Source organism: Nesterenkonia sp. LB17 (assembly GCF_022565915.1).
In the GTDB taxonomy this organism is placed as follows: Bacteria; Actinomycetota; Actinomycetes; order Actinomycetales; family Micrococcaceae; genus Nesterenkonia.
This window is the reverse complement of sequence record NZ_JAJOYX010000001.1, coordinates 738,962-796,059: the sequence shown is the minus strand read 5'-3', so window position 1 is coordinate 796,059 and position 57,098 is coordinate 738,962. Positions and strand designations below refer to the sequence as shown.

At 68.7% G+C, this 57,098-nt stretch carries 47 protein-coding genes, 5 tRNA genes and 1 riboswitch (1 of these 53 cut by a window edge); of the genes, 12 read left to right on the top strand and 40 right to left on the bottom strand.

The window, feature by feature from the left end; genetic code table 11:
* Positions 1-46: 46 nt before the first annotated feature.
* Positions 47-1,828: a dihydroxy-acid dehydratase gene (gene ilvD, locus LTH96_RS03620; RefSeq protein WP_241464373.1), complete on the bottom strand. Its 1,782-nt coding sequence runs from the start codon at positions 1,826-1,828 to the stop codon at positions 47-49.
* 168 nt (positions 1,829-1,996) lie between these two features.
* Here ilvD and LTH96_RS03615 point away from each other — a divergent pair, with 168 nt between their 5' ends.
* On the top strand, positions 1,997-2,317 hold the full coding sequence (locus tag LTH96_RS03615) for a CHY zinc finger protein (protein WP_241464372.1): 321 nt from the start codon (positions 1,997-1,999) through the stop codon (positions 2,315-2,317).
* 20 nt (positions 2,318-2,337) lie between these two features.
* Here the strand turns inward: LTH96_RS03615 and LTH96_RS03610 are convergent, their stop codons facing one another.
* Positions 2,338-3,711: a short-chain fatty acid transporter gene (locus LTH96_RS03610; protein ID WP_241464371.1), complete on the bottom strand. Its 1,374-nt coding sequence runs from the start codon at positions 3,709-3,711 to the stop codon at positions 2,338-2,340.
* 301 nt (positions 3,712-4,012) lie between these two features.
* Between LTH96_RS03610 and LTH96_RS03605 the strand changes: the two genes are divergently transcribed.
* From LTH96_RS03605 to LTH96_RS03580, 6 genes are all read left to right on the top strand, one after another.
* Complete coding sequence (locus tag LTH96_RS03605; RefSeq protein ID WP_241464370.1) at positions 4,013-5,191, top strand: CdaR family transcriptional regulator; 1,179 nt, start codon at positions 4,013-4,015, stop codon at positions 5,189-5,191.
* Between the two features lie 128 nt (positions 5,192-5,319).
* Positions 5,320-6,732, top strand: a complete 1,413-nt coding sequence (locus LTH96_RS03600) for a GntP family permease (RefSeq protein ID WP_241464369.1) — start codon at positions 5,320-5,322, stop codon at positions 6,730-6,732.
* Positions 6,733-6,862: 130 nt separating this feature from the next.
* Complete coding sequence (locus tag LTH96_RS03595) at positions 6,863-7,660, top strand: 3-hydroxybutyrate dehydrogenase (RefSeq protein ID WP_241464368.1); 798 nt, start codon at positions 6,863-6,865, stop codon at positions 7,658-7,660.
* An 82-nt stretch (positions 7,661-7,742) separates the two neighbouring features.
* Positions 7,743-8,525: a CoA transferase subunit A gene (locus tag LTH96_RS03590; protein WP_241464367.1), complete on the top strand. Its 783-nt coding sequence runs from the start codon at positions 7,743-7,745 to the stop codon at positions 8,523-8,525.
* Positions 8,526-8,532: 7 nt separating this feature from the next.
* On the top strand, positions 8,533-9,189 hold the full coding sequence (locus LTH96_RS03585) for a CoA transferase subunit B (RefSeq protein WP_241464366.1): 657 nt from the start codon (positions 8,533-8,535) through the stop codon (positions 9,187-9,189).
* 65 nt (positions 9,190-9,254) lie between these two features.
* Positions 9,255-10,445: an acetyl-CoA C-acetyltransferase gene (locus LTH96_RS03580; RefSeq protein WP_241464365.1), complete on the top strand. Its 1,191-nt coding sequence runs from the start codon at positions 9,255-9,257 to the stop codon at positions 10,443-10,445.
* Positions 10,446-10,552: 107 nt separating this feature from the next.
* On the opposite strand, the gene LTH96_RS03575 is transcribed toward LTH96_RS03580, so the two are convergent.
* From LTH96_RS03575 to LTH96_RS03455, 25 genes are all read right to left on the bottom strand, one after another.
* Positions 10,553-11,239 (bottom strand): ANTAR domain-containing response regulator, encoded by a 687-nt coding sequence (locus LTH96_RS03575; protein WP_370644371.1) that lies wholly within the window; start codon positions 11,237-11,239, stop codon positions 10,553-10,555.
* An 84-nt stretch (positions 11,240-11,323) separates the two neighbouring features.
* Positions 11,324-11,407: transfer RNA gene (locus tag LTH96_RS03570), tRNA-Leu, on the bottom strand.
* A 134-nt stretch (positions 11,408-11,541) separates the two neighbouring features.
* Positions 11,542-13,056: a pyruvate kinase gene (gene pyk / locus LTH96_RS03565; RefSeq protein WP_241464364.1), complete on the bottom strand. Its 1,515-nt coding sequence runs from the start codon at positions 13,054-13,056 to the stop codon at positions 11,542-11,544.
* A gap of 92 nt (positions 13,057-13,148) precedes the next feature.
* Complete coding sequence (locus LTH96_RS03560) at positions 13,149-14,615, bottom strand: glutamate synthase subunit beta (protein WP_241464363.1); 1,467 nt, start codon at positions 14,613-14,615, stop codon at positions 13,149-13,151.
* Positions 14,608-19,251 (bottom strand): glutamate synthase large subunit, encoded by a 4,644-nt coding sequence (gltB, locus tag LTH96_RS03555; RefSeq protein ID WP_241464362.1) that lies wholly within the window; start codon positions 19,249-19,251, stop codon positions 14,608-14,610. The genes LTH96_RS03560 and gltB overlap by 8 nt, the downstream gene beginning before the upstream one ends.
* Before the next feature lie 338 nt (positions 19,252-19,589).
* Positions 19,590-20,840: a prolipoprotein diacylglyceryl transferase gene (gene lgt, locus LTH96_RS03550; RefSeq protein WP_241464361.1), complete on the bottom strand. Its 1,251-nt coding sequence runs from the start codon at positions 20,838-20,840 to the stop codon at positions 19,590-19,592.
* A 131-nt stretch (positions 20,841-20,971) separates the two neighbouring features.
* Entirely contained in the window at positions 20,972-21,076 is a 105-nt protein-coding gene (locus LTH96_RS03545; protein ID WP_241464360.1) for a methionine/alanine import family NSS transporter small subunit, read from the bottom strand.
* The gene (locus tag LTH96_RS03540) at positions 21,076-22,662 is read right to left on the bottom strand and encodes a sodium-dependent transporter (RefSeq protein WP_241464359.1); all 1,587 of its coding nucleotides are present in this window, start codon (positions 22,660-22,662) and stop codon (positions 21,076-21,078) included. Before LTH96_RS03540 ends, LTH96_RS03545 begins: the two co-directional genes overlap by 1 nt.
* Positions 22,659-23,525, bottom strand: a complete 867-nt coding sequence (gene trpA, locus LTH96_RS03535; RefSeq protein WP_241464358.1) for a tryptophan synthase subunit alpha — start codon at positions 23,523-23,525, stop codon at positions 22,659-22,661. Before trpA ends, LTH96_RS03540 begins: the two co-directional genes overlap by 4 nt.
* Positions 23,522-24,838: a tryptophan synthase subunit beta gene (gene trpB / locus LTH96_RS03530; protein ID WP_241464357.1), complete on the bottom strand. Its 1,317-nt coding sequence runs from the start codon at positions 24,836-24,838 to the stop codon at positions 23,522-23,524. Before trpB ends, trpA begins: the two co-directional genes overlap by 4 nt.
* Before the next feature lie 115 nt (positions 24,839-24,953).
* Positions 24,954-25,757 (bottom strand): indole-3-glycerol phosphate synthase TrpC, encoded by an 804-nt coding sequence (trpC, locus tag LTH96_RS03525; protein WP_241464356.1) that lies wholly within the window; start codon positions 25,755-25,757, stop codon positions 24,954-24,956.
* On the bottom strand, positions 25,758-26,138 hold the full coding sequence (locus LTH96_RS03520; protein ID WP_241464355.1) for an HGxxPAAW family protein: 381 nt from the start codon (positions 26,136-26,138) through the stop codon (positions 25,758-25,760).
* A 127-nt stretch (positions 26,139-26,265) separates the two neighbouring features.
* Positions 26,266-27,021, bottom strand: coding sequence for a Trp biosynthesis-associated membrane protein (locus LTH96_RS03515; RefSeq protein ID WP_241464354.1), 756 nt, complete (start codon positions 27,019-27,021; stop codon positions 26,266-26,268).
* The gene (locus tag LTH96_RS03510; RefSeq protein WP_241464353.1) at positions 27,018-28,691 is read right to left on the bottom strand and encodes a chorismate-binding protein; all 1,674 of its coding nucleotides are present in this window, start codon (positions 28,689-28,691) and stop codon (positions 27,018-27,020) included. The genes LTH96_RS03515 and LTH96_RS03510 overlap by 4 nt, the downstream gene beginning before the upstream one ends.
* Positions 28,684-29,052: a phosphoribosyl-AMP cyclohydrolase gene (gene hisI, locus LTH96_RS03505; protein WP_241464352.1), complete on the bottom strand. Its 369-nt coding sequence runs from the start codon at positions 29,050-29,052 to the stop codon at positions 28,684-28,686. Before hisI ends, LTH96_RS03510 begins: the two co-directional genes overlap by 8 nt.
* Positions 29,053-29,059: 7 nt before the next feature.
* Positions 29,060-29,824, bottom strand: a complete 765-nt coding sequence (gene hisF, locus LTH96_RS03500; protein ID WP_241464351.1) for an imidazole glycerol phosphate synthase subunit HisF — start codon at positions 29,822-29,824, stop codon at positions 29,060-29,062.
* 14 nt (positions 29,825-29,838) lie between these two features.
* The gene (gene hisG, locus LTH96_RS03495) at positions 29,839-30,690 is read right to left on the bottom strand and encodes an ATP phosphoribosyltransferase (protein ID WP_241464350.1); all 852 of its coding nucleotides are present in this window, start codon (positions 30,688-30,690) and stop codon (positions 29,839-29,841) included.
* 59 nt (positions 30,691-30,749) lie between these two features.
* The gene (locus tag LTH96_RS03490; RefSeq protein WP_241464349.1) at positions 30,750-31,013 is read right to left on the bottom strand and encodes a phosphoribosyl-ATP diphosphatase; all 264 of its coding nucleotides are present in this window, start codon (positions 31,011-31,013) and stop codon (positions 30,750-30,752) included.
* Positions 31,014-31,027: 14 nt separating this feature from the next.
* On the bottom strand, positions 31,028-31,528 hold the full coding sequence (ribH, locus tag LTH96_RS03485; protein ID WP_241464348.1) for a 6,7-dimethyl-8-ribityllumazine synthase: 501 nt from the start codon (positions 31,526-31,528) through the stop codon (positions 31,028-31,030).
* Positions 31,529-31,650: 122 nt separating this feature from the next.
* The gene (gene ribB, locus LTH96_RS03480; RefSeq protein WP_241464347.1) at positions 31,651-33,711 is read right to left on the bottom strand and encodes a 3,4-dihydroxy-2-butanone-4-phosphate synthase; all 2,061 of its coding nucleotides are present in this window, start codon (positions 33,709-33,711) and stop codon (positions 31,651-31,653) included.
* Positions 33,693-34,769, bottom strand: a complete 1,077-nt coding sequence (gene ribD, locus LTH96_RS03475; RefSeq protein ID WP_241464346.1) for a bifunctional diaminohydroxyphosphoribosylaminopyrimidine deaminase/5-amino-6-(5-phosphoribosylamino)uracil reductase RibD — start codon at positions 34,767-34,769, stop codon at positions 33,693-33,695. The genes ribB and ribD overlap by 19 nt, the downstream gene beginning before the upstream one ends.
* Positions 34,770-34,879: 110 nt before the next feature.
* Positions 34,880-35,022, bottom strand: a riboswitch (FMN riboswitch).
* 220 nt (positions 35,023-35,242) lie between these two features.
* Positions 35,243-35,316: transfer RNA gene (locus LTH96_RS03470), tRNA-Gly, on the bottom strand.
* Between the two features lie 54 nt (positions 35,317-35,370).
* A tRNA-Val gene (locus LTH96_RS03465) sits at positions 35,371-35,442 on the bottom strand.
* A gap of 111 nt (positions 35,443-35,553) precedes the next feature.
* Positions 35,554-35,624: transfer RNA gene (locus tag LTH96_RS03460), tRNA-Cys, on the bottom strand.
* 122 nt (positions 35,625-35,746) lie between these two features.
* A tRNA-Gly gene (locus tag LTH96_RS03455) sits at positions 35,747-35,820 on the bottom strand.
* Between the two features lie 200 nt (positions 35,821-36,020).
* Between LTH96_RS03455 and LTH96_RS03450 the strand changes: the two genes are divergently transcribed.
* The 5 genes from LTH96_RS03450 to rpe are packed head-to-tail and all read left to right on the top strand — an operon-like array spanning position 36,021 to position 41,054.
* Positions 36,021-36,893: a PD-(D/E)XK nuclease family protein gene (locus LTH96_RS03450; RefSeq protein WP_241464345.1), complete on the top strand. Its 873-nt coding sequence runs from the start codon at positions 36,021-36,023 to the stop codon at positions 36,891-36,893.
* A gap of 13 nt (positions 36,894-36,906) precedes the next feature.
* Positions 36,907-37,500, top strand: coding sequence for a peptide deformylase (gene def, locus LTH96_RS03445; protein WP_241464344.1), 594 nt, complete (start codon positions 36,907-36,909; stop codon positions 37,498-37,500).
* 16 nt (positions 37,501-37,516) lie between these two features.
* On the top strand, positions 37,517-38,719 hold the full coding sequence (locus LTH96_RS03440; protein WP_241464343.1) for a methionyl-tRNA formyltransferase: 1,203 nt from the start codon (positions 37,517-37,519) through the stop codon (positions 38,717-38,719).
* A complete protein-coding gene (locus LTH96_RS03435; RefSeq protein ID WP_241464342.1) occupies positions 38,716-40,404 on the top strand; it encodes an RsmB/NOP family class I SAM-dependent RNA methyltransferase in 1,689 nt (562 codons plus the stop codon). Before LTH96_RS03440 ends, LTH96_RS03435 begins: the two co-directional genes overlap by 4 nt.
* The gene (gene rpe, locus LTH96_RS03430; protein WP_241464341.1) at positions 40,401-41,054 is read left to right on the top strand and encodes a ribulose-phosphate 3-epimerase; all 654 of its coding nucleotides are present in this window, start codon (positions 40,401-40,403) and stop codon (positions 41,052-41,054) included. Before LTH96_RS03435 ends, rpe begins: the two co-directional genes overlap by 4 nt.
* A 24-nt stretch (positions 41,055-41,078) precedes the next feature.
* On the opposite strand, the gene LTH96_RS13180 is transcribed toward rpe, so the two are convergent.
* The 13 genes from LTH96_RS13180 to murC all read right to left on the bottom strand — a co-directional run.
* Positions 41,079-44,210, bottom strand: coding sequence for a helix-turn-helix transcriptional regulator (locus LTH96_RS13180; protein ID WP_241464340.1), 3,132 nt, complete (start codon positions 44,208-44,210; stop codon positions 41,079-41,081).
* Between the two features lie 346 nt (positions 44,211-44,556).
* Positions 44,557-45,060: a transcriptional regulator NrdR gene (nrdR, locus tag LTH96_RS03420; protein WP_241464339.1), complete on the bottom strand. Its 504-nt coding sequence runs from the start codon at positions 45,058-45,060 to the stop codon at positions 44,557-44,559.
* 107 nt (positions 45,061-45,167) lie between these two features.
* Positions 45,168-48,704 (bottom strand): DNA polymerase III subunit alpha, encoded by a 3,537-nt coding sequence (gene dnaE, locus LTH96_RS03415; RefSeq protein WP_241464338.1) that lies wholly within the window; start codon positions 48,702-48,704, stop codon positions 45,168-45,170.
* Positions 48,705-48,706: 2 nt separating this feature from the next.
* The gene (locus LTH96_RS03410) at positions 48,707-49,657 is read right to left on the bottom strand and encodes an RluA family pseudouridine synthase (RefSeq protein WP_241464337.1); all 951 of its coding nucleotides are present in this window, start codon (positions 49,655-49,657) and stop codon (positions 48,707-48,709) included.
* Positions 49,654-50,340, bottom strand: coding sequence for a signal peptidase II (locus LTH96_RS03405; protein ID WP_241464336.1), 687 nt, complete (start codon positions 50,338-50,340; stop codon positions 49,654-49,656). The genes LTH96_RS03410 and LTH96_RS03405 overlap by 4 nt, the downstream gene beginning before the upstream one ends.
* A gap of 55 nt (positions 50,341-50,395) precedes the next feature.
* Positions 50,396-51,304 (bottom strand): DivIVA domain-containing protein, encoded by a 909-nt coding sequence (locus tag LTH96_RS03400; RefSeq protein WP_241464335.1) that lies wholly within the window; start codon positions 51,302-51,304, stop codon positions 50,396-50,398.
* 174 nt (positions 51,305-51,478) lie between these two features.
* Positions 51,479-51,766 carry a YggT family protein gene (locus tag LTH96_RS03395; RefSeq protein WP_241464334.1) on the bottom strand — a complete coding sequence of 96 codons (288 nt, stop codon included), beginning with the start codon at positions 51,764-51,766 and terminating at the stop codon, positions 51,479-51,481.
* A gap of 20 nt (positions 51,767-51,786) precedes the next feature.
* Complete coding sequence (locus LTH96_RS03390; RefSeq protein WP_241464333.1) at positions 51,787-52,437, bottom strand: cell division protein SepF; 651 nt, start codon at positions 52,435-52,437, stop codon at positions 51,787-51,789.
* 48 nt (positions 52,438-52,485) lie between these two features.
* Entirely contained in the window at positions 52,486-53,292 is an 807-nt protein-coding gene (locus tag LTH96_RS03385; protein ID WP_241464332.1) for a YggS family pyridoxal phosphate-dependent enzyme, read from the bottom strand.
* A gap of 9 nt (positions 53,293-53,301) precedes the next feature.
* Positions 53,302-54,132, bottom strand: coding sequence for a polyphenol oxidase family protein (locus LTH96_RS03380; protein ID WP_241464331.1), 831 nt, complete (start codon positions 54,130-54,132; stop codon positions 53,302-53,304).
* The gene (ftsZ, locus tag LTH96_RS03375; protein ID WP_241464330.1) at positions 54,129-55,376 is read right to left on the bottom strand and encodes a cell division protein FtsZ; all 1,248 of its coding nucleotides are present in this window, start codon (positions 55,374-55,376) and stop codon (positions 54,129-54,131) included. Before ftsZ ends, LTH96_RS03380 begins: the two co-directional genes overlap by 4 nt.
* Positions 55,377-55,704: 328 nt before the next feature.
* On the bottom strand, positions 55,705-56,550 hold the full coding sequence (locus LTH96_RS03370) for a cell division protein FtsQ/DivIB (RefSeq protein ID WP_241464329.1): 846 nt from the start codon (positions 56,548-56,550) through the stop codon (positions 55,705-55,707).
* Positions 56,547-57,098: the final stretch of a UDP-N-acetylmuramate--L-alanine ligase gene (gene murC / locus LTH96_RS03365; protein ID WP_241464328.1), read on the bottom strand. The gene runs 885 nt beyond the window's last position; only the last 552 of its 1,437 coding nucleotides appear in the window; the start codon falls outside the window, past its right edge — the gene reads right to left on this strand; its stop codon occupies positions 56,547-56,549. Before murC ends, LTH96_RS03370 begins: the two co-directional genes overlap by 4 nt.

Below are 57,098 nucleotides of genomic sequence, written 5' to 3'. Positions count from 1 at the left end.
GTCTCACATCGTGGGAATCCGGGTTGCTGACACTGCGCGCGCGGCCTCAGCCGCAGTAGGCGCCCTCTGCGGCGGAGCGGACCAGCTTGGCGTATTTGCCGAGCACACCGGTGGTGATGAACGGCGGCAGCGGGGTCCAGTCCTGCTGCCGGGTGGCGAGCTCGGCCGCGTCCACGACGAGCTCGATGCTGCGCCCAGCGATGTCGATCCGGATGAGGTCACCGTCGGCGACGAAGGCGATGGGGCCGCCGTCGACCGCTTCGGGAGCGATGTGCCCGATGCACAGACCGGTGGTGCCCCCGGAGAAGCGCCCGTCGGTGATCAGCAGAACGTCCTTGCCCAGCCCGGCGCCCTTGATGGCTCCGGTGATGGCCAGCATCTCGCGCATGCCCGGACCGCCCTTGGGGCCCTCATAGCGGATGACGACGACGTCGCCCGCCTGGATCCGGCCCTCCTCGAGCGCCTTGAGCGCCTGCTGCTCGCGTTCGAAGACTCGGGCGGTGCCTTCGAAGACCTCGGCGTCGAAGCCGGCGGACTTCACCACCGCGCCCTCGGGTGCCAGTGACCCGTGCAGCACGGCGATGCCCCCGTTGGGGTGCATCGGGTTGTTCAGCGCGCGGATGATCTTGCCGTCGATGTCCGGCGGGTTGATCGATTCGAGGTTCTCTGCCACGGTCTTGCCGGTCACGGTGAGCGCGTCGCCGTGGATCAGGCCGGCGTCGAGCAGTGCGCGCATGACCACGGGCACTCCCCCGACCCGGTCGACGTCGGCCATCACGTACTGACCGAAGGGCTTGAGGTCACCGAGGTGAGGGACCTTGTCGCCGATGCGGTTGAAGTCTTCGAGCTCGAGCTCCACCCCGGCCTCGCGGGCGATGGCCAGCAGGTGCAGCACCGCGTTGGTGGAGCCGCCGAAGGCCATGGTCACCGCGATGGCGTTCTCGAAGGCCTTCTTGGTGAGGATGTCTGAAGTGGTGATGCCCTGGCGGAGCAGCTCCACCACGGCCTCGCCGGACTTGTGCGCGTAGTGGTCGCGGCGGCGGTCGGCCGAGGGCGGGGCGGCGGAGCCGGGAAGCGACATGCCCAGGGCCTCGCCGATGCAGGCCATGGTGTTGGCGGTGTACATGCCTCCGCAGGCGCCTTCGCCGGGGCAGATGGCGCGTTCGATGACGTCGAGGTCGGCCTCGCTGATGGTGCCGCGGGCGCAGGCGCCCACACCTTCGAAGGCGTCGATGAGGGTGACCTGCTTCTCGGTGCCGTCGGCGAAGCGGGCCACGCCGGGCATGATCGAGCCGGCGTAGAGGAACACGCTGGAGAGGTTGAGCCGAGCCGCGGCCATGAGCATGCCGGGCAGGGACTTGTCGCAGCCGGCGAGCAGCACCGAGCCGTCGAGCCGCTCGGCCTGGATGACGGTCTCCACGGAGTCGGCGATGACCTCGCGGGAGACCAGCGAGTAGTGCATGCCCTCGTGGCCCATGGAGATGCCGTCGGAGACCGAGATGGTGCCGAATTCCATCGGGTAGCCGCCGCCGGCGTGCACACCTTCCTTGGAGGCCTTGGCCAGGCGGTCCAGGGACAGGTTGCAGGGGGTGATCTCGTTCCAAGAGCTGGCGATGCCGATCTGCGCCTTGGAGAAGTCGTCGTCGCCCATGCCTACCGCACGCAGCATCCCGCGCGCCGGGGCGCGGGTGTAGCCGTCGGTGACCTCCCAGCTGCGCGGCTTCTCCGGACTCGATGGTCCGGTGACCGCGGTGGGCGGGGTGAAGGGTGCCTTGCCCGCGACGATGTCAGGGGTGTTCTCTGGGGTCTCTGCGGTGCGCTCAGCCATGCTCTGGATTCTATGCCTGCGAACGTGTCCCGGCACACTCGCACCGCCGCCCGTCTCACGATGCAGAATTCCGCTGGGGTGGAGGGATGCTGCGCTGCCTGCGCATTGAGGGGCGCACCACCTGTTCGTTGAGGGGCGGATGGCGCAGATTCCGATAGCCTCGGGCGCATGGATGAGCCTGTGATCCGCGGCGCCGCGGTCGATGAGCAGACCCGCTGCCGGCACTACGCGGGGCCGCTGGACGTCGTCGCGATCCGGTTCTTCTGCTGCGACCGCTGGTATCCCTGTCTGAAGTGTCACCAGGAGGCCGAGGCGCACCCGATCAGCCGCTGGCCGCTGGGGCGCCGGGCCGAGCGCGCCCTGCTCTGCGGGGTCTGCCGCCACCGATTCAGCATCGCCGAGTACCTGGTCGCGGAGGCCTGCGCGGACTGCGGAGCAGGGTTCAACCCTGGGTGCGCGACGCATCACGAGTTCTACTTCGAGCTCTGACCCCGTCTAGCGCGGGGCCGTCACATCGAGACGATGAGCAGGGTTGCGCCGAAGACGATGCCGGAGGCGATGAGCACGATCGTGGTGTAGCTGAGGATGTCGCGCATCTTCAGCCCCGCGATCGCCAGCAGCGGCAGCGCCCAGAACGGCTGAATCATGTTCGTCCACTGGTCTCCATAGGCCACAGCCATGATGGCGATAGCGGGATCCACGCTGAGCGCCTCTGCGGCCTCGAGCAGGATCGGGGCCTGCACGGCGATCTGTCCGCCCCCGGAGGGCACGAAGAAGTTCACCAGACCGGCGGAGAGGAACGCGAAGAGCGCGAAAGTCTGCGCAGTGGAGATCGCCACGAAGGCCTCTGAGATGACGGTCATCAGCCCGGTGCCGGCCATGATGCCCAGGATGCCCGCGTACAGCGGGAACTGCAGCAGGATCTCGCCCACATTCGAGGCGGCCTGCTTGGTCAGGGCGATCAGTTCGAAGGGATTGCGGACCAGCAGCATGATCAGCCCCAGGAAGCTCCAGTTGACTACATCCAGCGTCAGGGTGCCGCCGCCGCTGAAGTGGATGATCAGATAGGCCACCAGCATCAGGCCGATCAGCAGCGTGGGAATGCGAGAGGCGTCCACGCGGTCAGCGGGGGTTTCGACGGCGTCGTCGATCTCGACATCGGCCTCGCGTGCGTCCACCGCCAGCGGGACCACCGACTTGCTGTCCCGGGGCGCCACCAGATACAGGGCCAGGGCGACCACTGCGATGGTGACGATGCAGGCGATGATGTTCCAGGTGGAGAAGATCGTCTCCCCCACGGGCAGCGGAGCGCCCAGCTGGTCTGCCACGAAGGAATCTGGGGTGGCTGCGGTCAGCGGCCCGGAGGCGGAGTAGCCCATATGCCAGACCACGAATCCGGAGAACCCCGAGGCCACCAGCATGGGAAAGTGCACGGGAATCTGGCGTTCCCGGAAGACGTGGGCAACTTCGCGTGCCAGCAGACCGCCGACCACCAGTCCCAGTCCCCAGGTGATGAGGCTTGCCAGGGCGGCGATGAAGAACACGAACAGGTAGGCCTGGATTGCTGTTCTGGGGACTGTGGCCAGGCGGCGGAGCAGCTTTCGGGCGGGTCGCGTGTTGGCCAGGATATAGCCGAGGAACAGGATGAGGGCCATCTGGGTGATGAACTCCAGCAGCCCAGCCAGGCCGATGCCCCATTCTTCGACGACCTGCACAGGGCCGGCGTCGGTGAAGACCAGCGCCAGGATGCCCACGATGAAGGTCAGGACGATGGCAAAGACCAGGGCCGAGGGGATCAGCTTCTCCACCAGGGAGTTCAGCGGCCGCATCACCCTGCCGAGTACGGCGCTGTTGCCTGCGGCAGACTGCCGCGAAGTGGTCATACGGCACGCTCAGCGGGGATGCCGCTGAGACCGAACCCTCCGACGAGGAGGGTCATGCCGTCGAAGGACAGACGATCCAGCGCCTCAGGGGCAGAGGGATATCGGGCAACCATCAGGGTGAGCTCCTTGAGTTCAGATGCGCAGAAGGTGGGGCGATCCGGCCCCGTCACCCCCAATGTGACTCAGATCACGACGCTAAGCAAATCGTCTGCAGAAGACCTGCTCCGGAACGCCGGGAGGCTCCAGCGCGGGAACCGCGCCATGCTCCTGCTCGGCGCAGGGCGGCGGTATCGTGAGCCCCATGACAGCGGATGAGGGTCGCGCCGAGGCCGCCTGGGACCAGCTGCTGGCCGCTCTCGAGGCGGACGGCAGCATCCTCGAGGAGACCATCGGCAACATTCGCGCCACGGTGCCCGGCTACCACGACGTCCCCACCTCCGCCCTGCAGGCATCGGTGCGGCGCAACATCGCGCTGAGCATCCGCACGGTCCGCGCCGGCTTCGAACCCTCCTCCGACGACGTCGCCGAAGCTGACGCCCTGGCCTCGGAACGACACGCCCAGGGAGTGCCCGTGGAGAGCGTGCTCGCCGGCTTCCGGACCTGCATGTCGGTGATCCTGCACCGGCTGCTGGACCACGCCCCGGACCACGGCATCCCCGCAGATCAGGTCCTGGCCTCCTCCACCCTGCTGTGGGAGCTGGGAGACGCGTTCTCCACCCGCGCGGTGCTCGTCTACCGGGACAAGGACGTCTCGCGAGCTCTGGCTGACTCCACCCGGCGCGCGGCCTGGATCGGTGACGCCGTCGCCACCTGGATGGAGCCGACCGAGCTGGCCCGCGGCGCCGCCCTCTACGACATCCCCACCGCCGCACCGCTGCGCGCGCTGGCCGCGCACTCACAGCCGGAAGAGGACCTCGAACACCAGCGGCGGCTCCAGGACTGGGCCGACCGGGCGGGAATCCGCGTGCTCACGGCCGTGCGCGCCAGCACGCTGGTGGGCATCCTCATCGGCGAGCCGCCGCTGAGCGCGGAGCCGGACCGGCTGACCCTCGGGCTCGGCGCGGCGGTGACCCTGGAGGGGCTGCCTCGATCCTTCGAGTCCGCCTCCACGGCGCTGCGCGCAGCCGCGGCCGTGGGGCAGACCGGGGTGGTGGACCTGGAACGCCTCTCCTGGCGAGCCGGGGTCCACGCCAGCCCGGAGGTCACCGCACTGCTGCAGGAGCGCCACCTGCAGCCCCTGGCCGAGGCCGGCGCATTCGGCGAGCATGTGCTCGAGGCCGTGGACGCCTACCTGCGCAACCGGCTGAGCATTCCACTGGCCGCCCGCAGCATCCCGGTGCACGCCAACACGCTGCGCTACCGGCTGCAGAGGTTCCAGGAGATGGTCGGGGCTGATCTGGGAGACCTCGACACGCTCGTCGAGCTCTCCTGGGTGCTCGCAGCACATCGGGGCACACTCCCCCACGGGACGCATTCGTAGCCAGCTACGAAACGGGCGCTCCACTGTTGAACGGATGGATGTAGCCCACGTCACATTCCGGCGTGCATGCTGATCTACGACGCCGTGACGGTCGTCACTCGCTCACCACCCTCCACAAGGAGACCCCCATGATTCTGGGCATCGTCGGCATCATCGTGTCCCTGCTGCTGCTCATCACCCTCGCCTATCGCGGCGTGCCGGTGATCCTGGCCGCTCCGCTCTCCGCAGTCGTCTGCGTGCTGTTCTCCGGGGCCCCCATCCTGGCCTCCTACACCGAGGTGTTCATGCCGGCGATGGCCGGCTTCGTGGGCAGCTGGTTCCCGGTCTTCCTGGTCGGGGCCATCTTCGGGATCCTGATGACCGTGACCGGATACGCAGAGTCGATCGCGCGCACCGTGACCGGCTGGATCGGAAGCCGCCGAGCGATCGCCGCCACGGTGATCACCTCGGCACTGATGACCTACGGCGGGATCAGCCTCTTCGTGGTCGCGTTCGTGATGTATCCGCTGGCTCGCGAGCTGTTCCGAGTGGCCGACATCCCGCGCCGGCTGATCCCCGGCACCATCGCGCTGGGCATCTTCACCTTCACCATGACCGCCCTGCCCGGTTCCCCGCAGGTGCAGAACATCATCCCCGGGCAGTTCTTCGGCACCGATGCCTACGCCGGCCCGGGGGTGGGCGTCCTCGGCGGGATCCTGATCTTCGGCCTGGGCATGGTGTGGCTGGAGCACCGCCGTCGCAGCCTGATCGCCAAGGGCGAGCACTTCGAGTCCCTGGAGTCCAAGAAGGTCATCGGAGGGTCGGCCGACGACGGCTCCTCGGTCACCACCACGATCGCCCCACCCAACCGCCTGGTTCCGTTCCTGCCGCTGCTGACCGTCTTCGCGGTGAACTTCGCCTGCACCCTGCTGATCTTCCCGGCCATGGACTGGTCCTATCTGCAGGAGGACACCTTCGGGGCCATCACCTACGACTCCCGCGCGGGCCTGTGGGCCGTGGTGGTGGGCATCGTGGTCGCCATCGGACTGATCGTCGCGATGAACTTCGGACAGTGGAGCATCCTGAAGATCGGATTCAACGACGGCGTCAAGCGCTCCATGCTGCCGATCTTCTCCACCGCCTCCGAGGTCGGCTACGGCGCCGTCGTCGCCTCGGTGGCCGCCTTCATCGTGATCCGTGATTCGGTCTTCGGCATGGGCGCCAACGCGCTGGTGACATCCGTGGTCACGACCTCGATCACCGCCGGGCTGACCGGCTCCTCCTCCGGCGGCATGACCATCGCCCTGAACGCCCTGGGCGATGACCTGCGCGGAATGGCCGAGGCCGAAGGCATGAGCCTGGAGATGATGCACCGGTTGACCGCCATGGCCGCAGGCGGCCTGGACACGCTGCCCCACTCGGGTGCCGTCGTCACGCTGCTGATCGTCTGTGGCCTCACCCATCGTCAGTCCTATAAGGACATCGGTATGGTGACGCTTGTCATCCCGGTGCTGGTCGTCGCCGCGCTGATCGCGCTGGTCTCGGCCGTCGGCGGGTTCTGATCCACGGGAACGGGCGTGCCGCGTCCGCCGCGTCCCACGCCATCCCGTCCCACGCCATCCCGTCCCCCGCCATCCCGTCCCCCGCCATCCCGTCCGTCCCGTTCCATACCGACCCTTCTGAAGGAGCCTCATGAACCCCCACCCGACTCGCAGCTCACCGATCCCGGCCGATGCGCTGAGCGGTCGGCGCGCCGTCGTCACCGGCGGGGCCTCCGGCATCGGTGCGGCCTGTGTGCGGGCCTTCGCCGCCGCCGGGGCCCAGGTGACGGTCTGCGACCGCGACGGCGAAGCCGCCGAGGCCCTGGCAGCAGAGATCGGCGGCACCTCATGGACGGTGGACCTCGCCGAGACCGCGGCCCTGGAGGAGGTCACGGCCGAGACGGGACTCCACGACGCTGACATCCTGGTCAACAACGCCGGCATCCAGCGGGTCGCGCCCCTGCACGAGTTCGACCCCGAGGCCTGGCGATTCATGCACCGGCTGATGGTGGAGTCTCCGTTCCTGCTGATCCGCGCCGCCCTCCCAGGCATGTACGAGCGCGGCTTCGGCCGGATCCTCAACATCTCATCGGTCCATGGCCTGCGGGCCAGCCCTTATAAGTCCGCCTACGTGACTGCCAAGCATGCGCTGGAGGGGCTCTCCAAGGTCACCGCCCTGGAGGGCGCCGAGCACGGGGTGACCTCCAACTGCCTCAACCCCGCCTATGTGCGCACCCCGCTGGTGGAGAAGCAGATCGCAGACCAGGCCCGCATCCACGGCATCGGTGAGGACCAGGTGGTCGAGCAGATCATGCTCACCGAGTCTGCCGTGAAGCGGCTGGTGGAGCCCGAGGAGGTGGCCTCCCTGGCCACGTGGCTGGTCTCCGACGCCGCCGGCATGGTGACCGGCACGTCCTACGCCATCGACGGAGGATGGACCGCGAGCTGAGCAGACCATCACGCGGAGCATCCAGCAGACCTGCACTCTCACAGTCCCAAGCCCAACCGCCCCAAGTCCCTGAGGAGGGCCCATGACCATCGACAAGACCGTAGCGACCGCCGCCGAGGCCGTCGCCGACATCCCTGACGGAGCCTCGCTCGCCGTGGGAGGCTTCGGCCTCTCCGGCAATCCGATCCAGCTCATCGAGGCGCTGCTGGAGCAGGGCGCCTCCGGGCTCTCCGTCGCGTCCAACAACTGCGGCGTGGACGGCTGGGGCCTGGGCATCCTGTTGGCGGCCCGCCGGATCGTGAAGATGACCTCGTCCTATGTGGGCGAGAACAAGGAGTTCGCTCGCCAATACCTGGAGGGCGAGCTCGAGCTGGAGCTGGTCCCGCAGGGCACTCTCGCGGAGAAGATGCGCGCCGGCGGCGCGGGCATCCCGGCGTTCTACACCCGCTCCGGAGTGGGCACGCAGGTCGCCGAGGGCGGCATCCCGATGACCTACGACGGCTCCGGCGGCGTGGCGAAGGAGTCTGCGCCCAAGGAGGTCAGGCCCTTCACCGTCCACGACGGCCGGGCGCTCGACTTCGTCCTGGAGGAGTCGATCGTCGCCGACTTCTCCCTGGTCCATGCCCAGCGCGGCGACCGACACGGCAACCTGGTGTTCAACAAGGCCGCTCGGCAGTTCAGCCCCGACGCCGCGATGGCGGGCCGGGTCTGCATCGCCCAGGTGGAGGAGCTCGTGGAGCCCGGGGAGATCGACCCCGACGCCGTCCACCTGCCCGGGGTCTTCGTGCACCGGATCGTGGAGGTCGGCGCCGAGATCGACAAGCCCATCGAGAAGCGCACCGTCCGCAGCGACGAGAAGGAGTGACCACGTCATGAGCACCGAGATCAACGCAGGCTGGACCCGCGACCAGATGGCCGCCCGCGCCGCCGAGGAGCTCCCCGACGGCGCCTACGTGAACTTAGGCATCGGGATGCCGACCCTGATCCCGAACCACATCCCGGCCGAGCGCACCGTAGTGCTCCAGTCCGAGAACGGCATCCTCGGCGTGGGCCCCTACCCCACCGAGGACGCGGTGGACCCGGACCTGATCAACGCCGGCAAGGAGACGGTCACCGTGCTTCCCGGGGCGGCGTTCTTCGACTCCTCCACCAGCTTCGGCATGATCCGCGGCGGCAAGATCGACGTCGCCGTGCTCGGCGGCATGCAGGTGGCCGAGAACGGCGACCTCGCCAACTGGATGGTGCCCGGCAAGATGGTCAAGGGCATGGGCGGCGCCATGGACCTGGTCCATGGCGCGGAGCGGGTCATCTGCCTGATGGACCATGTGGCGAAGGACGGGGCCCCGAAGATCCTGCCTGCCTGCACCCTGCCGCTGACCGGCAAGTCCGTGGTGAACCGGATCATCACCGACCTGGCTGTCATCGACGTGGTGGGCACCGAGACCGCCCCGCGCCTGGAGCTGGTGGAGACCGCACCGGGGGTGAGTGAGGAGCAGGTGCGCGAAGCCACCGGCGTCGAGCTGCACTGAGCCGCCGCACATGCTAGGCATGGTCCTGAACACCCACGAGTCGTCCGCAACATGAAGGAGCAGCTATGACACCCGGTTCCGTGATCCTCGGAGGAAGCCGCACCCCGATCGGCAAGCTGATGGGCGGGCTCTCCTCGCTCACCGCCGCCCAGTTGGGGTCCGCTGCCATCAGCAGCGCCCTGGAGAAGACCGGGGTCCGCACCGACCAGGTCGACTACGTGATCATGGGGCAGGTGATCCAGGCCGGAGCGGGACAGAACCCGGCCCGCACCGCCGCCCTGGGAGCAGGCATACCTGCCCGCGTGCCCGCGATGACGGTGAACAAGGTATGCCTGTCGGGGCTCAGCGCCATCGCCTACGCGGATCAGCTGATCCGCGCCGGTGAGTGTGAGCTGGTGGTCGCCGGCGGCATGGAGTCGATGTCCAACGCCCCGCACCTGCTGCCGGGCTCGCGCAAGGGCTTCACCTATGGAGACACGACCCTGGTGGACTCGATGGCCTATGACGCGCTGTTCGATCAGGCCACGCAACAGACCATGGGCGCCCTGACAGAGTCCTGCAACACGGCTGAGACGGAGGTCTCCCGGCAGGAGCAGGATCAGCTTGCTGCGCTCTCCCATGAACGCGCCGCGCAGGCGTGGGACAACGGCGTCTTCGACGACGAGGTCACGCCCGTCGAGGTGCCCCAGCGCAAGGGTGACCCGGTTCTGGTCAGCCGCGACGAGGGCATCCGAGCGGGCACGACGGCGGAATCGCTGGGCAAGCTGCGCCCTGCCTTCGACAAGGAGGGCACGATCACGGCTGCCTCTGCCTCGCAGATCTCTGACGGTGCGTGCGCCGTCATCGTGACCACCCCGGAGAAGGCGCAGGAGCTCGGTCTCACTCCCCTGGCGGAGATCGGCGCCTATGGCATGGTGGCCGGACCGGATTCCTCCCTGCAGCTGCAGCCCGCGCATGCGATCGCTGAGGCGTGCCGCAAGCAGGGCATCGACCCAGAGTCACTGGACCTGGTGGAGATCAATGAGGCGTTCGCCGCCGTGGGGGTGGCGTCGGCTCGGAAGCTGGGCCTCTCGGAGGAGAAGCTCAACGTCAACGGCGGCGCCATCGCGCTGGGCCACCCGGTGGGCATGTCCGGGGCGCGCCTGGTGCTGCACCTTGCCTTGGAGCTGTCCCGCCGTGGCGGCGGCACCGGAGCCGCGGGCCTGTGCGGCGGCGGAGGCCAGGGTGACGCCCTGATCCTCACCGTCCGCGGCTGAACTGCCCGTTCAGACCCCTCCCCCGCGCGTTGAGGGGCGGATTCTCCGACCAGTTGGGGCCGAAAACAGCCACAGATGCTCGGAGAATCCGCCCCTCAACGGGAGATTCACTTGAGGTACGGCGGAGAATCCGTCATCTGGTCGACGACGGTCTCGGCGACTTCGCGCATCGACAGCCGGCGGTCCATCGAGGTCTTCTGGATCCAGCGGAAGGCCTCCGGCTCCGTGAGGCCCATCTTGGTGGTGAGCAGGGACTTGGCCCGCTCCACGAGCTTGCGGGTCTCGAACTTGTCGGCCAGCGACGTGACCTCGTCCTCCAGGGCGCGGATCTCGTCGAAGCGCGCCATGGCGACCTCGATGGCCGGGATCAGATCGTTCTCGGTGAACGGCTTGACCACGTACGCCATGGCGCCGGCCTCACGGGCCGATTCGACCAGGTCACGCTGGGAGAACGCGGTCAGCATGACCACCGGGGCGATCCGCTCCTCCGCGATGAGCTGCGCCGCGGTGATGCCGTCCATGATGGGCATCTTCACGTCCATCACGACCAGGTCCGGCTCGGTCTCGCGGGCCAGCTCCACGGCGCGTTCACCGTTGTCGGCCTCACCGACCACGTCGTAGCCGGCGCCGGTGAGGATCTCGACGATGTCGAGCCGGATGAGCGTCTCATCCTCGGCGACCAGCACGCGGCGCACCGCGCTGCCGTGCTGGGCCGCCTCGTCGGAGGTGGCGGCGTCGCCGCCCGCTGCGGATCCGCTCTCATGGGCACCGGTGCCCGGAGTCTGTTCGCTCACCGTTCTCCTTCTGGTCCCTGACCACCGTGCCGGGAGCATCCCCCGGAGGGGATGATCCCCGTGCTGGGCTGGTCGTCGTCGTCTTGGTGCCCGAAGTGGGACTCGAACCCACACACCAGTGGTACCGCATTTTGAGTGCGGCGCGTCTACCTATTCCGCCATTCGGGCTGGACCAAGGAGGTCAGGGCCTCCCCGGCGCTCATGCAGTCCCCGCGGGCAGTCTTCTCAGACTTCCCGGCGAGGACGGCACCAGCTTACCCGGGCCTGCGCCCGGGCGTTGAATCTCGGCCGTGCCGGCCCGACTAGACCGGGCTTGAGGCGCTGGCCGCGGGCCAGGGTCCGACCGGTTCCTTGTTCGCCGGGGCGGTGTCGCCGCGGCGCAGGGTCTCGATGTCGCTGGCGTCGTGCAGGTCACCGATCCGGTGGACCTTGACCATGTTGGTGGTCCCGGCCTGTCCTGGAGGGGACCCGGCGGCGATCACGACGAGCTGGCCGAGCTCGGCGGCATCTTCTTCCAGCAGCAGCTTGTCCACCTGGGCGGTCATGGTGTCGGTGTGGGTGGCGAACTCCACCCAGCGCGGCTGCACGCCCCAGGAGAGGGTCAGGATGTTGTGCGTGTGCTCCACGTGGGTGAAGGCGAAGATGTTCTGCTTCGGCCGCAGCCGGGAGAGCCGACGGGCGGAGTCTCCGGAGCGGGTGAAGGTGGTCAGGTGCTCGATGTCGAGCTGGTCCGCGATCTCCTTGGCGGCGCGGGTGATCGCACCACCACGGGTCTTCGGCCTGGTGCCCAGCTCGGGGATCCGGCTCAGACCCTTGGTCTCGGTGGTCTCGATGATCCTGGACATGGTCTCCACGGTCTCCACCGGGAACTGACCCACGGAGGTCTCTCCGGAGAGCATGACCGCGTCCGCGCCGTCGAGCACCGCGTTGGCGCAGTCGGAGGCCTCGGCGCGGGTGGGCCGGGGGCTGTCGATCATGGATTCCAGCACCTGGGTGGCGACGATGACCGGCTTGGCCCAGCGTCGGGCGAGCTCCACGGCGCGCTTCTGCACCAGCGGAACCTCCTCCAGCGGCAGCTCCACGCCGAGATCGCCGCGGGCGACCATGACGGCGTCGAAGGCGTCGACGATGTCCTGCAGCGCCTCCACCGCCTGGGGCTTCTCGACCTTGGCGATGACCGGGACGCGGCGTCCCTCTTCATCCATGATCCGGTGCACGGCTTCGATGTCTGCGGCGTCACGGACGAAGGAGAGCGCGACCATGTCGAAGCCGGTGCGCAGCGCCCAGCGCAGATCCTCCTCGTCCTTCTCCGACATCGCCGGCACGGAGACCGCGACGCCGGGCAGGTTGATGCCCTTGTTGTTGGAGACCTTGCCGGGCACGGTGACCTCGGTGACGACGTCGGTGTCGGTGACCTCCAGCGCGCGCAGCGAGACCTTGCCGTCGTCGATGAGCAGCGTGTCACCGACGTTGACGTCGCCGGGCAGGCCCTTGAACGTGGTGGAGCAGCGCTCCTTGGTGCCCTGGATGTCATCGATGGTGATGGTGAAGCGGTCGCCGACGGCGAGGGAGTGCTCACCCTCGGCGAAGCGACCCAGCCGGATCTTCGGCCCCTGCAGGTCGGCGAAGATCCCGACGGCCTGGCGCAGGTCCTTGGAGACCTCGCGGACGGTGTTGTAGGTGTCCTCGTGGACGCTGTAGTCGCCGTGGCTCATGTTCACCCGGGCGACGTCGACACCGGCCTCCACGAGCTTGCGGGTCATCTCATAGCCTGCGGTGGCGGGGCCGAATGTGGCGACGATCTTGGCGTGTCTCATGTCTCACCTTGTCCTATCTATTGTGCTGATAAGCGAGTTGATGGACTGGCACGACACTGGACCAGGATGGTTCGTGCTCGAGCCTATAACAGTCAGCCTGTGAGTGAAATGGCACGATCCGAGGGCTTGACCGGGGCCGGAAGCCTGGTCGCGCCTTCGAGATATTCATCCACCTTCGCGGCTGCTGCGCGGCCCTCGGCGATGGCCCAGACCACCAGGGAGGCTCCACGTCCGGCGTCGCCGACGGCGAAGACGCCCTCCACGGAGGTCTGGTAGTCCTCCGCCCGGGTGATGTTCCCGCGGCGGTCGAAGTCGAGGGAGAGCTGCTCGGTGAGCGTGTCAGATTCCGCCCCGGTGAATCCCAGGGCCAGCAGCACCAGGTCAGCGGGGATCTCGTGCTCGCTGTCGGGCTTGGGCGAGCGGGAGCCGTCGGGGTTGTACTGGGTCTCGGCGACCTTCAGGGCGCGCACGTGGCCGAGCTCATCGGCGACGAACTCCACGGTCGAGGCCAGGTAGCTGCGCTCCCCGCCCTCCTCGTCGGCGCTGGTGAGTTCGAAGACCCGCGGGTCCATCGGCCAGGGCTCATTCTCGGGTCGCTCCGAGGGGAGCTCCTTGCCGATGGCCAGGGTGGTCACCGAGGCCGCTCCGTGGCGGTGGGCGGTGCCGATGCAGTCGGCGCCGGTGTCACCGCCGCCGAGGACCACGACGTGCTTGCCGTCGGCGCGGATCTGGTCGGCGACCTCGTCTCCGGAGGTGGCCTTGTTGGACTGGACCAGGTACTCCATGGCGAAGTGGACCCCGTCGAGCTCGCGCCCGGTGATGCCCAGGTCGCGCGGGACCATGGCGCCGGTGGCCAGGATCACGGCGTCGTAGCTGGCCTCGAGGGCGTCCCAGGTGATGTCGGCGCCGATCTCGGTGGAGGTGTAGAAGCGGGTGCCCTCGGCGCGCATCTGGTCGATGCGGAACTCCACGTGGTGCTTCTCCATCTTGAAGTCCGGGATGCCATAGCGCAGCAGCCCGCCGAGCCGGTCGTCGCGCTCGTAGACGGCCACGGTGTGCCCGGCGCGGGTGAGCTGCTGGGCGGCGGCGAGGCCTGCCGGGCCGGAGCCCACCACGGCGACGGTCTTGCCGGTGAGCCGCTGGGGCAGCACCGGTTCGACGTAGCCGCGAGCGATCGCCTCATCGGCGATGGAGACCTCGGACTGCTTGATCGTCACTGCGGGCTGGTTGATCCCCAGCACGCAGGAGGTCTCACAGGGTGCCGGGCAGATCCGCCCGGTGAACTCCGGGAAGTTGTTGGTCATGTGCAGCCGGGAGGAGGCCTCCTCCCACTGGTCGCGCCAGATCAGGTCGTTCCACTCCGGGATCAGGTTCCCGAGCGGGCAGCCGGTGTGGCAGAAGGCGATGCCGCAGTCCATGCAGCGGCTGGCCTGGGTCGCCACGATGCCGCGCTCGTTGCGGTCATAGACCTCGTTGAAGTCCATGATTCGGACCGGGATGGGGCGAGAGGGCCGGTCCTGGCGCTCTCGGTGCTTCAGGAATCCACGCGGATCAGCCACGGGTCGCCTCCAGAATCTTCTGCCATGCTGCGTCGCCATCGGGATCCAGGCCCTCGTCGAGGGCGCTGGAGCGGGCGCGGAGCACGGCGTCGTAGTTGCGCGGGAGCACCTTGGTGATGCGCGAATAGGTGGTCTCAAGGTCGTCGAGGAGGGCTTCGGCCACGGTGCTGCCGGTCTCCTCGTGATGGCGGCGCAGCAGGTCGCCGATGATGGCGCGATCCTCCTCATCGGGCTCGAGCAGCAGCAGGTCCCCGTTGATGCGGGCCTGCGAGTTGATCTTCTCCTCGTCGAAGTCCACCAGGAACGCGGTGCCTCCGGACATGCCTGCCCCGAAGTTGCGTCCGGTGGGTCCCAGGATGAGCGCCTGACCGCCGGTCATGTACTCACAGCCGTGGTCGCCGATTCCTTCGACCACGGCGGTGGCGCCGGAGTTGCGCACCAGGAAGCGTTCGCCGACCTGGCCGCGCAGGAACATCTCGCCGGCGGTGGCGCCGTAGCCGATCACGTTGCCGGCGATGACGTTCTTCTCGGCCACCAGCGGGGCCGAGGGGTCCGGGTGGGCGATGATCCGCCCGCCGGAGAGTCCCTTGCCCACGTAGTCGTTGGCGTCCCCGGACAGGTGCAGGGTGATCCCGTGGGGAAGGAAGGCCCCGAGGGACTGGCCCGCCTCACCGGTGAGCTCCACGACGATGGTGTTGTTCTCCAGCATCTTCAGCCCCTGCGCCTTGGTCACCTCGTGGCCGAGCATGGTGCCCACCGAGCGGTCGGTGTTGATGACCTTCTTCTCGATGTGGACCTTCTCGCCGTGGGAGATGGCCGAACCGGCGAGTTCGATGAGACCCATGTCGAAGTGCTTCTCCAGCTCGTGGTCCTGCCCGCGGGTGCGGCGCAGCATCGAGGCGGTCACCGGGTCGTTGGGGTCGTAGCTGTCCAGCACGGCGCCGAGGTCGAGCCCGGTGGTCTTCCAGTGCCGCTTGGCGTCGTCCATGTCGATGGCGTCGACGTGGCCGATCGCCTCGTCCAGGGTGCGGAAGCCCAGTTCGGCCAGGTATTCGCGCACCTCCTGGGCGACGAACTCGAAGAAGTTCACCACGTGGTCGGCCTGACCGGTGTAGCGGTCGCGCAGCACCGGGTTCTGCGTGGCCACGCCCACCGGGCAGGTGTCCAGGTGGCAGACCCGCATCATGATGCAGCCCGAGACCACCAGCGGGGCGGTGGCGAAGCCGTACTCCTCGGCACCGAGCAGCGCCGCGATGACCACGTCACGCCCGGTCTTGAGCTGACCGTCCACCTGCACGGTGACGCGTTCGCGCAGCCCGTTGAGCATCAGCGTCTGCTGCGCCTCGGCCAGCCCGAGCTCCCAGGGGGTGCCCGCGTGCTTGAGCGAGTTCAGCGGCGAGGCGCCGGTGCCGCCGTCGTGCCCGGAGATCAGCACGACGTCGGCCTTGGCCTTGGTCACGCCGGCCGCCACGGTGCCCACTCCGTGCAGGGAGACCAGCTTCACGTGGACCCGGGCGCCGGTGTTGGCGCGCTTGAGGTCGAAGATCAGCTGGGCCAGGTCCTCGATGGAGTAGATGTCGTGGTGCGGCGGTGGGGAGACCAGCGCGACGCCGGGGGTGGAGTGCCGGGTCTCGGCCACCCAGGGGTAGACCTTCTTGCCCATGAGCTGGCCGCCCTCGCCGGGCTTGGCACCTTGGGCCATCTTGATCTGCAGGTCATCGGCGTGGGTGAGGTACTGGCTGGTGACGCCGAAGCGTCCGGAGGCGATCTGCTTGACCGCCGAGCGCCGCTCGGGGTCCTCCAGCCGGGCCGGGTGCTCGCCTCCCTCACCGGTGTTCGAGCGTGCGCCGAGCCGGTTCATCGCGATCGCGAGCGTCTCGTGGGCCTCCTGGGAGATGGAGCCGTAGCTCATCGCCCCGGTGTTGAACCGTTTGACGATCTCGGCGACCGATTCGACCTCTTCGATGGGCACCGGCGGGCGCTCGGAGCTGAGCTTGAAGAGTCCGCGCAGGGTCAGCAGCGCCTCGGACTGGTCATCGATGGCCTTGGAGTACTGCTTGAAGATGTCGTAGCGGCGGGTCTTTGTGGAGTGCTGCAGCTTGAAGACGGTCTGCGGGTTGAACAGGTGCGGCGGGCCTTCGCGGCGCCACTGGTACTCGCCGCCGATCTCGAGCTCGTTGCCCCGGCCGAGGTCGTTGCCGTCGGCCGGGTAGGCGCGCGCGTGCCGCTCGAGGGTCTCGGTGGAGAGCACGTCGAGCCCCACCCCGCCCATGGGCGAGTGGGTGCCGGAGAAGTACTGGTCCACCACGTTCTGGGCCAGGCCCACGGCTTCGAAGGTCTGCGCGCCGCAGTAGGAGGCGACGGTGGAGATGCCCATCTTGGACATGATCTTCAGCACGCCCTTGCCCAGCGCGGTGAGCAGGTTGTGCACCGCCTGCTCCTCGTCGACCGCGGTCAGGTCGCCGCGGCGGACCATGTCCTCGGCGGTCTCCATGGCCAGGTAGGGGTTCACCGCTGCGGCGCCATAGCCGATCAGGCAGGCCACGTGGTGGACCTCACGCACGTCTCCGGCCTCCACGATCAGCGAGACCTTGGTGCGGTTGGCGGACTTCAGCAGGTGGTGGTGGATCGCGGAGAGCACCAGCAGCGACGGGATCGGCGCCCACTGGGCGTTGGAGTCGCGGTCGGAGATCACGATGTAGCTGACCCCGCGGTTGACCGCGGCGGAGACCTTCTCGCAGATCTCGCGGATCCGCTGGCGCAGCTCTTCCTCCCTGGACCCGGCGCGGTAGAGCGCGCGGACCTTCAGGGCGATCTTCGCACCGTCCTCGTTGCGGATGTTAGCGATCTTGGCGAGCTCGTCGTTGTTGATCACCGGGAAGTCCAGGGCGACCTGCCGGGAGCGGACCTGCTCGTTGGAGAGCAGGTTGCCGTTGGGACCGATGTGCAGCGCCAGGGAGGTGACCAGCTCCTCCCGGATGGCGTCCAGCGGCGGGTTGGTCACCTGGGCGAAGGTCTGCATGAAGTAGTCGAAGAGCAGCCGGGGCCGGTCGGCGAGCACCGCGATGGGGGTGTCGGTGCCCATGGCGCCCAGCGGCTCCGCGCCGGCGGTGGCCATCGGCCCGATCAGCACGCGGAGCTCTTCGTGGGTGTAGCCGAAGGTCTGCTGGCGCAGCCGGACCGACTCGGAGGGGTGGCGGACGTGCAGCCGCTCCGGGAGGTCGGCGAGCTTGACCAGGTTCTCCTGGACCCAGTCGGCCCAGGGTGCCGAGGAGGCGAGATCGGCCTTGATCTCCGCATCTTCGATGATCCGGCCCTCAACGGTGTCGAGCAGCAGCATCATGCCCGGGGCGACACGGCCCTTGCGCACGATGGAAGAGGGCTCCAGGTCCAGGACACCGACCTCGGAGGACATCACGACCAGGCCGTCGTCGGTGACCCAGTAGCGGGCCGGGCGCAGTCCGTTGCGGTCGAGCATCGCGCCGACCTGCTGACCGTCGGTGAAGGCGATCGCGGCGGGGCCGTCCCAGGCCTCCATGAGCTGTGCGTGGTACTGGTAGAACGCCCGCAGATCGGGGTCCATGGTCTCGTGGTTCTCCCAGGCCTCGGGGATCATCATCCGCATCGCCTGGGCCAGCGGCCGGCCGGAGAGCATCAGCAGCTCGGCGGCCTCGTCGAAGCTGGTGGAGTCCGAGGCGCCGGGGGTGCAGATCGGGAACAGCGACTCGGGGTCCTCGCCGAGCAGCTCCGAGGCCATCATGGACTGCCGGGCGCGCATCCAGTTGCGGTTGCCCTTGACGGTGTTGATCTCGCCGTTGTGCGCGATGTTGCGCAGCGGCTGGGCCAGCGGCCAGGAGGGGAAGGTGTTGGTGGAGAAGCGGGAGTGGACGATGCCCAGGGTGGTCTTGTACCGCTCGTCCGAGAGGTCAGGGAAGAAGGGCTCCAGCTGCGCGGTGGTGAGCATCCCCTTATAGGTGATGGTCTTCGAGGACAGCGAGGGGAAGTAGACCCCGAGCCGGTTCTGTCCGCGCTTGCGCAGCCGCCATCCACGCTGGTCCAGCGTGCCCGAGCCGGACTCCTGGTAGGCGATGGAGTCCTCGGCGGCGAAGCCGAGGAAGACCTGCCGGAAGTACGGCATCGACTCCTTGGCCAGGGTGCCGATCATCGAGGCGTCCACCGGGACATCTCGCCAGCCCAGCACGATCAGGCCCTGTTCCTCGGCGAGGTCGCCGAAGCTGACGCACATCGCCTCGCGCTCGGCGGGTGACTGCGGCAGGAACGCGGTGCCGGCGAGGTACTCCCCCATCGGCGGGAGCTCGAACTCGGTGACCGCGCGGAAGAACTCGTCCGGGATCTGGGTGAGCAGCCCGGCACCGTCGCCGGTGCCCACGTCGCCGCCCACGGCGCCGCGGTGTTCGAGGTTGCGCAGCGCCACGAGGGCGTGGTCCACGATGTCGTGGCCCGGCTCGCCGCGCAGCGTGGCCACGGCGGCCATGCCGCAGTTCTCGTGCTCGTTGGCGGGGTCGTAGAGCCCAGACTTCTCAGGGAAAGCGGCAAAGCGCTGATAGGGACTCATGATCTGGAGCGGGTCTGCCGTGGCAGCCGCGCCTGTTCCCGGTGATCCGAGAGTAGACATGAAGGTCTTCCTTCCTCCGCATGCGGACGTTTCATGGGGAGGGGACATCGTCGGCCCCTTCTATGGTGCACGGTGTCTGAGCTCATTCTCCCAGTTCTTCGGGACTGTGGCGTCCCGGTCTGCGAAGAACTCCTCAGGCTCCGTCGGTCTTCGGTCCTGCATGACGCAGTCACCCTGTGACCCAGCCACACTGTGACGTTCGCGCTATACGGGGGTGTGTCCCGGCGCTTGACGGCAACGGCGCGGATTGGTCGGCGCGCCGCCGTCGTGGCCCTGGCGCTGACGCCAGGGGATGAGACCAATCTTCCAACCCTGACCTGCCGGTGGCAAGTCCGATCTCAGGATCTGGGACTGTCCGTCTCAGTCGAACCGGCAGGATCAGCACCCGGTTCGCCGCTGTCGACCGCGCCGGGAGCGGTGCTGTCAGCGGGCGTGTCGGTGGTGGTCACACCGGGCGTGTCAGCGGTGGTCACACCGGTGGTCACGCCGGTCGCGGCGGTGCCAGCACCGGGCTGTGCGGCGGCATCGCCGGGCTGCGCGGAGACGTCAGCGGTCTCCAGCGGGGCCTCGCCGGCTGCCTCTCCGGTCCTGGAGTCAGCCGCCAGCGCGGCGTGGTCCTCGGATCCGCGCGGACCCTGCCCGGGACGGTAGATCTCCATCTCCTCGGCCAGCGCCGCCTCGGTGCGCGGGCGTCGGCTCCAGAGCCAGATCAGCATGCTCAGCGCCAGCAGGAACAGGAACACCGACATCCACATGTTCAAGCGCCATTCGATGCCGAAGATGTTGATCCACTGGGTGGACTTGTTCATCTCATCCACGCGCAGCGACTCGATCCAGAAGCGACCCAGCGAGTAGTAGGCCACGTAGGTCCAGGTGAGCAGGCCCTGCTTCACGGCGAAGCGGCGGTAGAGCGCGATCAGCAGGAAGAACCCGATCAGGTTCCAGATGCTCTCGTAGAGGAAGGTGGGGTGATACAGGGTGGACTCGCTCGCGCCCAGCGGCGGCGCCTGGTGGCGCTGGGTGGTGTCGATCGCCAGACCCCAGGGAAGGTTGGTGGGAGCGCCGTAGAGCTCCTGGTTGAAGTAGTTGCCCCAGCGTCCGATGGCCTGTGCCAGGATCACGCCGGGCACGATCACATCGGCGAACGCGCCGAACTTCATCCCGTAGCGACGGCAGGCGAACCAGACCCCGACGGCGCCCAGCGCGACGGCGCCGACGATGCCCAGACCGCCCAGCCAGACCTGCGGGATCAGCGAGAGGTCGCCGTTCTCCCCGAAGTACGCGTCTGGGGAGGTGATCACGTGATAGAGCCGACCGCCCACGATGCCCAGCAGCACGGCCCAGATGAGCGCGTCGAAGACGTTCTCGGGACTGCCGCCGCGTGACTTCCAGAGCCGGCTGGAGACGAAGTACGCCACCAGGATGCCCAGACCGATCGCCAGACCGTAGAACCCGATCCGCAGCGGGCCGACGATGTCGATCCCGTCTGTGGGCGGGGAGGGGAAGGCTGCGCTGATCTGCGCCGTCGCCGAGGCGGTGGCCTCAGCGGCGGTCTGCAGGGCGCTGACCGGACTTGAAGTGAGAGACACGGTGTCCTTTCGCGGTGGTGGGTCACCCTCCCCCGGCTGAGCTGGGGACGAGCTGAATTCGTGATCCGGTGCAGTCTATGGCCTGAGCCTGCTCAGTGCGACCAGCGGGCGGGCCGCACCCAGGAACGGCCCTAGGAGCGGTCCGGGTACCGCCTGAGGTGGGCGATGGCGGCTGCGAGGCCGCCCCAGACCGTGGCCAGGGCCACGATCATCATGATCAGTGCGTCGGTCTCCATCAGCTCATGCCTCCCTCTCGGTCGACGAGGTTCTCGGTCTCAGGCTCTTCCTCGAGCGCCTCGGCGTGCAGCGCGGAGCCTTCTCGCCAGGGCAGAGCGGTCATCACGACGGCGGCCACCGCCACGAAGGCCAGGGCTCCCCAGCCGAAGGTCATCACGACCCAGGTGTCGAATCCGCCGTAGCCCTCGGTGACCTTGGAGCGGATGTCCATCACCAGGAGCACGCCCAGGACCACCGGGATGACCACGCCGATCAGCGACTTCCAGATCAGTCCCAGCCGGATCGAGCCGTAGGCGTTCATCCCGGCGGCCAGCACATCGAGGCGTCGGAAGCCCCAGGTGACGGCGACGACCGCGATGAAGGCTGCGGCGACGATGCCCACGTTGTTGGAGAACGCGTCGATCACGTCGAGCACCGTGAGCCCGGAGACCCCGCCGAGCAGCACCACGGAGATCAGCGCGCTGGATCCTCCGACGAGGCCGACCGTCACCGGTCGGGACCAACCCGTCTTGTCCTTGACCGAGGAGATCGCCACCTCCAGCACCGAGATCTGCGAGGTGATGCCGGCCAGGGTCAGCGAGCCGAAGAAGAGCACGCCGAGCAGGGCGGAGGCCGGGGCCTCGGTGATGATGGTCGGGAAGGCGACGAAGGCCAGCCCGAGCCCGGAGGAGGCGACCTCGTCCACGGCGGTGTTCGCGGCGACGGCGATGAAGCCCAGTGCGGAGAAGACCCCGATGGCGGCGAGCAGCTCGAAGGAGGAGTTCGCGAACCCGACGACCAGTCCCGAGCCGGTGGCGTTGGACCTGCGCCGCAGATAGGAGGCGTAGGTGATCATGATGCCGAAGCCCACCGAGAGGCTGAAGAAGATCTGTCCGTAGGCCTGGATCCAGACGGTGCCGCTGGTCAGCGCGGACCAGTCGGGGGTGAACAGGGCGTTGAGCCCGGTGAGCGCTCCGTCGAGGGTGAGCGAGTAGCCGACCAGGATCAGGAACATCACGAACAGCACCGGTATCCCATACATGGAGACCCGGGCGATGCCGCGCCGCACGCCGAGCCCAAGCGCGACGAGCAGCACCATCCAGACGGCGATCAGCGGCCATCCCACCTGCGCCACGAAGTCCAGTGAGAGCCCGGAGCCCTCGGTGCCCGCCCCGTCGTACTGGAGGTATTCGGTGAAGAAGAAGCTCTCGGCATCATCGCCCCAGGCCTGGGTGAAGGAGTACCAGGTGTACATGGCCGCCCAGGCGATGATGGCCGCGTAGTAGATGGAGATCAGGAAGCAGATCCCGACCTGGATCCAGCCGATCGGCTCGGCGTGCCGGTGCAGCCGCTTGAAGGCCAGCGGCGGGGATCCGCGGAACCGGTGGCCCAGGGCGTAGTCGAAGAGCAGGATCGGCAGCCCGGCGGTGAGCAGCGCGATCAGGTAGGGGATCAGGAACGCCCCGCCGCCGTTCTCGTAGGTGACGTAGGGGAAGCGCCAGATGTTCCCCAGACCCACGGCGGAGCCCACGGCCGCCAGGATGAAGACGGTCCGGGAGTTGAAGCTCTCCCGGATCCGAGTCCGTGCCGGCGTCCGTGGGGTCATCGAGGCGTCTCGGCCCCGGTGAGCTCGGCGGTCAGGGCGGCCACGGCGGCGGGGCCGCCGTCGCGCAGCGCGGCGACCAGTGCGGTGCCCACGATGACGCCGTCGGCGTAGCGGCCGATCTCCTCGACATGGGCCCGGGTGGAGACCCCGAGTCCGACGCAGACCCGCTCGGCGCCCGCCTCGCGGGCCGCGCTGACCACGCGTTCCGCGGCGTCGGAGACCTGGTCGCGGGCTCCGGTCACGCCCATCACGGAGACGCCGTAGACGAAGCCGCGGGAGGCCGAGACGATCTGCGCCACCCGTTCCGCCGAGGAGGTCGGAGCGGTGAGGAACACCCGGTCCAGTCCATGCTTCTCGGTGGCGGCGATCCAGTCGCCGCCCTCATCGGGGATCAGGTCCGGGGTGATCGCGCCGGCGCCGCCGGCCTCGGCCAGACGCCGGGCGAACTCGTCGGCGCCCATCCGGTCGATCAGGTTGTAGTACGTCATCACCAGCACCGCGGCGTCGGTGGCCTCGACCACGGCCGCCACGATCTCGAAGACCTCGGGCAGCCGGAATCCACGGGCCAGCACCTCGGTGGTGGCCTGCTGGATGACCGGGCCGTCCATGACCGGATCGGAGTAGGGAACCCCGATCTCGATCACGTCGGCGCCGTTGCGAGCCAGCTCGATGGCGGCCGCGATGGAGGTCTCCTTGTCCGGGTAGCCGGCCGGCAGGTAGCCGATGAAGGCGGCCCGGCCCTGCGCGCGGGCGGCCTCGATCGCGTCCGCGGTCTTGGAGGAGGCGGTGGCGGAGGGGGCGGTCGGGGAGGTGGCCTGGGACACCGGTGCGCTCGACTGGGCGGGGGTGGCTTCGGTGCTCATGACTGTACTCCCGTCTGGGGTGCTTCGGAGGCGCTGTCGCCGGTGCGCTGCTGCGCCTCGGCTTCGGCGATCGGGTCGTTGGCCTGGCCCGGGAGCAGCCGGAACCATTCGGCGGCGGTCTCCACGTCCTTGTCGCCGCGCCCGGAGAGGTTGATGATGATGATCTTGCCTTCGCCGTCCGCGCCCCATTTGCGGGAGAGCCGGGCCGCACCGGCCAGCGCGTGCGCCGATTCGATGGCAGGGATGATGCCTTCGGTGCGGCAGAGCAGCTCGAAGGAGGCCATGCACTCGGCGTCGGTCACCGGCTCGTAGATGGCGCGTCCGGTCTCGGCGAGGTACGCGTGCTCAGGACCGACCGAGGGGTAGTCCAGGCCGGCGGAGATCGAATGTGAGTCCACGGTCTGGCCGTCCTCGTCCTGCATCAGGAAGGAACGCGCACCGTGCAGCACGCCGGAGCGTCCCAGCGTGATGGCCGAGGCGTGCCGGCCGGTCTCGATCCCGTCGCCGCCGGCCTCGAAGCCGTAGAGCGCCACCTCGGGGTCGTCGAGGAACCCGTGGAAGAGGCCCATCGCATTCGAGCCGCCGCCCACGCAGGCCGCCACGGCGTCGGGCAGGCGTCCTTCCATGGCGAGGATCTGTTCACGGGCCTCGTCGCCGATCACCTGGTGGAACCAGCGGACCATCTCGGGGAACGGGTGCGGGCCGGCCACGGTGCCCAGCAGGTAGTGGGTGTGCTCCACCGAGGCCACCCAGTCGCGCAGCGCCTCGTTGATCGCGTCCTTCAACGTCTTCGCGCCGTGGTCCACCGGGATCACCTCGGCGCCGAGCAGCCGCATCCGGGCCACGTTCAGCGCCTGCCGGCGGGTGTCCTCGGAGCCCATGTAGACCACACAGTCCATGCCCATCAGCGCGGCGGCGGTGGCGGTGGCGACGCCGTGCTGGCCTGCGCCGGTCTCGGCGATCAGCCGGGTCTTGCCCATGCGCTTGGCGAGCAGCGCCTGACCCAGCACGTTGTTGATCTTGTGCGAGCCGGTGTGGTTGAGGTCCTCGCGCTTGAGGAAGATCCGGGCGGGGCCGGCCTCGGCGGCGAAGCGTGAGACCTCGGTCAGCAGCGAGGGGCGCCCGGTGTAGTCCCGGCCGAGGCGGTGGACCTCGGCGAGGAACTCCGGATCCTGCTTCGCCTCACGGAAGGTCTGTTCCACCTCATCAAGGGCGGCGACGAGCGATTCCGGCATCCAGCGTCCGCCGAAGTTCCCGAAATAGGGCCCTTCGTGGTCGCGGTACTTCTGTGTCTCCTCAGCGGGAGCGCTCATGGTCTCTCCTCGATGTTCTCCGCCGCTCTGGTCATCCAGCACGGCGCCGGTGGAATTCTGCGTCGCCCGAGAAGGGCGGATGCTCAGACCTGCTGAAGCTCTGCGTGGACGAAGCTCAGACGAGGCTTGCGGTGCGGAAGCTGCGCAGCGCCGTCTCCGGCTCGCCGTCCTTGACCAGGGCCTCTCCGACCAGGACGGCGTCGGCGCCCTGGGCGGAGTAGTCGGCGACCACCTGCGCGGAGGTCACGCCGGATTCGGCGATCCGCACCACATCCTCGGGCAGGTGCTGGGCCATCGTGGCGTAGTGCGCGACGTCGACCTCCAGGGTCTTGAGGTTGCGCACGTTGACTCCGACGATCTTGGCGCCCAGCGCGACGGCGCGCGCGATCTCTTCCTCGGTGTGCGCCTCGACCAGGGCTTCCATGCCCAGGTCGTGGGTCAGGGCGAGGAAGTCACGCAGCGTGTCGTCGTCGAGTGCCGCGACGATGAGCAGCACCAGGTCCGCGCCGTGGGCGCGGGCCTCGTAGAACTGGTATTCCTCGACCATGAAGTCTTTGCGCAGCACCGGGATCTCCACGGCGGCGCGCACCGCGTCGAGGTCGGCCAGGCTGCCGTTGAAGCGCCGTCCTTCGGTGAGCACGCTGATCACTGCGGCCCCGCCGTCCTGATAGGACCGGGCGAGCTTGGCCGGATCGGGGATCTCGGCCAGCGCACCCTTCGAGGGTGAGGAGCGCTTCACCTCGGCGATGATCCGCACGCCGTGCGGGTCCTCGCGTCCCGCCAGGAGCGCGGCATGGGCGTCGAGCGCGGGAGGCGCAGTGGCCGCCGCTGCGACGATCTGCTCATGCGGAACCGAGGCGCGGCGCGCCTGGAGGTCTTCGCGGACCCCTGCAATGATCGAGTCGAGGACGCTCACCATTCAGCGTGCGGCGGTTTCTGGCCGCCGCTTGTCCTTGCCGCCGCGGGTGTTGTCCGGGCTGGCCGGACCCTGGTGGGCACGGGCGCTCTCGCCGTTCTTGAGCACCGCTGTCGAATCCATCTCCACGCCGTAGCCCTTGGCCTTGAGCACGAGGCCCAGGATGATCGCCAGCGGGAGGAAGAGGATCGAGATCCAGACCAACACCCAGACCTCGAGCACCATGCCGAGCCCAGCGATGATCGAACCGACGATGAGGGTGAGGCTCAGCGCCCAGGCTGCAGGGGTGGAGCCGTGGCCGATGTGATCGTGATGGATGAACTCATCATCGATCTTCTCGCCGGGAGCTGGCTCGGTGTCGCGCAGAGCATTGGTGTTGGCCATTCTGGTCCTCTCTAGAACGTGCGGCAGTGCTCATTCAATTCTGCAACCCATTCTGCCACGTATGGATGCGCCTCGTCGTCGGTGACGTCGCGACGCGAAACCTTCAGCGACCAGGGCCGCCGGGGTTTCAGCGGCGGGGGTCTGTGGGGTCCTGGCCGTCGGAGAGCCCGTCCCAGAGGTCGAACTCGTCGGGTCCGGACTCGGGACCGCCGTCACCGCGCTTCGCGGCCGGAGTCTGTGAGGTGCCCTCCCGGCCGGCCTCGACCGCCCCGCCGTCGGGGGCATCACCGTCGAGCTGGCCCTGAGCGCCGTCCTCGGCGGTGCTGACCTGGTATCTGCGGGACTTGCGGTCCGGCCAGCGATGGGAGACGACCAGCAGCGCGAGCGAGGCGATGAGCAGCAGCAGCGCGCCGATGAAGCCCAACCAGACGGCCATGCTCAGCTCGTAGCGCGCGGCGTCGGCGGTGGTGCCGGTGATGTCGCCCAGCGCCGCGGACGCCGCATTGGCCGGGTCCGCGAGCACCGAGCGGATGGCCAGCAGCGCGATGACGGCGGCGCCGAAGAGCACCGAGCCGATGACGACGCGGCCCAGCCGCTTCGCGATCGTGACCGCGACGCCTGCGGCGAGCCCGACCAGGCCCATGGCGGTGACGGTCTCGACCAGCTCGGCGCCGGTGATGGCCACTTCCTGGACCGTGGAGGTGGAGCCCAGGCCGTAGGCGTGCACCCAGGTCATGGTGGATGAGATCAGCAGCAGCGCGCCGCCGAGCAGGGACATCAGCACCACGCCGCGACGTGTCATGATCCTGCGGAGTCGCGAGGCGATCGAGGAGCCGCGGCCTTCGGGGCCGGGGTTCTCCGGGGACGGGGTGGTCTTGCTCATGTGTGCTCCAGACGATCGGCGGCCAGCACCGCGCGCAGCGGTGCGGCGGCCTTGTTCACGGTTTCCTCACGTTCGGCGTCGTCGTCGGAATCGGCCACGATGCCTCCGCCGGCCTGCACGTAGGCCCGACCGCCCTTCAGCAGCGCGGAGCGGATCGCGATGGCGGCGTCCATCCGTCCGGACAGGTCGAAGTAGCCGACCACTCCCCCGTAGATCCCGCGCCGGGTGGGCTCCCAGGCGTCGAGCAGCTGCAGCGCGCGCGGCTTCGGCGCCCCGGAGAGCGTGCCGGCGGGGAAGGTCGCGGAGAGCACGTCATAGGCGCTGTGCTCGGGTGCGAGTTCGCCCTGCACGTGGCTGGTCAGGTGCATCACGTGGCTGAAGCGCTCCACCGCCATGAACCGGGTGACCTGGACCGAGCCGGGGACGCAGACCTTGGCCAGGTCGTTGCGCGCAAGGTCCACCAGCATGATGTGCTCGGCGCGCTCCTTCTGGTCCGCCAGCAGGTCCTCGGCGAGCTCAGCATCCTGCCTCGGGGTCTCCCCGCGGGGGCGGGTGCCGGCGATCGGGTGGGTGATCACGGTGGTGTCCTCCACGGTGACCAGCGCCTCCGGGGAGGCCCCGACGAGCTGGTAGGGCTCGCCGTCGGGGGTCTCGAAGTGCATCAGGTACATGTACGGGCTGGGGTTCAGCAGCCGCAGCATCCGATAGACGGCGAGGGCGTCGACGTCGGTCTCGACCTCGAAACGTCGGGAGACCACGATCTGGAAGATCTCGCCGTCGATGATGGCCTGCTTGGCCTTGCCCAGGGTGGCCAGGTATTCGTTCTGGTCCCAGGCGTGGACGACCCGGTCGGTGAGGTCCTGCTTCACGGCCGCACCCCAGTGCGGCTGGGCGGTGGAGATCACCGGTGCGACCGGTTCGGCGAGCGTCGCGCTCATCCGGTGCAGCCGGGCGACGGCGTCGGCGTAGGCTCCCTCGGCGCCGGTGTCCTGGCCGTCGAAGTTGATCGCGTTGGCCACCAGGGTGACGGTGCCGTCGCGGTTGTCATGCACCGCGAGGTCCGAGACCAGGTTCATCGCCATCTCCGGGACGTGGAGGTCGTCGGTGGGCGGGTGGGGCAGCTTCTCCCAGTGTCGGATGACGTCCCAGCCGGCGTAGCCCACCAGGCCCGAAGTCAGGTGCGGCAGCTCCTCGATGAAGGGCCGACCCGGGGTCGCGCGTGCGGCGGCCTCGGCGGCTCCAGCGGCGGTGCCGTCCGGGCTGTGCGTGGCGGCGTCCGGGCTGTGCGTGGCGGCGTCCGGGCCGTGCGTGGCGGTGCCGGAGAGGAAGTCCAGGGTGTCGCGCAGCACCGCGGCGGTGGTGCCCTCACGCGGAGTCCCGACCGGGGGCTCCCCGATCCAGTGTGCGGCGCCGTCCTTCTCGCTGAGCGTGGCGGAGGAGCTCACGCCGATGAAAGAGTGCCGGGACCAGGCGGCGCCGGGGGCGGCGGACTCCATCAGGAAGGTGCCCGGGCGGGCGGCTCCGGCGTCGTCGGTGGCCAGCGCCCGGTAGATGCTCAGCGGGGTGTGGGAGTCGGCGAGCAGCGTCATGGACACCGGGATCACCCGGTGATCGTGGGCCAGCTCGAGGAACTCCTTCGCTCCGGGGACCACGGTGCCGAGGTCATGCATCGGTGATCTCCCGTCCGGTGAAGCAGGCGGTGGTGCCGGTGTGGCAGGCCGGTCCGGACTGCTGGACCCGCATCAGCACGGTGTCACCGTCGCAGTCCAGCGCGAGCGAGAGCACCTGCTGCACGTTGCCGGAGGTCGCACCCTTGCGCCAGAGCTCCTGGCGGGACCGGGAGAAGTAGACGCCCTGTCGGGTGGCCAGGGTGATCCCCAGCGCCTCCTCGTTCATCCAGGCCAGCATCAGCACCTCGGAGGTCTCGGCGTCCTGGGTGATCACCGGCACGAGTCCGTCGGCGTTGAAGCGCACGGCCTCGCGCACCGCCCGTGGGAGGAGTGGCATCTCGGCTTCTTCGCTGCTGCTCATGCGGACCTCATCTCACCGGGTATCCGGCGGATCGAATGGCGTCTTTGACCTGGGCGATCATGTCATCGGGCCCGAAGTGGAACATCGAGGCGGCCAGCACCGCGTCGGCGCCGGCCGCGATGGCGGGCGGGAAGTGGGCCGGGACTCCGGCGCCGCCGGAGGCGATCAGCGGGACCCGGGTCACCGCGCGCACCGCGGAGATCATCTCGGTGTCGAAGCCGTCGCGGGTGCCGTCGGCGTCGATGGAGTTCAGCAGGATCTCCCCCACCCCGCGCTCGGCCGCGTCGCGGCACCACGCGAGCGCGTCGATCCCGGTGCCGGTGCGGCCGCCGTGGGTGGTGACCTCGAAGCCGGATTCGGTGGCGTCGCTGCGCCGGGCGTCGAGGGAGAGCACCAGGACCTGGTTGCCGAAGCGGCCGACGATCTCGTTGATCACCTCGGGGCGGGACACCGCGGCGGTGTTGATCGAGACCTTGTCGGCCCCGGTGCGCAGCAGCCGGTCCACATCTTGGGGCGAGCGGATGCCTCCGCCGACGGTGAGCGGGATGAAGACCTCTTCGGCGGTGCGGGTGACCACGTCGTAGGTGGTCTCCCGGTCGGCCGAGGAGGCGGTGACGTCGAGGAAGGTCAGCTCGTCGGCGCCGGCCCGGTTGTAGCGGTGGGCCAGCTCCACCGGGTCACCGGCGTCACGGAGGTTCTCGAAGTTGACCCCCTTGACCACGCGACCGGCGTCGACGTCGAGACAGGGGATGACTCGGATTGAAAGTGTCATCTGCTGTCCCGCGATCAGATGCGGCAGGCGTGGATGGAGGAGACCAGGATCGCGCGGGCGCCGAGCTCGTAGAGCTCGTCCATCAGCTGGTTGGTCTTCTTGGCGGGGACCATCGAGCGCACGGCCACCCAGTTCTCGTCCGCCAGCGGAGAGATGGTCGGCGATTCCAGGCCCGGCGTGATCGCGGCGGCCGCCGGCAGCAGGTCCCGGTGCACGTCGTAGTCCATCATCACGTACTGGGCGGCGACCATCACGCCCTGCAGACGGCGGATGAGCCGGTCCAGGCCCTCGGGGTGCTGGTCGCGGCCGGAGATCAGGATCGCCTCGGAGCGCATGATCGGCTCGCCGAAGGTCTCCATCCCGGCGGCCTTGAGCGTGTTGCCGGTCTCGACCACGTCGGCGATGGCGTCGGCCACGCCGAGCCGCACGGAGGTCTCGACCGCGCCGTCGAGGTGGACGACCTCGACGTCGGGCACGCCCTGGTCCTGGAACCACTGGGCCAGCAGGCCGTCGTAGCTGGTGGCCACCCGGGTGCCGGCGAGGTCTGCGGCGCTGGTGAATCGTCCGGCGGGTCCGGCCAGGCGGAAGGTGGACTTGCCGAAGCCCAGCCCGAGGACCTCTTCGGCGCCGTGGTCCACCCGGGCGTCCTGGAAGAGGTCTCGGCCGGTCAGGCCGACGTCGAGGGTGCCGGCGCCGACGTAGACGGCGATGTCGCGGGGCCGCAGGTAGAAGAACTCCACCCCGTTCTCCTCATCGAGCATGACCAGTTCGCGCCGGTCGCGGCGCTGGACGTAGCCAGCCTCGGAGAGCATCTCCATGGCGGCCTCGGAGAGGGCGCCCTTGTTCGGAACAGCAATGCGCAGCATAGGGATCTCGTCTTTTCGTGTGCAGGTGACGGCGGTGTCGGCGAACTCGCCCGGGAGGTTCAGAGGTACTTGTAGACGTCCTCGGGAGCGATGCCCTTGGCGATCATCATGACCTGCAGATGGTAGAGCAGCTGGGAGATCTCCTCGGCGGTCTCCGCATCACTCTGATACTCGGCCGCCATCCAGACCTCGGCGGCCTCTTCGACGACCTTCTTGCCGATCTGATGGACGCCTGCATCGAGGGCTGCGACGGTGCCTGAACCCTCCGGACGGGTCTCGGCCTTCTGGGCAAGTTCGGCGTAGAGCTGATCGAAGGTTTTCACCGCTCCAGGGTATCTCACCGGTTCAGCGCGGCGATCTCCACGGCTGCGGCGACGGCGGCGTGGGCCGCCTCGAAGCCCTTGTCCTCCTTGGAGCCCTCCAGACCGGCGCGGTCCAGCGCCTGCGCCTCGTCGTCGCAGGTGAGCAGTCCGAAGCCGACCGGGGTGCCGGTGCTCAGCGCGACCTGGCTCAGACCGTCGGTGGCGGCGGTGCAGACATAGTCGAAATGCGGGGTCCCGCCGCGGATCACCACGCCCAAGGCGACGACGACGTCGAAGCTCCTCGCGGCATGGGAGGCGATCACCGGCAGCTCGAAGGAGCCGGGAGCCCGGATCACGGTGACGTGCTCAAGACCGATCTCCGCGCAGAAGCGGCGCGAGCCGGCGATCAGCCCGTCCATGACCACCTCATGCCAGCGCGAGGCGACGACGGCGACGCGCAGGTCCTGCTCGGCGGCAGCGGTGCGCAGCGCCGCCAGCTCGGAGGTCTCGATCTGGGGTGTTCCGGTGCCGCTCATGCGGGCTCCTCTGCTGTGGTGGTCGGTGTCATGGGGATCACTGCCGGTCAGGTGTCACTGTTCGTGACATCTCGCTGTTCGTGACATCTCACTGTTCGTGACGTCTCAGGGTTCGTGACGTCTCACTGCTCGTGCAGCTGGAGGTGGTCCAGCGTGTGGTTCATCCGGTCCCGCTTGGTCTCCAGGTACCGGCGGTTGGTCGCGTGCACCACTCCGGTGGAGGGCGCCAGCTCGACGTCGAGCCCGGCGCTGCGCAGGGTCTGCACCTTGAGCGGGTTGTTCGTCATCAGCCGCAGCCGGCGGATGCCGGCGGCGTAGAGGATCGCAGCGGCGCCGGAGAAGTCGCGCAGCTCCGCGGCCAGCCCCAGCATCTCGTTGGCCTCCACGGTGTCCGCGCCCTGCTCCTGGAGCTTATAGGCGCGCATCTTGTTGGCCAGACCGATCCCGCGGCCCTCGTGGCCGCGCAGATACAGCAGGTGCCCGCCGTCGTGCTGGATGGACTCCAGCGCGGAGGCCAGCTGAGTGCCGCAGTCGCAGCGTCGGGAGCCCAGCACGTCTCCGGTGACGCACTCCGAGTGCATCCGGATCAGCGGCCGCGTGGTGGCCTCATTGCCCTCACCGGGAGCCTCGGAGCGGGCGGAGATGAGCATGTGCTCGTGTCCGGTGGCGTGCTCGGTCCAGACCTGGGCGGCGAAGACTCCGTGATCGGTGGGCAGGGTGACCACCGGTCCGGGGGTCACCAGCTTGGACAGCTCGTCGCCGGGCGCCTCCCAGCTGGCGGCGACCGAGTCCATCGCGGTGCCCGGCTTGGGGGTGCCGCCGCGGTAGACGATCAGATCGGCGATCGAGATCAGCGCATACTCGTGCTCATCGGCGAACTTGCGCAGCGCGGGCAGGCGCATCATCCGGCCGTCGTCGTGGGTCAGCTCGGCGATGACGCCGACCTCGGGGAGCCCGGCGAGCCGGCAGAGGTCGACTGCGGCCTCGGTGTGGCCGTCGCGCCCGAGGACTCCCTGCGGATCGGCGATCAGCGGGAAGATGTGCCCCGGGCGGCTGAGGTCCGCCGCGGTGCTCGCCGAGTCTGCCAGCACCTTCACGGTGAGCGCCCGGTCGGCCGCGCTGATCCCGGTGCTGACCCCGGTGGTCGCGTCGGCGCTGATCGTGTACGCGGTGCCCTTGGGGTCCTCGTTGTCCACCACCATCGGGGGCAGTCCCAGGTGCTCGGCGCGTTCAGCGGTCATCGGGGTGCAGATCACGCCGGAGGTGTAGCGGATGGTCAGCGCCATCAGCTCGCTCGTGGCCATCGCGGCCGGGAAGATGATGTCGCCCTCGTTCTCCCGATCGGCGTCGTCGACGACGATCACCGGGCGCCCCGCGGCGAGCTCGTTGAGCGCGACGTCGATCCGGTCCAGCACCGGAGCAGGGGTCTCCGGCTGAGGAATTGCGGGCACCGACCCCGGCTTCTGGTCGGTCGTGGGCGGCTCATCGGCCGCACGCGGCTCGGCGGCGGCATCGGCGGATTCGACGTCCGGCGCGGCGGCAGGGGCGACGGCGGCCGTCCGGTCAGCGGCGAGGTGCTGGTCGAACTGGAGCATCCGGCGGGCGTACTTCGCCAGCACGTCGACCTCGATGTTGACCTGTTCACCGATCCCGGTGCTGCCCAGGGTGGTCTCGGCCAGCGTGGTGGGGATCAGGCCGACCTCGAACCAGGGGTCGGTCGCCCCCGGGGCGGAGACCGCGGTGACGGTCAGCGAGACCCCGTTGATCGCGATCGAGCCCTTCTCCGCGATGTACGGCGCCAGCTCGGGGCTGATCAGGAAGCGGTGCCGGCCGTCCCGGGGATCTGCCTCGATGAGCTGCGCGAGTCCGTCGACGTGTCCCTGCACCACGTGCCCGTCCAGCCGGGCGCCGGACGGCAGGCAGCGTTCAAGGTTCAGCGGGTCCCCCACCTTCAGCTGTCCCAGCGTGGTGCGCGAGAGGGTCTCGCGGATCAGCTCCACGCTGACCTGCTCGGCCTCGATGGCGACCGCAGAGACACAGACGCCGTTGACGGCGATCGAGCCGCCGAGCCCGAGCCCCTCGGTGTGTCCCGGGGCCGCAAAGCTCAGCCGCTCCACGCCCTTGGCCGGATCGAACCGACGTGTAAGGACCTCTCCCAGACCAGTCACGATTCCGGTGAACATGTATCTCCTTTCGGCTGCAGGTGCACACAGACATCGGAGTCCATGATCTGCACCGGCCCGCTCTCCGCGGGGTCAAGAGCGAAGCGGGGCGCCTCGCTCAGCGTTCTCACACCGATGTCACCGATGCTGTCACGGCCTGTTCCGAGCAGCAGCGGCGCATGGTAGGCGAATACCTCATCGACGAGATCGGCGGCGAAGAAGGCCGAGAGCACGCTCTGACCGCCTTCGACCAGGACATGCTTGATCGGATAGCCGCCGTGAGTGGTCTGCGCGAGCTCCTGCAGGGCCGCCAGCGGGTCTCGGGTGCGCAGCTGCAGCCAGCCGTCGCCCTCGGGAAGACCCTGGGTCAGCTTCATCCCCGGACGCACCGGAGTGATCCCCATCACCACCCGCAGCGGCTGACGCAGGGCGAGCTCCCCGGAGGGGGTCCGCGCGGTGAGCCGGGGGTCATCCACCGCGACGGTGTTGGTCCCGACCAGGATCGCGTCGGTCCGGCTGCGCACCATGTGGGTGTGGTCTCGTGCCGCTTTGGAGGTGATCCACTGGCTGGTCCCGTCTGCGGCGGCGATGCGCCCGTCGAGGGTCTGCGCCAGATGGGCGGTGACAAAGGGACGGGCCTGCCGGGCGGCTGCGACCCAGCGGTGGTTCAACGCCTCGCACTGCTGCGCCAGCACCCCGGAGACGACGTCGATGCCGGCGCGCCGCAGCACACCGGCTCCCCCGCCGTTGCTCGAGGGGTCCGCCGCGCCGTGGACCACACGTCCCACGCCGGCGTCGATGATCAGCTGGGTGCAGGCGGGCTGGCGGCCCTGATGTCGGCAGGGCTCGAGCGTGGAGTACAGGGTGGCGGAGCTGAGGTCCGCCCCGCCGGGGTGCTCACGGGAGAAGGACACCAGTGCGTCACGCTCGGCGTGGAAGGTGCCGGCCCCGCGGTGGTGACCGATGCTCAGGACCTCAGACTCGGCGGAGACCAGGATCGCACCCACCAGCGGGTTGGCTCCGCGAACGCCGAGGAGGGCCGCCTCGAGGGCCTGGTGCATCACAGCTTCGTCTGGCACCGCATCGTCCTTCCCGGCGTGTCGACGCACTCCGGGGAGGCCGACGCCGCGGTGGCGTCGGTCGAGAACGAATGGCGGGCTCGCGGGGTCGCGGAGGCAGCCACACGGACTCTCGTGCTTCTCCCATCCAGACTGTGACTGTCGGTACCGGAATTCCACCGGTTCAACCAAGCCATGCGCAGCGGACTGCGCATGATTCGGGTCGCGGACTATGACCGCCGGTTCGGACTTTCACCGATCCCGGAGCACGAAATGTGTAGCACCAAGTGTGCCACATGCGCGTCTCGCACGGGATCGATGCCGCTGAGGGTGAAATATCGGTTCGGCTGAGCCGTCGCGGCCGTTGAGGTGTCGCCGCGGCTGGAGCATGACGCGGGTGGAAGATCACGGCGGCGCGGACGAGACGAGAAGAGGGCCCGAGACCTGGTGGTCTCGGGCCCTCTTCATCTGCCGCCTGCCGGGCGGCCCATCTGAGCGGATGACGAGATTCGAACTCGCGACCCCCACCATGGCAAGGTGGTGCTCTAGCCAGCTGAGCTACATCCGCATGAGTTCAGGATGCCCTGCCGTCCCGGAGGACGGCCGCATTTCCTGCACTCAGTGCGCGATACTGGGATCGAACCAGTGACCTCTTCCGTGTCAGGGAAGCGCGCTACCGCTGCGCTAATCGCGCCTATGCGTGGTGTCTCCACCACCGTGGCGTGTCGTTCTGTGCTGCATCCATCATTCTGCTGTGTCACTGCATCTCGTCGCCGCCGCGTCCGGCCAACCGGATGCACCTGCGAGGTGGGGACGGGAATCGAACCCGCGTTAACGGCTTTGCAGGCCGCTGCCTCGCCACTCGGCCACCCCACCGCAGTCAACCGCCGACTTGACGAGTCTTGAGCTGACATTCAGTGGTAAGGCCTGATCAGGCCCTCACACCTTGAGAGGAACTCATAATGAATCCTCTCATACCTCACGTGCTTGATCTTACGAGCGGATGACGAGATTCGAACTCGCGACCCTCACCATGGCAAGGTGATGCTCTAGCCAGCTGAGCTACATCCGCAGTGCTGTCCCGACCGCAGTTTTTCGCGGCGTTTCAACGACTTGAAACGATAGCGCAGGTCTCGCCCGCACGTCCAATCGGGACGCGGCACCGGCCTCCGCGCCCCGGCAGGACACCGGCCTGGCCTCCGACTGAGCCCCGCAGCGCCCCGGTCCGACTCACTCCGGGCCGTGTCCGACCCAGGTGGCAGACTGGAGGCAATGACACAGCCAAGCCTCGCGCACGCCACAGATCACGGCCGCATGTATTCACGCTCTCTCAGCGGCACCCCTGAGGTGCCCTCGATCACCACGGTGATCTCACAGGAGCACAAGGACCTGACCGGCTGGGCAGGGCACATGGCCAGCGCAGAGCTCGCCGGAGACGAGCGGCTGGCCAGCGCCGTCGGCTCCCCCGCCGAGCTCAAGCGACTCGCGCGGCAGGCCTCCTCGGCCGCCGAGCGCTTCCGTGACGCCGCCGCCGCCCGCGGGGATCGAGTCCACCACTACGCCGAACAGGTGGCGCTCGACTCCCTGGGGCTGACTCACGGCGCCGATGAGGCCCGCGAGGCGCTCGCCGAGCACCGCGAGACCAGCTTCGCCGACCGCTTCGACGAATGGTGGCAGCTCTACGACGTGACCCCGCTGGCCGCCGAGGTGACCGTCTGGAACCACGCCCTGGGCTATGCCGGCACATTGGATCTGGTCGCCGACATCGGCGGGCGCACCTGCATCATCGACTTCAAGACCAAGGGACTGACCCGTGCTGGTCGCGCCAAGCCGCTGAGCGACTCCGTGGTGATGCAGCTGGTCGCTGGCATGCAGGCCGAGGAGATGCTGGTCGACGCCAGGGCCGGCGAATGGAAGCCCTGGCCCTACGGCGAGGACCCGATCCTGCTGGCGGTCGCGGTCTCCGAGGCGGAAGTGGTGCCGAACCAGGCCAATCCGGCGGTGCTGAAATCGCACTGGCACAAGTTCTGGGCGCTGCGCCAGGTCTGGGAGCACAGCAGATCCGCCGAGTCGGCGGGCACCGCGCTGCGTCCGATCGCGCCGCCGCCGCTGCCCGCCCCAGCCGGCTCCGGCGCTGAACAATGACAGAATGTCCCCCATGACTGTCCTGAGCATCCGCATGATCGGCGATCCGGTGCTGCGCACCCCCGCGGCCCCCGTGAAGACTGTGGACAACAGCACGGCGGAGCTCATCGCTGACATGTTCGAGACCATGGACGCCGTCGCCGGCATCGGTCTGGCGGCTCCGCAGGTCGGGGTGAGCCGCAGGATCTTCACCTTCGACGTGGTCGGAGAGCGTGGAGTTGTGATCAACCCCGAGCTGACGCTGCTCGGGGAGCGAAGCTTCACCGCGCGGGATCCTGAGCACGGCGCTGCCGAGGGCGAGAACCTGCTCCGCGAGGGATGCCTCTCGGTGGCCGACATCTACGCCCCGGTGACGCGCGCCCAGGAGGTGCTGCTCACCGGCACAGACGCCGACGGCTCCGCGGTCCGACTCGAAGCCACCGGACTGCTGGCCGCGTGCTTCCAGCACGAGGTGGATCATCTCGACGGCCGACTCTTCGTGGATCGACTCACCGGCGCAGACAAGGTCGCCGCAGTCCGGGCGCTGCGCTCACGGGAGTACGGCCAGGCCATCGATCAGACTCTCGGCTCCCGCAAGTCCAGCCACAGCAGCTTCTTCGCCTCCTGAAAGGCCGATACAGACCATGCAGCAGTTCACCGAAGAAACCCTGGCCGCGGCCCGCGCCAAGACGCGCGGCACCATCCCCGGACCCGGCCGGATCATCTTCGCCGGCACCCCGGAGATCGCCGCCACGGCGCTGCGGACGCTGCTGCGCTCGGGCGCCGAGGTCGCGGCAGTGCTCACCCGACCTGACGCCCCGGTGGGACGACGCCGGAAGCTGACCCCCTCCCCGGTGGCGCAGGTGGCCGAAGAGGCCGGCATCCTGGTGATCAAGGCCGACACCGTCGACGCCGAGGTCACCGCCGAGCTCACTGCGGTTCAGGCCACGCTCGGCGTCGTCGTCGCCTATGGCGCCCTGCTGCCGACTGCCGCGCTTCAGGCCCCCGCCCGCGGCTGGGTGAACCTGCACTATTCCCGACTGCCGCTGCACCGCGGCGCAGCGCCGGTGCCGCACACGATGCTCGCCGGCCAGACCGAGACCGCCGCCACGGTGTTCCAGCTCGAGCGCGGCATGGACACCGGACCGATCCACGGCACCTGCAGCTTTTCGATCGATGACGCCACCTCCGCCGGCACGGTCCTGGAGGAGCTGACGGTCCTCGGCGCCTCGCTGCTGATGGTGCTGCTGCCTGACCTTCTTTCTGGCAGCTCCACGCCTGAGGAGCAGATCGGTGAGCCCAGCTACGCGCCGAAGCTCACTGCCGATGATGCCTTCATCGACCCGCGCCGCCCGGCCGCGGAGCTGGTGCACCGGATCAATGCGACCATTCCCGAGCCCGGCGCCTGGACGCTGAGCGCTGATCAGCGCATCAAGCTCGGCGTCGCGAGGCTCTACCGCCCCGAGCCGGGCATCACCGACGCCGGGCAGGCCGACGCCGCCCATGCGTCCGGACAGCCCGGACAGCCGGCCGAGCCGAACCCCCTCCAGGCCGCTCCCCCGATCGGCGAGGTGCGCCAGCTCGACCCCGAGCAGCCCGGCGCCCAAGCGCTGATCGGGTTCCGCGCCGGCGACGGTGCCGACGTGGTGCTCACCAGCGTCCAGCCCGCCGGCAAGCAGATGCTCAACGCCGCCGACTGGTACCGCGGCCTGCACGGCCAGGTGCTGCTGGGTGGGCCGGAGCAGGAGCGACCCGACCAGGTGCTCCCAGACCACGCCGCGAACACCCCCGCCACACCCACCTCCCCGACGACCTCCACGACCCCCACGGAAGAGCGCACCCGATGAGCCACAGCGGCCGAGACGCAGGACAGCCGCCCAGTCGCAGGAACGAGAAGGGCCGCGAACGCAACCGCGGCGGAAAGGCCGCCGCCGGTCAGGGCAAGGCGGGTCAGGGCAAGGCGGATCAGGGCAAGGGTGCGGCGGCACGCGGCTTCAGCGCCGCAGCACCCGCACAGCGCAAGCGTCGCGCTGATCCTGCGCGACTCACCGCCTTCACCGTGCTGCGCGCGGTCAGCCGCGACGACGCCTACGCCAACCTGACGCTTCCCGCCGAGATCAGGGCTAAGCGCCTGGACAAGCGTGATGCCGGCTTCGCCACCGAACTGACCTACGGCACGCTGCGCGGCACCGGCACCTACGACGCGATCCTGAGCGCCTGCGTGGACCGCCCGCTGGGCGAGCTCGACGCCCCAGTCCTGGACGCTCTGCGACTCGGGGCGCATCAGCTGCTGAACATGCGGGTCGAGACCCACGCCGCGGTGGATGAGACCGTGGCCCTGGTGCGCGCCGAGATCGGCGCCGGCCCCAGCGGGCTGGTCAACGCCGTGCTGCGCAAGGTCAGCGCCAAGACCCTGAGCGAATGGACCGAGAAGCTCTCCGCCGATCGCAAGCTCAGCGGCGACGACGCGCTCGCGCTGACCCACGCCCACCCCGCCTGGGTGGTGCGTGCGCTGCGCCAGTCACTGCGCCTGCACGGCCGCGGCACCGAGCTCGAGGCGCTGCTGCGCGCCGACAATGCCGCCCCCGAGGTCCATCTGGTCGAGCTTCCGGGGACCAGCCCGGCCGAGGGTGACCGGCTGCGCAGTGCACAGCAGGCCGGCGCCGTGGCATCCACCGCATTGACCGGGGCCGCGATCTTCCGCGGCGGCGACGTCGCCCGACTGCCCGGGACCCGCGAGGGCCAGCTGCGCGTCCAGGACATCGGCTCCCAGTGGGTCACCCGCGCCCTGGCTGACGCGGAGCTTCCCCAGGAGTCCGACACCGCCGAGCGCTGGCTCGACCTCTGCGCAGGCCCTGGCGGAAAGGCCGCGCTGCTGGCGGCACTGGCAGCCCAGCGCGGAGCCTCGGTGCTCGCCAATGAGCCCGCCGCCCACCGCGCGAAGCTCGTGACCAAGGCACTGGCCGCGGTGGACCCGCAGGCCTGGACGGTGCGCACCGGCGATGGCCGCACCATCGCGGAGGCATCGGTCGGTTCCGGCTTCCAGCGCATCCTGGTCGACGCGCCGTGCACCGGCCTCGGTGCTCTGCGACGCCGCCCGGAGGCCCGCTGGCGGCGCACCCCCGGGGACCTCTCCGGGCTCACCGCACTCCAGCAGGAGCTCCTCGACGCCGCCGTCGGGGTCCTCGCTCCCGGGGGGCTGCTCGCCTATGTGACCTGCTCCCCACATATGGCCGAGACCGTGATCCAGGTCGATGACCTGCTGCGTCGCCACCCGGAGCTGGTGCTGCGCGACGCCCACGAGCCGATGCGTGCCGCGGCCGAAGACGCCGGCGCGGCGCTGCTGCGCGATGAACAGGGCAGCGCCAGCACCGAGACCGCCGCACGCTGTGTCCAGCTCTGGCCGCATGTGCACGGGACCGATGCCATGTTCTTCGCCCTGCTTCAGCGCCCGGTGGACGCGAAGAACGAGGCGCCTGCCGCCGAAGCGGACGCTGCTGCGGATGACCGGGCCGATAGGATCGCCTTGTGATCAGCCCCCGCATCCACCCCAGCATCCTCAACGCCGACTTCGCCAACCTCGCGAGCGAGCTGAGGCGGATCAGCTCCGCCGACGCCGTACACGTCGACGTGATGGACAACCATTTCGTGCCGAACCTGACCATCGGACTGCCGGTGGTGAAGTCCCTGCGCGCGGCCACCGAGCTGCCCATGGACATCCACCTGATGATCGAGGATCCGGACACCTGGGCGCCGCAGTACGCCGAACTCGGCTGCGAATCGGTGACCTTCCACGCCGAGGCTGCGCAGGCACCGATCCGGCTCGCCCGCGAGCTGCGCTCCCAGGGCGCTCGATCGGCGATGGCGCTGAAGCCGGCCACCGGGATCGAGCCGTATCTGGACATGCTCGGAGAGCTGGACATGCTCCTGCTGATGACCGTGGAGCCAGGCTTCGGCGGTCAGAGCTTCCTGGACCTGATCCTGCCGAAGATCCGCCGCGCCCGGCAGGCCGTGGATGACCTGGGCGGGAACGTGGCGCTGCAGGTCGACGGCGGCATCAGCACCGAGACGATCCAGCGGGCCGCCGAGGCGGGTGCAGACACCTTCGTCGCCGGTTCAGCGGTCTACTCCGCCGAGGACGCCGCCTCCGCCATCGCCGAGCTGCGCAGACTCGCCAGCTGACGCCAGCGGTGGCTGCCGCCGGACTCAGCCGCCGACAAGCCCGCGGAGCTCGCGGCGAGAACGGATCTTCAGCTTCGCCATCGCGTTGGCCACGTGATACTCCACCGTGCGCACCGAGAGCACCAGCCGCTCGGCGACCTCGCGGTTCGTCAGTCCCTCCGAGACCAGCATCGCGACCTGCCGCTCGCGTCGGGAGAGACCACGCAGCGCCTCTTCCGCGCGGAGGCTCAGCACCGGCTCGGACTTCCCCGGAGGGCCTCCAGGTTCCCGGCTGGTGAGCTGACCCGCCGAGCGTCGAGGGTTCGCCGAGGACGCCGGGCCGCCCGCTCCCCCGGCCGCCGCCGCGGTCCCTATGGTGGTCGTCCTGGCAGCGCTCGACATTGCCGCGGCTGACCTCACCGCTGGCGTCCTGGTTGCCGGCGCCCTGGTTGCCGGAGTCCTGGTCGGTGACGCCTCGGGCCCGGCGACGCCTGATCCGGAAACCTCGCGCCCTGAAACGTCGTGTCCCCGAACGCCCGGTCCCGGTACCCCGAAGCCGTCCGCTTCCCCGGCGAAGATCCGCGGGCGCAGCGCCTCCATCAGCTGATTGGCCCGGTCCAGCTGCGCCTCGGCGCGGCAGGACTGGAGCACCGAGGCTGCCCACACGGCCAGCTCCAGCGCGGTGGCCCTGTGCCGGGACAGCTCCTGCGGGTAGGCCGTGACCAGGGTGGCGATGTCGATGCTGAGCATCGCTCGGAAGATCCTGAACCCGCCGCCCTCCCCCGGCGGCTGGGTGGGCCGGATCGATTCGGCCGCGTCGTAGCCGCGCAGCACCTGGAGGAAGCTCTCCATCGACTCAAGCGGAGCACCCGCTCCCCAGCGTTCGAAGCCGCGCAGGTAGGGGGTGGTGAGGTGGCGCTGGAAGTCCACCACGCCGGACTCGCCCTCGGCGCTGCGCAGCAGGGCCGGCAGCATCGCCGCCCAGCCGCTGACATGCAGCGCCCGGGCGAGCATGCTCATCGCCTGGGGCTCCATCGCCCACCACACGGTGCCGTCGTTGCGCATGCTCAGCAGGTTCCGGGCCACTCCGCGGAAATCGTTCTGCGAGGCCGCCAGGGAGGCCTCCACCCAGTCGATGGTCCCGGTGGCCAGCGGAAGGTAAGCGAACTGGCTCTCGCGCAGCACCTCCAGCCGGGTGCGGACCGTCTCGATCTCCCCGCGGGCGGCGGGGAGCACCGCCGACACGGCGTAGGCGACATGGGAGGCGGCATTCTCCCCGCGTGCCAGACCCTCTCCCGCGGCGCGATCGGCCATCTGTTCGGCCTCGTCCCAGTAGGCAGAGCTGAACAGCAGCAGCGCCAGCTGGGAACGGGCATACATCACGTAGCTGCTGGTGCCGTCCTGGGCGGCGGCGACGCTGAGATCCTGATAGGCGCAGCCCATGTGTCCGATCTGCCGGTGCAGTCCCCCGCGCACCGCGTAGAGCGCCCCTTCGAACCGCTCGACGCCGGCCCGGCCATGCAGCTTCCTCAGCGCGGTCGAGACGTGGTCGATCATTGCGGCGGCATCACCGGGATCCTCCGCGGAGAACTCGATCCAGAAGCTGTTCAGCGACGCCATGCCCTGCAGCTGGCCGAGATCCCAGATGTCACCGAGCAGGTCGAGGCCGTCCCCCCGGCCCAGCACCTCGGCGAGCGCGGAGGAGACCTGTTTCGCCAGCGCGGCGCCGCGGCGGCGGCGCGCCGCGGCGTACAGTCGGGCGCTGACCTCGATGACGGACTCGGCATAGATGGGCAGCCCTCGGTCGGGCTGCGGGGTCACGGACTCCAGCTCCTGGAGCGCACCCTCGAGGTCCGACTGCTCCAGCATGATCAGCGCCAGGATCCCGGAGCGAGACGTCGACTCCGGCATCGCGCGCATGACGGGCTCCAGGGCCAGCAGGGCGGAGATCCGATTGGTCCGCACGGCGAGTCCGGCGAGCAGGTGGAGCGACTCCTCGTCGTCGAGGGCCATCGAGACGGCGAGCATGACGTGGTCGAAGGCTTCGCAGAACTCGTGACGCCTCGCGGCCTGCCGCGCGTAGCCGTGCAGCGCCGCGACGACCTCCTCCTGCTCACCCAGGGAAGGGTCCCGCCGGATAGCTTCGGCCAGGTGGCGCACCGATTCCTCCCCCTCCAGCACGCCCGCAAGCGCCAGCAGCAGCTGGGCCTGCTCCAGCTCCGCGGTGCCGCTGAGCACCGCGCGGCTCAGCGAGCGACGCGGCACCGCATACCGGCCGGTCAGCTCCTCCCAGCTCAGCAGCGCGGTGCTCAGCAGTGCGGCGGGGTCCACGGCGGCTCCCACCGCGGCTTCGAGCTGGCTGCGACTCAGCGAGGTGTCAGCGGCGGCCAGCAGCGCAACGGCGCGGCGGTCGGGCTCTTCCAGACCGGTCATCTGGGTCATCACGTCTCGGTGCATTCCGCTGTAGTCCGCGGAACGCACGGTGGCGGCCAACGCCTGGTCGATGCTGCGGGCCCCGGAGGGGACCCGGCGCAGCCAGCGCCCCACCTGTTCCACCAGGCCTGGGTATCCATCGGTCTCGCGCAGCACTCGAGCCACCACCGAGGTCGCGATCGGCAGCTCGGAGTGCGCCTCCAGCAGCTCACCCACCTCCCGCAGCGGCAGCGGCTGCAGGCCGATGTAGGTGCCGCGCGGGCTGGCCTGAGCGAGCCGGATGAGCCGCTGAACCTCGGGCCGCACTGAGCCCTGGGTGCTCAGCACCACGAGCACCGGGCCGTTCTGGAAGAGACTCAGCCCGCGCCAGAGCGCATCGGCGGAGACCTCGTCGATCAGGTGCAGGTTCTTGACGCTCACCAGGTAGGGCACCTGCAGGTTCTGCCCGGCATCGAAGCTGGCGGCCAGGAGATCCTCCAGCTCGTCGGGGCCGGTGGAGCCGGCGCCGAGAAGATGTCGGATCGCGGATCCGGCGCGGGCGCTGAAGGACTCGTCGAGCAGGATCGTGCGTTCGTCCCATTCCGGATACGACTCCATCGCCTGATGCAGCAGACGGGTCTTCCCTGAGCCGGTGAAACCCTCGATGACCACGAACTGTGCCGTGCCCGTCCGCGCGCGCTCAGCAGCCCTGCGGATCAGCTCGATCTCTTCGCGCCTGCCCACAAAAGGGTCACTGCGGTGCACCGTGGGCTCCTCTATTGATGGATCAGATGCCCGTCAACTATACCGGCCCGTATCTTCTACTGGGTTTCACCGGTCGAACTACGTGGTTTTGCTCCATCTGCGCGAGGCGCCTGCGCACGCGGCGTGTAATGGAAGGGCCTCCTCGGAGGCGCAGGTGGTCCGGAGAGAAAGTTCAGGGGGTTCTCTCCGGACCATCCGTGCGTCCGGGGTCTCCCGCAGGAGGTTCTGCGCGGGCCTGCGGTGAGTCCTGCACCGCACGGCATGTCGGGACCATCACCGGGGATGAAAAGACCGGTGGCGCTCTCAACCTTCCCCAGAAGAGACCGCCACCGGTACAGACTTGAGTCTAACGGAATCCGAATCTGGGCTGCACCACGGTTGCACCTGAGGTTGAAGGTCCGTGCAGCTCCTCGCGGCGCAGCTCCGCGATCGCGTTCTCGAAGTCCTGCAGCGAATCGAACCCGCGGTACACCGAGGCGAAACGCATATAGGCGACCACGTCCAGGCGGCGCAGCGGGCCGAGGATCGCGAGCCCGACGTCGTTGGCATCCACCTCGGCGTTGCCCGCGGCGCGGATGTTCTCCTCCACCTCCTGGGCCAGCACGGCGAGGTCATCGTTGGAGACCGGCCTGCCCTGGCACGCCTTGCGGACGCCGTTGATCACCTTGGACCGATCGAAGGGCTCAGCCGCTCCGGAGCGCTTGATCACGTTCAGGCTGGTGGTCTCCATGGTGGTGAACCGCTTGGAGCACTGCGGGCACTGCCGACGTCGCCGGATGCCGGAGCCATCATCGAGCATGCGGGAGTCGACGACTCGGGAGGAGTCATGGCGGCAATAGGGGCAGTACATGCCCCGAGTCTACCCACCACATATAGTGTGCTTCAAATCTTCGACCACAAGATGTTGTGACGCTGTCGGCCTGCGTCTGCTGGCGCCGACCGGGTGCCGCAGTCCGCTCAGAGCTCCAGGCAGCCTGGGCCGAGCAACACCTTGAGATCCCCGAAGAGCGCCGGCGAGGGACTGACCTGGTACTCGTGGCCCAGCCGCATGAGCTCGATCTTGTCCCCGGAGAGCAGCCGCACGTGCACGTCGCTGTTGCCGCGATGCGCGCGCAGGGTCCGTCCCAGCTCCATGACCAGGTGTTCCGAGGCCCGCTGGGACGAGACGGAGACGACGACGGGCCCGGCGTTGCCGTCCTCATTGATCTCCGGCACGGTCACGTCCATGGCCTTGAGCGTGACGCTGCCGTCCTCACGCCGGTCGATCTGACCCTTCACCGAGACCACCAGGTCCTCGGCCAGGATCATCGAGACCGCCTGATAGGTCTTGCCGAAGAACATCACCTCGATGGTGCCGGCCATGTCCTCGATCTCGGCGCGTGCGTAGGGGTTTCCCGAGGACTTCGCCACCCGGCGCTGCAGCGAGGTGATCATCCCGGCGATCGTGATCCCGGCGCCGTCGGCCGGGCCGTCCTCCCCCATCACCGAGGAGATGGAGCGATCCGCATGGTGGGCCAGGACCCGTTCCAGGCCCTGGAGCGGATGGTCAGAGACATAGAGGCCGAGCATCTCGCGCTCGAAGGAGAGCTTGTCCATCTTCTCCCACTCCGGCAGGTCGGGGACGCTGACCGAGAGCGAGTCTCCGAGCTCCATGTCGGCGCTGCCGAAGAGGTCGGTCTCATAGGCCTGGGAGCCCTTCTTCTCCGAGATCGCCTGGTCGATGGCCTGCTCGTGGATGGTCACCAGCGCCCGCCGGGTGTGCCCGAGCTCGTCGAATCCGCCGGCCTTGATCAGCGATTCGACGGTGCGCTTGTTGCACACCTGCATCGGCACCTTCTTGAGGAAGTCGGCGAAGGTCTCGTAGCGGCCCTTCTCCTCCCGCGCGGAGACCATCCCGGCGACCACGTTGGACCCGACGTTGCGCACCGCGCCCATGCCGAAGCGGATGGTGTCGTCACCGACCGGGGTGAAGGTCAGCGCGGACTCGTTGATGCTCGGGGAGGTCACCGTGACACCCATGCGGCGGCACTCGGAGAGGTAGAGCGCGAGCTTGTCGCGGTTCTCACCCACCGAGGTGAGCAGGGCGGCCAGGTACTCGGCACGGTAGTTGGCCTTGAGATAGGCGGTCCAATACGCGATCAGCCCGTAGGCGGCGGTGTGGGCCTTGTTGAAGGCGTAGTCGGAGAACGGAAGCAGCACGTCCCACAGCGCCTTGATCGCCGGGGCGGAGTAGCCGTGGGACTCCATGCCGGAAGAGAAGTTCACGTACTGCTTGTCCAGCTCGGACTTCTTCTTCTTGCCCATGGCGCGGCGCAGGATGTCGGCCTGGCCCAGCGAGTAGCCGGCGACCTTCTGCGCGATGGCCATGACCTGCTCCTGGTAGACGATCAGCCCGTGGGTGGTGCCCAGGATCTCGAGCAGCGGCTCCTCCAGCTCCGGGTGGATCGGGCTGACGTCCTGATGCCCGTTCTTGCGCAGCGCATAGTTGGTGTGCGAGTTCGCACCCATCGGCCCCGGGCGGTAGAGCGCCAGGGCGGCCGAGATGTCTTCGAAGTTGTCCGGGCGCATCAGTCGCAGCAGCGAGCGCATGCCGCCGCCGTCGAGCTGGAAGACTCCCAGGGTGTCTCCGCGGGCCAGCAGATCATAGGCGGCCCGGTCGGTGAGCTCGAGGTTCTCCAGGTCGAGCTCGATGCCCTTGTTGAGCTGAATGTTCTCCAGGCAGTCGGAGATGATCGTGAGGTTGCGCAGACCCAGGAAGTCCATCTTGATCAGACCCAGGTTTTCGCAGATCGGATAGTCGAACTGCGTGATGATCGCGCCATCCTGCTCGCGCTTCATGATCGGGATGATGTCGATCAGCGGGTCGCTGGACATGATCACCCCTGCCGCGTGCACGCCCCACTGGCGCTTCAGCCCCTCCAGCCCGGAGGCGAGGTTGAAGATCTCCTTCATCCGTGGGTCCGAGTCGACGAACTCCCGCATCTCGGCGGCCTCGGAGTACCGGGCCGACTTGGACTCGTAGATGTCGCCCAGCGGCATCGGCTTGCCCATGGCGTCGGGCGGCATCTTCTTGGTCAGCTGGTCGCCTGTGGAGAAGGGTTCCCCCATGACCCGGGCGGAGTCCTTCAGCGCCTGCTTGGACTTGATCGTGCCGTAGGTGACGATCATGGCCACGCGCTCGTCGCCGTATTTGTTGACCACGTACTGGATGACCTCGGAACGCCGACGGTCATCGAAGTCGACGTCGAAGTCGGGCATGGAGACGCGGTCGGGGTTGAGGAAGCGCTCGAAGATCAGCCCGTGCTGCAGCGGGTTGAGGTCGGTGATGCGCATCGCGAAGGCGACCATCGAGCCGGGCCCGGAACCGCGGCCCGGACCCACTCGGATGCCCTGCTCCTTGGCCCAGGTGATGAAGTCGGCCACGACCAGGAAGTAGCCCGGGAAGCCCATCTGGGTGATGACGCCGATCTCGTACTCGGCCTGCTTGCGCACCTCGTCCGGGATGCCGTTCGGGAACCGGTAGTGCAGACCCTTCTCGACCTCCTGGATGAACCAGGACTCCTCGGACTCTCCATCGGGCACCGGGAACCGGGGCATATAGGAGGCGGACTCGTTGAACTCGACCTGGCAGCGCTCGGCGATGGCCAGGGTGTTGTCGCAGGCGTCGGGGAAGTCGCGGAAGAGGTCGCGCATCTCGGCGGCGGACTTGAGGTAGAACTCCTCGGAGCCGAACTTGAACCGGTTCGGGTCATCCAGGGTGGAGTTCGACTGCACGCACAGCAGCGCCCCGTGGGCCTTGTGATCATGCTGGTGGGTGTAGTGCAGGTCGTTGGTGGCGACCATCGGCATGTTCAGCTCGCGGGCGAGCTTGATCAGGTCCTGTTTGACCTTGCGCTCGATGTCCAGGCCGTGGTCCATCAGCTCGCAGTAGAAGTTCTCCCGCCCGAAGAGGTCCTGGTACTCCCCGGCGGCCTTCTTCGCCTCCTCGTACTGGCCCAGGTGCAGCCGGGTCTGGATCTCTCCGGAGGGGCAGCCGGTGGTGGCGATGATCCCCTTGCCGTAGGTCTCCAGCAGCTCCCGGTCCATCCGCGGCTTGTAGAAGTAGCCCTCCAGGGAGGCCAGCGAGCCCATCCGGAAGAGGTTGTGCATCCCGGTGGTGTTCTCCGCCCACATGGTCATGTGCGTGTAGGCGCCGCCGCCGGAGACGTCCTTCTCCCCGATGACCCCGTCGCCCCATTTCACCCGGGTGCGGTCGGAGCGATGCGTGCCCGGAGACAGGTAGGCCTCGAGTCCGATGATCGGCTTCACGTCGTAGTTCTGGGCAGTCTTCCAGAACTCGTAGGCGCCGAAGAGGAACCCATGGTCAGTGGTGGCCACTGCGGGCATGCCGAGATTCTGGGTCTGTTCGAAGAGCTCCCCGATCTTCGCGGCGCCGTCGAGCATCGAGTACTCGGTATGGTTGTGCAGGTGGACGAAATCGCCGGTGGTTGCCATGCTCAGCCGTTCTCCAGGATCTCGAGGGCCTGGGCCAGGTCCGCGGGGTAGTCGGTGCGGTAGCTCACCCAGTCGCCGTTGCCGGGGTGGTGGAACCCGAGCTCCACCGCGTGCAGCCACTGCCGGGTCAGTCCGAGATCGGCGGCCAGCTGCGGGTCGGCGCCGTAGGTGAGGTCTCCCGCGCAGGGGTGGCCCAGCGCGGAGAAGTGGACCCGGATCTGGTGGGTCCGGCCGGTCTCCAGCGTGACGTCCATCAGGCTGGCCCGGCCATAGGCCTGCTGCAGCCGGTAGTGGGTGCGGGACTCACGGCCGCCGTCGAGCACCGCGAACCGCCAGTCGTGTCCGGGGTGCCTGCCGATGGGGGCGTCGATGGTCCCGTCCACCGGATCGGGCAGCCCCTGGACCAGCGCGTGGTAGCTCTTATGGGTGGTGCGCTGGCGGAAGGCGTCCTTGAGCAGGGTGTAGGCGTGCTCGGTCTTGGCCACCACCATCACCCCGGAGGTGCCCACGTCGAGGCGGTGCACGATCCCGCGGCGCTCCTGGGCCCCGGAGGTGGAGATCTCCACCCCGGCGGCGAGCAGGCCCCCGATCACGGTGGGCCCGGTCCAGCCGGGTGAGGGATGCGCGGCCACGCCGACGGGCTTGTCCACCACCACGATCTCGGTGTCCTGGTGCAACAGGGTCATGTCTTCCACAATTTCGATCCTCACCTCCAAGGGGTCATGCTTCTCGGGCACGACGACGGCGAGCTCGGTGCCGGCGGCAAGCCGGTCAGACTTCTTCACCGTCCGCCCGGCGGAGCGCCCCTGGGTGCGGTCCTGCGCCCAGGTGACCCGCCCGTCCTTGAGCCACTGGGTGGTGTCCGTGCGGGAGACCTCGAAGAGGGTGGCCAGCACGGCGTCGGCGCGGCCGCCGTCGAGCTCTGCGGGCACTGCGATGTCCTGGGTGCTCATGCGTCGGTCTCCGCAGCGTCGATGTTCGCGGTGTCAGACTTCCGGGTGTCAGACTTCCGGGTGTCAGACTTCCGGTTGTCAGATTTCCCCGTGTCGGTGTTCGCGGTGTCAGACGTCTTCCCGCTCTGTTCCCGGGTGCCGTCGAGGTTCAGCCCGAAGACCATCATCGTGCAGATCGCGATGATCGAGCACACGATGAAGGAGTCGGCGATGTTGAAGATCGCGAAGTTCGGCACGGCGATGAAGTCCACCACGTGGCCCTGACCGAAGGTGCTGATCCCTTCCCCGTTCAGGGAGGGGTCGCGGAAGATCCTGTCGGTGAGGTTGCCGGCGACTCCGCCGGCGAGCCCGCCCAGGCCCAGCGTCCAGAGCCAGGAGCCGCCGAGGTCGCGGCTTTTGAAGACCACATAGCCGAGCACCGCGATCATGATCAGCGTGAAGACCCAGGTGTAGTCGGTGCCCATGGAGAAGGCGGCACCCGGGTTCAGGTGGTAGCGCCAGTAGAGCACCGGGGGCAGCACCTCGGTCCGCTCCCCCAGGGTCATCGTGGTTTCGACCCACACCTTCGTTAACTGATCAGCGGCCCAGGCGAACACCGCCAGGGCCGCTGCCACGATGAGCGCAGTTCGGCGGGACGGGGTTCGCATGGACCGCTGATGGTCATCTGAGAGCTGTTTCGACACCGTTGAATTCTACAGGTCAGGTGTCACCCTGAGCGCTCGGCGTCGAGGAGCTGGATCAGTTGACGGTGGCTTCCTTCTCGATGGAGCCGCGACTGTTCAGATCTGCCAGCTGACCTTCGATGTAGTCCCTGAGCCGTGCCCGGTAGTCCCGCTCGAAGCTGGTCAGCTCGCCGACCTTGGACTCCAGGTCGGCCTTCTTGCGCTCCAGCGCGTTCAGCGTGCGGGTCGAGGTCAGCTCCGCCTCTTCGATCACGTTCTCGGCGCGGGTCTCGGCCTCGGTGACGATCTCGTTGCGGCGGCGCTCGGCCTCGGCCAGCAGCTGGGCGTGAGTGGCCTCTGCGGTGCTGACCAGCTCGTCGCGGCGGGTCTCACCCTCGGCGATGTAGGCATCCCGGGTGGTTTCGCCCTCGGCGATGTAGGCGCTGCGGGTCTGCTCACCTTCGGTGATGTATTCGGTGCGCCTGGCCTCGCCCTCGGCGATGTAGGCCGCGCGGGTCTGCTCCCCCTCGGAGACGTACTGGTCATGCAGCTGCTGCGCCATGGCGAGCACGCCGGTGGCGGAGGTGGCCTGGTCGCTCGCAGCGGGCTCCGCGGCGACGGGACGCTCCTGTGCGGGGCGGGTTCCGAGCGCGTACTCGGGGTGCGCGGTGACCGACGAGTCGGCGCTGAGCTCGTGCTCTTCGGTGCTGGGGTCCGCGGAGCCGGTCATCGTCGAGGTGGTGCCGGCGTAGCCCGAGAGGCCCGCATCCTTGAGCTCATCGGGCTCCAGGTTCGCCGGGTTCTCCTCGAGCTGTTCCTCAAGAGCCGCGACCTTGGCGGTGAGCTCCTCGTTCTCCTGGGCCAGGCGCCGCCATTCGACGACCACCTCGTCAAGGAAGTCATCGACCTCGTCCTTGTCGTAACCGGGACGGAACTTGGTCTCGGGGAATTCCTTGTTCAGGAGGTCATCGGGGGTCAGGGCCATGCGGTGTCACCTCATCGAGTGGCTGGGGAAGCTGTGAAGCTGGTCTTTGGGTCATCCATCAGGATACCCATTGCGATTCGTTGCCTTCGACTACAACCTTCAAGTGCGGCTTTCACGCGTCGAGGTCCGTCCAACGGCGCAGTGCTGGACGCTCACCCGCGAGGTACCTTCGGGTCAGGCGAATCCGCGCAGCACCATCTTCGCGATCACCACGACCAGGAACACCAGCAGGAATCCCATGTCCAGGGACACTCCGCCCAGGTTCAGCGGCGGCACCTTGCGCTGGATCCAGCGGATCGGCGGGTCGGTGATGGTGTAGACCCCGACGGCGATCATGAGCGCGAAGCCCTTGGGTCGCCAGCTGCGGGCATACTGCTGGGTGAGGTCGAAGACGATGCGGACCACCAGAGCGAACTGGTAGATGGTCAGCAGCAGGTACAGGGGCGCGGTTAAGAGATCCACAGCTCAGAAGCGTACTTGGTTCAGCTCTGGTTGAAGAACTGGGCCGAGGACGGGGTCTCTGCGGCGGCGCGCTCTTCAGCCAGCACCTCGATGTTCTTCGGGGTCAGCAGGAACACCTTGTTGGTGACACGCTCGATGGATCCGCCCATGCCGAAGACCAGCCCGGCGGAGAAGTCCACCAGTCGCTTGGCCTCGGCCTCGCCCATGTCGGTGACGTTCATGATCACCGGGATGTTGTCCCGGAAGGACTCGCCGATGACCTTCGCGTCGTTGTAGGAGCGCGGGTGAACGGTGGTGATTTTTCGCATCGGTGAACTTTCATCCCGGGATGAGGGGGCTCGCTTGATCGGGGTGACCGGAGCACGGTAGTCCGGGTCCACTGCCAAGTTGGAGCTGTTGTACTGGCCTGTGTGTGAGCTGTCGTCGGCGTGGTCGATGCCGAGGGAGACGACCTCGTTTCCGCGCGCGGAAGAGGTGGCGCTCGTCGGCGCCGGGGTCTCGCGGACCGAGGCCGCCATGGAGGAGCTGCGGCTCACCGAGCTGGGCTCGGAGGCCGAGCCCTGGGGGCTGCGGGTCGTGGAGGAGGGCTCCTTGGAGAAGCTGTCCTCGCTGTAGTCGTCTCCGTCGGCGAGGCCGAGGTAGATCATGGTCTTCTTGAAGGCACCGGCCATGAGGGTTCTCCTGAGGAAAGGTTGATTTGTCACTGCGCGGTCTCGAGACTATCGCTGAAGCGGACGCTCACCCAGGACATCTCGACCGACCCGCAGGTGTGTCGCACCGTGGGCCACCGCTTCCTCCAGGTCACCGCTCATTCCGGCGGAGATCATGTGCGCCTGAGGGTGGGCGTCCTGCAGTTCGGCGGAGAGCTGCGCAAGTCGGCCGAAGGCCGGTGCGGCCGGCTCATCCAGGGGCGCGACAGCCATGAGTCCGCCGAGCTCAAGCCCCGGTGCCTCAGCGATCCCGGCGGCCAGCGCGGGGATCGACGCGGGGTCCGCCCCTCCCCTGCCGTCGGCCGGCACGGGGTCACGCAGGTCCACCTGGATCAGGCAGGTCAGCGGCGGCGCATCCGCTGCAGGTGCGACCTTGACCAGCGCCTTCAGCAGGGACGACCGGTCCACCGAGTGCAGGTGATCGGCGTAGCCGAGGACCGAGCGGGCCTTGTTGGACTGCAGCTGGCCGATGAAATGCCAGTGCAGGGCGTCCGTGTCACCGCCGAGCAGCTGTGTGACCTCCGCGGCCTTGACGGCGGCCTCCTGATCGCGGTTCTCGCCGACGTCGCGAACGCCCAGCCGGTGCAGCCTGAGCACATCCGCGGCGGGGAAGAACTTGGTGACCACGATGAGCTTCGGCCGATCCTGGCGTCCGACGGCGGCCATCGCCCGGTCGATCCGGGCGTGGACCGCCGCGAGGTTCGCTGCGAGCTCCTCGCTCCGCGGGTCCTGGGCTGCGGGGTCGCGGGCTGCGGGGTCGGTGGCCGAATCCGTAGAAGCGGGATCTGGGCCGGCGGGATCTGGTCTGGTCTGCACGAGGAGAGCCTATCGAGCCGGGAGCTCCGCCGGGGATCCTGACCGGGATGAGGATGCTGGCATCCAGATCACACCGGCGAACCGTCCGCGGTCAGGCTCTCGGCGATGGGAGAAGAGCGAGTCGTCCTCGAGGGTGCAGCCGGCGAGGTCATCGACCGTGACTCCCTGCTGGGCGAGGACGGCCTGGGCCTCGGCGCGCAGGTTCAGCGCACTGGTGCCCCAGCTGGTGGTGGAGGCGATGGCGGGACGGTCACGGGAGACCTCGGCGACCATCGGTTCTGGAATCTCGTAGCAGGCGCCGCAGGCTCCCGGGCCGATCCACGCGGTGATCGCGACGGCGCCGCGCTCCCGCATGGCGGCCACGGTGTTCTCCAGGACCCCGGCCAGCAGGCCTGGACGCCCGGCGTGGGCCGCAGCTGTCACCGGAACCTGATGCTCGGGATCGCTGCCGGCGCGCTGCCCGTAGAGCAGCACCGGCAGGCAGTCGGCGACCATGATCGCCAGCGGCACCGAGCCGTCGGCGCAGACCCAGGCATCCCCGGTGGGCACCGGGGCGGAGCTGACGCCGTCCTGCGCGGAGGCCGCGGCCTCGGCGTCGAGCACGTCTGCGGAGTGGACCTGGTTCAGGAAGCGCAGGGACCCCGCTGGCACGCCCATCGTCGCCTCGAGACGGCGGCGATCCTCGGAGACCCGCTGCTGGGAACCTGCGTGACGCGCCAGATTCCCGGCATCCACCGAGGTGAAGCCCAGCTGCACGGAGTCCCCGGCGTGGCCCCGCCACCAGAACGGCGACGGGGACACAGCGGACCTGGCCCCCTTGTTCGTGGGGGCCGAGGTCACTTCAGGAAGTCAGGCACATCGAGGTCGTCGTTGCGACCTCCGGTGTAGTCCGACTCGACGATGTCCGGGATGTCCTGCTGCTCCTCGTTCTCATGACGACGACGCGAGGGGTCGAACCGCTGCTGAGGTGCGGTGTCCTGGGAGCCGGCGTAGCGTGCAGCACCTGAGCCGCCCATCGGGATCGTGCCGGGCACGGTTCCGGGGACGGGCGGGGCGGTGCGCGCGGGCGGGGCTGCGGAGCCGACGCTGCGAGCAGGCGCCTGGTTCTGCAGCGGCTGCGCGGGACGGGAGGTGGCGTCGACCTGGTCGAAGCCGGCGGCGATGACCGTCACCCTAGCCTCGTCACCGAGGGCGTCGTCGATGACGGCGCCGAAGATGATGTTGGCCTCCGGGTGGGCGACCTCCTGGACCAGCCTGGCGGCCTCGTTGATCTCGAAGAGTCCGAGATCCGAGCCGCCCTGGATGGAGAGCAGGACACCGTGTGCGCCGTCGATGGAGGCTTCCAGAAGCGGCGAGGCGATGGCGAGCTCCGCGGCCTTCACCGCACGGTCCTCACCGTTGGCCGAGCCGATGCCCATCAGGGCGGAGCCGGCACCCTGCATGACCGACTTCACGTCGGCGAAGTCGAGGTTGATCAGGCCCGGTGTGGTGATCAGGTCGGTGATGCCCTGCACGCCGGAGAGCAGCACCTGGTCCGCGGAGCGGAAGGCGTCCAGGACCGAGACGTTCTTGTCCGAGATCGAGAGCAGCCGGTCGTTGGGGATCACGATGAGCGTGTCGACCTCGTCGCGGAGCTGTTCGATGCCCTCTTCGGCCGAGCCGGCGCGCCGGCGGCCCTCAAAGGTGAACGGGCGGGTGACCACGCCGATGGTCAGCGCGCCGAGCGAGCGGGCGATCCGGGCGACCACGGGGGCGCCGCCGGTTCCGGTGCCGCCGCCTTCGCCTGCGGTGACGAACACCATGTCGGCGCCGCGGATGACCTCTTCGATCTCCTCGGAGTGGTCCTCGGCGGCCTGGCGGCCGACCTCAGGGTTGGCACCGGCTCCCAGTCCACGGGTCAGCTCTCGGCCAACGTCGAGCTTCACGTCGGCGTCGCTCATCAGCAGCGCCTGCGCGTCAGTGTTGATGGCGATGAATTCCACGCCACGGAGACCGACGTCGATCATGCGGTTGACGGCGTTGACGCCGCCGCCACCGATGCCGACGACCTTGATCACGGCCAGGTAGTTGTTCGGTGATGCCACGTTGTGTGTCCCTTGCTCGTCTCTGGTCTCAAATGTACGGAGACCCCCGTCGCTGAGTGAGCCGCAGCGCGACTCCTCACTGTCTTCACCCGTCTCGGGCCACCTGATCGTGCCGATGTCATTCGCGGGTACATCGGTTCAATCATGGGCGGCAACCCGTGACGTCGCAGCGGCTCTTCAGCGGACGGGAGCCTCCGTACCTGAGACATTGTTCTGTTGCCTGCGAACCAACAGCAAGGTTCAAGCTTTACTTGAACCTTAGGGGATCCCAGGTAGGCAGTCCCTGTCTGATGTCCTTTTCGGTCATAAGCCTACGCGCCACACGCGCCTAGCGCGTCACCGGCGCGCTCGGAGTTGAGATGTCGAGCACCTCGACGCCCTCGAACTCGCCCGCCGAGGAGCCCAGGATCGCTTCAAGCACCGTGGCCTTCTCGTCCCCGCGCTGGTCGTCGCCCCAGACGACGGTCCGCCCGTCCTGCAGCTCAAGCTGCACCGAATCCCGAGACTCCGCGGTGGCGGACTCCAGCGACTCGCGGGCGCCCTCGGGCAGCTGGCCCAGCACCGAGACGATGGTCTGGAAGACCGCTTCGTTCTCCAGGGCGGCCTCCGCGGAGATCACCGGGGTGGCGTAGCCCTGCGCATCCTCGGCCTGGGACTCGTCGAAGGTCCTGATCAGCTCTCCCTCCTGGCTGTAGAAGAGGATCTCCTCCCCCACGTGGACCTCTGCCACCGGGGGATGTTCGATCACCACGATGTCCAGGCCCTCGGGGAGCCGGGCGGCGACGATCACCTCGTCGACCGCGCGCTCGTCCTGCAGCAGCCGCTCGACGTCGCGCTGACTGACCTGAGCCAGCGGCCTGCCGTGCAGCGGCGCCAGCAGCTCCTGGGCGCGCTGATCGGTGAGCAGGTCGTTGTCCTGAACCGCGATCGCGCGCACCACCAGCAGCGGGGAGAAGTAGAGGGTGGCCACCACGCCGAGCAGCACCGCGAGGCTGATCAGCAGGGCGAGGATCCGTCGGCGGCGGCGCCGCCTGCCGATGACGGCGGCAGGCTCGGGGAAGTCCAGCGGGGACGCGTCACCGAACTCATCGTCGTCCGTGTCGGAGAACTCATCGTGGTCCGCGTCGGAGGGCTTGTCGTGGTCCGGGGCGCGGCGGGGGAACCGCAGCCTCATCGGCGCTCCGTGAGCGCGCTGAGGACGTCTGCGCCCAATGCGGTGACGTCACCGGCGCCGAGGGTCATGATCAGGTCTCCTGGACGGGCGGCCGAGGCCACGGCGTCGACGGCTCCGGCGACGCTGCGCACCGGGTGCCCCAGCAGGGCGGCGGTGACGCCCTCGATGGGCTCCTCCCTGGCCGGGTAGATCTCCAGCACCGCCACGGTGTCCGCCGCGGTCAGTGCAGTCCCGAAGTCAGCGGCGAAGGCGGCGGTGCGGCTGAACAGGTGCGGCTGGAAGATCACATGGACCTGCCCGTCAGCAGCGGTCAGCGAGGCGCGCGCGGCCTGGAGCACGGCGGCGACCTCGGTGGGGTGATGGGCGTAGTCGTCGTAGACGCGCACCCCGGAGACCTCTCCGCGCAGCTCGAAGCGGCGCGAGGTGCCTTGGAAGTGCGAGACGGCCGCGACGCTGGTTCCCAGCGAGAGTCCGGCTCGGCGCCCCACCGCGATGGCGGCCAGGGCGTTGAGCTGATTGTGCACTCCGGGCACCGCCAGGCGCAGCAG

What these genes read in the sequence shown, in the direction of transcription:
- LTH96_RS03450 (WP_241464345.1), top strand. Translation starts at nt 36,021, where the DNA reads ATGACACAGCCAAGCCTCGCGCACGCCACAGATCACGGCCGCATGTAT.
- LTH96_RS03580 (WP_241464365.1), top strand. Translation starts at nt 9,255, where the DNA reads ATGACACCCGGTTCCGTGATCCTCGGAGGAAGCCGCACCCCGATCGGC.
- LTH96_RS03595 (WP_241464368.1), top strand. Translation starts at nt 6,863, where the DNA reads ATGAACCCCCACCCGACTCGCAGCTCACCGATCCCGGCCGATGCGCTG.
- LTH96_RS03440 (WP_241464343.1), top strand. Translation starts at nt 37,517, where the DNA reads ATGCAGCAGTTCACCGAAGAAACCCTGGCCGCGGCCCGCGCCAAGACG.
- def (WP_241464344.1), top strand. Translation starts at nt 36,907, where the DNA reads ATGACTGTCCTGAGCATCCGCATGATCGGCGATCCGGTGCTGCGCACC.
- LTH96_RS03520 (WP_241464355.1), bottom strand. Translation starts at nt 26,138, where the DNA reads ATGGCCAACACCAATGCTCTGCGCGACACCGAGCCAGCTCCCGGCGAG.
- ilvD (WP_241464373.1), bottom strand. Translation starts at nt 1,828, where the DNA reads ATGGCTGAGCGCACCGCAGAGACCCCAGAGAACACCCCTGACATCGTC.
- LTH96_RS03545 (WP_241464360.1), bottom strand. Translation starts at nt 21,076, where the DNA reads ATGGAGACCGACGCACTGATCATGATGATCGTGGCCCTGGCCACGGTC.
- hisI (WP_241464352.1), bottom strand. Translation starts at nt 29,052, where the DNA reads ATGAGCAGCAGCGAAGAAGCCGAGATGCCACTCCTCCCACGGGCGGTG.
- nrdR (WP_241464339.1), bottom strand. Translation starts at nt 45,060, where the DNA reads ATGTACTGCCCCTATTGCCGCCATGACTCCTCCCGAGTCGTCGACTCC.
- trpC (WP_241464356.1), bottom strand. Translation starts at nt 25,757, where the DNA reads ATGGTGAGCGTCCTCGACTCGATCATTGCAGGGGTCCGCGAAGACCTC.
- LTH96_RS03510 (WP_241464353.1), bottom strand. Translation starts at nt 28,691, where the DNA reads ATGCATGACCTCGGCACCGTGGTCCCCGGAGCGAAGGAGTTCCTCGAG.
- LTH96_RS03615 (WP_241464372.1), top strand. Translation starts at nt 1,997, where the DNA reads ATGGATGAGCCTGTGATCCGCGGCGCCGCGGTCGATGAGCAGACCCGC.
- hisF (WP_241464351.1), bottom strand. Translation starts at nt 29,824, where the DNA reads ATGACACTTTCAATCCGAGTCATCCCCTGTCTCGACGTCGACGCCGGT.
- LTH96_RS03600 (WP_241464369.1), top strand. Translation starts at nt 5,320, where the DNA reads ATGATTCTGGGCATCGTCGGCATCATCGTGTCCCTGCTGCTGCTCATC.
- LTH96_RS03585 (WP_241464366.1), top strand. Translation starts at nt 8,533, where the DNA reads ATGAGCACCGAGATCAACGCAGGCTGGACCCGCGACCAGATGGCCGCC.
- LTH96_RS03590 (WP_241464367.1), top strand. Translation starts at nt 7,743, where the DNA reads ATGACCATCGACAAGACCGTAGCGACCGCCGCCGAGGCCGTCGCCGAC.
- LTH96_RS03400 (WP_241464335.1), bottom strand. Translation starts at nt 51,304, where the DNA reads ATGGCCCTGACCCCCGATGACCTCCTGAACAAGGAATTCCCCGAGACC.
- ribB (WP_241464347.1), bottom strand. Translation starts at nt 33,711, where the DNA reads ATGTTCACCGGAATCGTGACTGGTCTGGGAGAGGTCCTTACACGTCGG.
- LTH96_RS03435 (WP_241464342.1), top strand. Translation starts at nt 38,716, where the DNA reads ATGAGCCACAGCGGCCGAGACGCAGGACAGCCGCCCAGTCGCAGGAAC.
- LTH96_RS03515 (WP_241464354.1), bottom strand. Translation starts at nt 27,021, where the DNA reads ATGAGCAAGACCACCCCGTCCCCGGAGAACCCCGGCCCCGAAGGCCGC.
- trpB (WP_241464357.1), bottom strand. Translation starts at nt 24,838, where the DNA reads ATGAGCGCTCCCGCTGAGGAGACACAGAAGTACCGCGACCACGAAGGG.
- trpA (WP_241464358.1), bottom strand. Translation starts at nt 23,525, where the DNA reads ATGAGCACCGAAGCCACCCCCGCCCAGTCGAGCGCACCGGTGTCCCAG.
- LTH96_RS03390 (WP_241464333.1), bottom strand. Translation starts at nt 52,437, where the DNA reads ATGGCCGGTGCCTTCAAGAAGACCATGATCTACCTCGGCCTCGCCGAC.
- LTH96_RS03540 (WP_241464359.1), bottom strand. Translation starts at nt 22,662, where the DNA reads ATGACCCCACGGACGCCGGCACGGACTCGGATCCGGGAGAGCTTCAAC.
- pyk (WP_241464364.1), bottom strand. Translation starts at nt 13,056, where the DNA reads ATGAGACACGCCAAGATCGTCGCCACATTCGGCCCCGCCACCGCAGGC.
- LTH96_RS03370 (WP_241464329.1), bottom strand. Translation starts at nt 56,550, where the DNA reads ATGAGGCTGCGGTTCCCCCGCCGCGCCCCGGACCACGACAAGCCCTCC.
- LTH96_RS03410 (WP_241464337.1), bottom strand. Translation starts at nt 49,657, where the DNA reads ATGAGCACCCAGGACATCGCAGTGCCCGCAGAGCTCGACGGCGGCCGC.
- ribH (WP_241464348.1), bottom strand. Translation starts at nt 31,528, where the DNA reads ATGAGCGGCACCGGAACACCCCAGATCGAGACCTCCGAGCTGGCGGCG.
- dnaE (WP_241464338.1), bottom strand. Translation starts at nt 48,704, where the DNA reads ATGGCAACCACCGGCGATTTCGTCCACCTGCACAACCATACCGAGTAC.
- LTH96_RS03605 (WP_241464370.1), top strand. Translation starts at nt 4,013, where the DNA reads ATGACAGCGGATGAGGGTCGCGCCGAGGCCGCCTGGGACCAGCTGCTG.
- LTH96_RS03610 (WP_241464371.1), bottom strand. Translation starts at nt 3,711, where the DNA reads ATGACCACTTCGCGGCAGTCTGCCGCAGGCAACAGCGCCGTACTCGGC.
- gltB (WP_241464362.1), bottom strand. Translation starts at nt 19,251, where the DNA reads ATGTCTACTCTCGGATCACCGGGAACAGGCGCGGCTGCCACGGCAGAC.
- hisG (WP_241464350.1), bottom strand. Translation starts at nt 30,690, where the DNA reads ATGCTGCGCATTGCTGTTCCGAACAAGGGCGCCCTCTCCGAGGCCGCC.